This is a genomic window from Acetobacterium paludosum (assembly GCF_008086595.1).
GTDB classification, from domain to species: Bacteria; Bacillota; Clostridia; order Eubacteriales; family Eubacteriaceae; genus Acetobacterium; species Acetobacterium paludosum.
The window spans coordinates 1-56,856 of record NZ_RXYA01000015.1 but is presented as its reverse complement, the minus strand read 5'-3'; the positions used below and the strand labels follow the sequence as shown (position 1 = coordinate 56,856).

General features: G+C 38.4%; 68 protein-coding genes and 1 riboswitch (1 of these 69 only partly in view). Of the genes, 5 read left to right on the top strand and 63 right to left on the bottom strand.

All coding sequences use genetic code 11. The features are described 5' to 3' along the window. Positions 1-1,637: the 3' portion of an adenine deaminase gene (gene ade / locus FZC41_RS14580; RefSeq protein ID WP_148568177.1), read on the top strand. Its footprint begins 88 nt before the window's first position; 1,637 of the gene's 1,725 nt are visible here — the last part of the coding sequence; the start codon falls outside the window, past its left edge; the stop codon is at positions 1,635-1,637. Positions 1,638-1,754: 117 nt separating this feature from the next. Here the strand turns inward: ade and FZC41_RS14575 are convergent, their stop codons facing one another. The 9 genes from FZC41_RS14575 to hpf form a co-directional block, all read right to left on the bottom strand. Beyond that, positions 1,755-4,121 (bottom strand): homocysteine S-methyltransferase family protein, encoded by a 2,367-nt coding sequence (locus tag FZC41_RS14575; RefSeq protein WP_186855157.1) that lies wholly within the window; start codon positions 4,119-4,121, stop codon positions 1,755-1,757. A gap of 134 nt (positions 4,122-4,255) precedes the next feature. Further along, positions 4,256-4,358, bottom strand: a riboswitch (SAM riboswitch). Between the two features lie 62 nt (positions 4,359-4,420). After that, positions 4,421-4,867 (bottom strand): RrF2 family transcriptional regulator, encoded by a 447-nt coding sequence (locus FZC41_RS14570; RefSeq protein WP_148568176.1) that lies wholly within the window; start codon positions 4,865-4,867, stop codon positions 4,421-4,423. Positions 4,868-5,041: 174 nt separating this feature from the next. Further along, positions 5,042-5,773 (bottom strand): UPF0280 family protein, encoded by a 732-nt coding sequence (locus FZC41_RS14565; RefSeq protein ID WP_148568175.1) that lies wholly within the window; start codon positions 5,771-5,773, stop codon positions 5,042-5,044. A gap of 4 nt (positions 5,774-5,777) precedes the next feature. Continuing rightward, positions 5,778-6,182: an NIL domain-containing protein gene (locus tag FZC41_RS14560; RefSeq protein ID WP_148568174.1), complete on the bottom strand. Its 405-nt coding sequence runs from the start codon at positions 6,180-6,182 to the stop codon at positions 5,778-5,780. Beyond that, the gene (locus tag FZC41_RS14555) at positions 6,179-7,345 is read right to left on the bottom strand and encodes a homocysteine biosynthesis protein (RefSeq protein WP_148568173.1); all 1,167 of its coding nucleotides are present in this window, start codon (positions 7,343-7,345) and stop codon (positions 6,179-6,181) included. The genes FZC41_RS14560 and FZC41_RS14555 overlap by 4 nt, the downstream gene beginning before the upstream one ends. A gap of 51 nt (positions 7,346-7,396) precedes the next feature. Continuing rightward, positions 7,397-8,492, bottom strand: a protein-coding gene (gene prfB / locus FZC41_RS14550; RefSeq protein WP_243136732.1) for a peptide chain release factor 2 whose coding sequence is annotated in 2 segments (ribosomal slippage) — positions 7,397-8,416 and positions 8,418-8,492 — 1,095 coding nt in all. Because the reading frame shifts where the segments join, the coding sequence is not laid out codon by codon here. A 54-nt stretch (positions 8,493-8,546) separates the two neighbouring features. Continuing rightward, positions 8,547-11,054, bottom strand: coding sequence for a preprotein translocase subunit SecA (secA, locus tag FZC41_RS14545; RefSeq protein WP_148568171.1), 2,508 nt, complete (start codon positions 11,052-11,054; stop codon positions 8,547-8,549). Between the two features lie 163 nt (positions 11,055-11,217). Then, a complete protein-coding gene (locus FZC41_RS14540) occupies positions 11,218-12,939 on the bottom strand; it encodes a DUF5317 domain-containing protein (protein WP_148568170.1) in 1,722 nt (573 codons plus the stop codon). A 260-nt stretch (positions 12,940-13,199) separates the two neighbouring features. Continuing rightward, the gene (gene hpf / locus FZC41_RS14535) at positions 13,200-13,733 is read right to left on the bottom strand and encodes a ribosome hibernation-promoting factor, HPF/YfiA family (RefSeq protein ID WP_148568169.1); all 534 of its coding nucleotides are present in this window, start codon (positions 13,731-13,733) and stop codon (positions 13,200-13,202) included. Positions 13,734-14,319: 586 nt separating this feature from the next. Here hpf and cls point away from each other — a divergent pair. Further along, a complete protein-coding gene (cls, locus tag FZC41_RS14530) occupies positions 14,320-15,783 on the top strand; it encodes a cardiolipin synthase (RefSeq protein ID WP_148568168.1) in 1,464 nt (487 codons plus the stop codon). Positions 15,784-16,010: 227 nt separating this feature from the next. On the opposite strand, the gene hydG is transcribed toward cls, so the two are convergent. From hydG to cdaA, 8 genes are all read right to left on the bottom strand, one after another. Then, positions 16,011-17,429: a [FeFe] hydrogenase H-cluster radical SAM maturase HydG gene (hydG, locus tag FZC41_RS14525; RefSeq protein ID WP_148568167.1), complete on the bottom strand. Its 1,419-nt coding sequence runs from the start codon at positions 17,427-17,429 to the stop codon at positions 16,011-16,013. A gap of 12 nt (positions 17,430-17,441) precedes the next feature. Continuing rightward, positions 17,442-18,488 carry a [FeFe] hydrogenase H-cluster radical SAM maturase HydE gene (gene hydE / locus FZC41_RS14520; protein WP_148568166.1) on the bottom strand — a complete coding sequence of 349 codons (1,047 nt, stop codon included), beginning with the start codon at positions 18,486-18,488 and terminating at the stop codon, positions 17,442-17,444. Beyond that, complete coding sequence (locus FZC41_RS14515; protein ID WP_148568165.1) at positions 18,481-18,759, bottom strand: TM1266 family iron-only hydrogenase system putative regulator; 279 nt, start codon at positions 18,757-18,759, stop codon at positions 18,481-18,483. Before FZC41_RS14515 ends, hydE begins: the two co-directional genes overlap by 8 nt. A gap of 479 nt (positions 18,760-19,238) precedes the next feature. Further along, complete coding sequence (locus FZC41_RS14510) at positions 19,239-20,483, bottom strand: DUF1015 domain-containing protein (protein ID WP_148568164.1); 1,245 nt, start codon at positions 20,481-20,483, stop codon at positions 19,239-19,241. An 85-nt stretch (positions 20,484-20,568) separates the two neighbouring features. Next, a complete protein-coding gene (locus FZC41_RS14505) occupies positions 20,569-21,738 on the bottom strand; it encodes a phosphoglycerate dehydrogenase (protein WP_148568163.1) in 1,170 nt (389 codons plus the stop codon). Positions 21,739-21,767: 29 nt separating this feature from the next. Then, positions 21,768-22,856 carry a 3-phosphoserine/phosphohydroxythreonine transaminase gene (gene serC, locus FZC41_RS14500; RefSeq protein WP_148568162.1) on the bottom strand — a complete coding sequence of 363 codons (1,089 nt, stop codon included), beginning with the start codon at positions 22,854-22,856 and terminating at the stop codon, positions 21,768-21,770. A gap of 143 nt (positions 22,857-22,999) precedes the next feature. Next, positions 23,000-24,211 carry a CdaR family protein gene (locus FZC41_RS14495; protein WP_148568161.1) on the bottom strand — a complete coding sequence of 404 codons (1,212 nt, stop codon included), beginning with the start codon at positions 24,209-24,211 and terminating at the stop codon, positions 23,000-23,002. Continuing rightward, the gene (cdaA, locus tag FZC41_RS14490) at positions 24,201-25,043 is read right to left on the bottom strand and encodes a diadenylate cyclase CdaA (protein WP_148568160.1); all 843 of its coding nucleotides are present in this window, start codon (positions 25,041-25,043) and stop codon (positions 24,201-24,203) included. The genes FZC41_RS14495 and cdaA overlap by 11 nt, the downstream gene beginning before the upstream one ends. Positions 25,044-25,237: 194 nt before the next feature. On the opposite strand from cdaA, the gene FZC41_RS14485 reads away from it, so the two are divergent. Next, a complete protein-coding gene (locus FZC41_RS14485; RefSeq protein ID WP_148568159.1) occupies positions 25,238-25,672 on the top strand; it encodes a CBS domain-containing protein in 435 nt (144 codons plus the stop codon). Between the two features lie 20 nt (positions 25,673-25,692). On the opposite strand, the gene FZC41_RS14480 is transcribed toward FZC41_RS14485, so the two are convergent. Then, positions 25,693-28,158, bottom strand: a complete 2,466-nt coding sequence (locus tag FZC41_RS14480; RefSeq protein WP_148568158.1) for an MrcB family domain-containing protein — start codon at positions 28,156-28,158, stop codon at positions 25,693-25,695. 75 nt (positions 28,159-28,233) lie between these two features. Then, positions 28,234-28,824: a YjbQ family protein gene (locus FZC41_RS14475; RefSeq protein ID WP_148568157.1), complete on the bottom strand. Its 591-nt coding sequence runs from the start codon at positions 28,822-28,824 to the stop codon at positions 28,234-28,236. Between the two features lie 236 nt (positions 28,825-29,060). Here FZC41_RS14475 and FZC41_RS14470 point away from each other — a divergent pair, with 236 nt between their 5' ends. Together FZC41_RS14470 and FZC41_RS14465 are read left to right on the top strand one after the other, a co-directional pair. Next, positions 29,061-29,981: a putative ABC transporter permease gene (locus FZC41_RS14470; protein ID WP_148568156.1), complete on the top strand. Its 921-nt coding sequence runs from the start codon at positions 29,061-29,063 to the stop codon at positions 29,979-29,981. Positions 29,982-30,008: 27 nt separating this feature from the next. Further along, entirely contained in the window at positions 30,009-30,857 is an 849-nt protein-coding gene (locus tag FZC41_RS14465; protein ID WP_148568155.1) for an Mbeg1-like protein, read from the top strand. A 50-nt stretch (positions 30,858-30,907) separates the two neighbouring features. Here FZC41_RS14465 and FZC41_RS14460 read toward each other — a convergent pair whose 3' ends face one another. The 44 genes from FZC41_RS14460 to FZC41_RS14245 all read right to left on the bottom strand — a co-directional run. After that, on the bottom strand, positions 30,908-32,092 hold the full coding sequence (locus FZC41_RS14460; RefSeq protein ID WP_148568154.1) for an AI-2E family transporter: 1,185 nt from the start codon (positions 32,090-32,092) through the stop codon (positions 30,908-30,910). Between the two features lie 178 nt (positions 32,093-32,270). Continuing rightward, the gene (locus FZC41_RS14455) at positions 32,271-32,639 is read right to left on the bottom strand and encodes a hypothetical protein (RefSeq protein ID WP_148568153.1); all 369 of its coding nucleotides are present in this window, start codon (positions 32,637-32,639) and stop codon (positions 32,271-32,273) included. Positions 32,640-32,848: 209 nt separating this feature from the next. Continuing rightward, the gene (gene typA / locus FZC41_RS14450) at positions 32,849-34,663 is read right to left on the bottom strand and encodes a translational GTPase TypA (RefSeq protein WP_148568152.1); all 1,815 of its coding nucleotides are present in this window, start codon (positions 34,661-34,663) and stop codon (positions 32,849-32,851) included. Between the two features lie 85 nt (positions 34,664-34,748). Continuing rightward, a complete protein-coding gene (gene rpsI, locus FZC41_RS14445) occupies positions 34,749-35,141 on the bottom strand; it encodes a 30S ribosomal protein S9 (protein ID WP_148568151.1) in 393 nt (130 codons plus the stop codon). 23 nt (positions 35,142-35,164) lie between these two features. Then, entirely contained in the window at positions 35,165-35,602 is a 438-nt protein-coding gene (gene rplM, locus FZC41_RS14440; RefSeq protein ID WP_148568150.1) for a 50S ribosomal protein L13, read from the bottom strand. A 178-nt stretch (positions 35,603-35,780) separates the two neighbouring features. Next, complete coding sequence (truA, locus tag FZC41_RS14435; protein WP_148568149.1) at positions 35,781-36,521, bottom strand: tRNA pseudouridine(38-40) synthase TruA; 741 nt, start codon at positions 36,519-36,521, stop codon at positions 35,781-35,783. A 9-nt stretch (positions 36,522-36,530) separates the two neighbouring features. Beyond that, positions 36,531-37,352, bottom strand: a complete 822-nt coding sequence (locus FZC41_RS14430; RefSeq protein WP_148568148.1) for an energy-coupling factor transporter transmembrane component T family protein — start codon at positions 37,350-37,352, stop codon at positions 36,531-36,533. Between the two features lie 4 nt (positions 37,353-37,356). Beyond that, positions 37,357-38,211, bottom strand: a complete 855-nt coding sequence (locus FZC41_RS14425) for an energy-coupling factor transporter ATPase (protein ID WP_148568147.1) — start codon at positions 38,209-38,211, stop codon at positions 37,357-37,359. After that, on the bottom strand, positions 38,202-39,047 hold the full coding sequence (locus FZC41_RS14420; protein WP_148568242.1) for an energy-coupling factor transporter ATPase: 846 nt from the start codon (positions 39,045-39,047) through the stop codon (positions 38,202-38,204). Before FZC41_RS14420 ends, FZC41_RS14425 begins: the two co-directional genes overlap by 10 nt. A gap of 183 nt (positions 39,048-39,230) precedes the next feature. Next, positions 39,231-39,572 (bottom strand): 50S ribosomal protein L17, encoded by a 342-nt coding sequence (gene rplQ / locus FZC41_RS14415; RefSeq protein WP_148568146.1) that lies wholly within the window; start codon positions 39,570-39,572, stop codon positions 39,231-39,233. Between the two features lie 7 nt (positions 39,573-39,579). Then, positions 39,580-40,539, bottom strand: coding sequence for a DNA-directed RNA polymerase subunit alpha (locus tag FZC41_RS14410; RefSeq protein WP_148568145.1), 960 nt, complete (start codon positions 40,537-40,539; stop codon positions 39,580-39,582). Between the two features lie 72 nt (positions 40,540-40,611). Next, the gene (rpsD, locus tag FZC41_RS14405; protein ID WP_148568144.1) at positions 40,612-41,241 is read right to left on the bottom strand and encodes a 30S ribosomal protein S4; all 630 of its coding nucleotides are present in this window, start codon (positions 41,239-41,241) and stop codon (positions 40,612-40,614) included. 15 nt (positions 41,242-41,256) lie between these two features. Then, entirely contained in the window at positions 41,257-41,649 is a 393-nt protein-coding gene (gene rpsK, locus FZC41_RS14400) for a 30S ribosomal protein S11 (protein WP_148568143.1), read from the bottom strand. 12 nt (positions 41,650-41,661) lie between these two features. Then, the gene (gene rpsM, locus FZC41_RS14395) at positions 41,662-42,027 is read right to left on the bottom strand and encodes a 30S ribosomal protein S13 (protein ID WP_148568142.1); all 366 of its coding nucleotides are present in this window, start codon (positions 42,025-42,027) and stop codon (positions 41,662-41,664) included. Between the two features lie 153 nt (positions 42,028-42,180). Further along, on the bottom strand, positions 42,181-42,294 hold the full coding sequence (gene rpmJ / locus FZC41_RS14390; RefSeq protein WP_148568141.1) for a 50S ribosomal protein L36: 114 nt from the start codon (positions 42,292-42,294) through the stop codon (positions 42,181-42,183). A gap of 13 nt (positions 42,295-42,307) precedes the next feature. Then, positions 42,308-42,535, bottom strand: a complete 228-nt coding sequence (gene infA / locus FZC41_RS14385; protein WP_026393614.1) for a translation initiation factor IF-1 — start codon at positions 42,533-42,535, stop codon at positions 42,308-42,310. 3 nt (positions 42,536-42,538) lie between these two features. After that, positions 42,539-42,841: a KOW domain-containing RNA-binding protein gene (locus FZC41_RS14380; RefSeq protein ID WP_148568140.1), complete on the bottom strand. Its 303-nt coding sequence runs from the start codon at positions 42,839-42,841 to the stop codon at positions 42,539-42,541. Positions 42,842-42,853: 12 nt separating this feature from the next. Next, positions 42,854-43,603 carry a type I methionyl aminopeptidase gene (gene map / locus FZC41_RS14375; protein WP_148568139.1) on the bottom strand — a complete coding sequence of 250 codons (750 nt, stop codon included), beginning with the start codon at positions 43,601-43,603 and terminating at the stop codon, positions 42,854-42,856. Then, positions 43,600-44,265 carry an adenylate kinase gene (locus FZC41_RS14370; protein ID WP_148568138.1) on the bottom strand — a complete coding sequence of 222 codons (666 nt, stop codon included), beginning with the start codon at positions 44,263-44,265 and terminating at the stop codon, positions 43,600-43,602. Before FZC41_RS14370 ends, map begins: the two co-directional genes overlap by 4 nt. Positions 44,266-44,288: 23 nt before the next feature. Next, positions 44,289-45,548 (bottom strand): preprotein translocase subunit SecY, encoded by a 1,260-nt coding sequence (gene secY / locus FZC41_RS14365; protein ID WP_148568137.1) that lies wholly within the window; start codon positions 45,546-45,548, stop codon positions 44,289-44,291. A 1-nt stretch (position 45,549) separates the two neighbouring features. Further along, the gene (gene rplO / locus FZC41_RS14360; RefSeq protein ID WP_148568136.1) at positions 45,550-45,993 is read right to left on the bottom strand and encodes a 50S ribosomal protein L15; all 444 of its coding nucleotides are present in this window, start codon (positions 45,991-45,993) and stop codon (positions 45,550-45,552) included. Positions 45,994-46,004: 11 nt separating this feature from the next. Next, positions 46,005-46,187: a 50S ribosomal protein L30 gene (gene rpmD / locus FZC41_RS14355; RefSeq protein ID WP_148568135.1), complete on the bottom strand. Its 183-nt coding sequence runs from the start codon at positions 46,185-46,187 to the stop codon at positions 46,005-46,007. Positions 46,188-46,198: 11 nt separating this feature from the next. After that, positions 46,199-46,708 carry a 30S ribosomal protein S5 gene (gene rpsE, locus FZC41_RS14350; RefSeq protein WP_148568134.1) on the bottom strand — a complete coding sequence of 170 codons (510 nt, stop codon included), beginning with the start codon at positions 46,706-46,708 and terminating at the stop codon, positions 46,199-46,201. Positions 46,709-46,725: 17 nt separating this feature from the next. Then, on the bottom strand, positions 46,726-47,094 hold the full coding sequence (gene rplR / locus FZC41_RS14345; RefSeq protein ID WP_148568133.1) for a 50S ribosomal protein L18: 369 nt from the start codon (positions 47,092-47,094) through the stop codon (positions 46,726-46,728). A gap of 40 nt (positions 47,095-47,134) precedes the next feature. After that, on the bottom strand, positions 47,135-47,671 hold the full coding sequence (gene rplF / locus FZC41_RS14340) for a 50S ribosomal protein L6 (RefSeq protein WP_148568132.1): 537 nt from the start codon (positions 47,669-47,671) through the stop codon (positions 47,135-47,137). Between the two features lie 24 nt (positions 47,672-47,695). Continuing rightward, positions 47,696-48,094 (bottom strand): 30S ribosomal protein S8, encoded by a 399-nt coding sequence (gene rpsH / locus FZC41_RS14335; protein WP_148568131.1) that lies wholly within the window; start codon positions 48,092-48,094, stop codon positions 47,696-47,698. Between the two features lie 33 nt (positions 48,095-48,127). Next, positions 48,128-48,313 carry a type Z 30S ribosomal protein S14 gene (locus FZC41_RS14330; protein ID WP_148568130.1) on the bottom strand — a complete coding sequence of 62 codons (186 nt, stop codon included), beginning with the start codon at positions 48,311-48,313 and terminating at the stop codon, positions 48,128-48,130. A gap of 13 nt (positions 48,314-48,326) precedes the next feature. Continuing rightward, entirely contained in the window at positions 48,327-48,869 is a 543-nt protein-coding gene (rplE, locus tag FZC41_RS14325) for a 50S ribosomal protein L5 (protein WP_148568129.1), read from the bottom strand. A 20-nt stretch (positions 48,870-48,889) separates the two neighbouring features. Next, positions 48,890-49,204, bottom strand: coding sequence for a 50S ribosomal protein L24 (gene rplX / locus FZC41_RS14320; protein WP_148568128.1), 315 nt, complete (start codon positions 49,202-49,204; stop codon positions 48,890-48,892). Between the two features lie 14 nt (positions 49,205-49,218). Continuing rightward, positions 49,219-49,587, bottom strand: coding sequence for a 50S ribosomal protein L14 (rplN, locus tag FZC41_RS14315; RefSeq protein WP_148568127.1), 369 nt, complete (start codon positions 49,585-49,587; stop codon positions 49,219-49,221). Between the two features lie 27 nt (positions 49,588-49,614). Beyond that, complete coding sequence (rpsQ, locus tag FZC41_RS14310) at positions 49,615-49,872, bottom strand: 30S ribosomal protein S17 (RefSeq protein WP_148568126.1); 258 nt, start codon at positions 49,870-49,872, stop codon at positions 49,615-49,617. Positions 49,873-49,900: 28 nt separating this feature from the next. Beyond that, the gene (rpmC, locus tag FZC41_RS14305; RefSeq protein WP_148568125.1) at positions 49,901-50,104 is read right to left on the bottom strand and encodes a 50S ribosomal protein L29; all 204 of its coding nucleotides are present in this window, start codon (positions 50,102-50,104) and stop codon (positions 49,901-49,903) included. Beyond that, entirely contained in the window at positions 50,101-50,541 is a 441-nt protein-coding gene (gene rplP / locus FZC41_RS14300) for a 50S ribosomal protein L16 (protein ID WP_148568124.1), read from the bottom strand. Before rplP ends, rpmC begins: the two co-directional genes overlap by 4 nt. An 18-nt stretch (positions 50,542-50,559) precedes the next feature. Further along, positions 50,560-51,282: a 30S ribosomal protein S3 gene (gene rpsC, locus FZC41_RS14295; RefSeq protein ID WP_148568123.1), complete on the bottom strand. Its 723-nt coding sequence runs from the start codon at positions 51,280-51,282 to the stop codon at positions 50,560-50,562. Between the two features lie 11 nt (positions 51,283-51,293). Next, positions 51,294-51,629 (bottom strand): 50S ribosomal protein L22, encoded by a 336-nt coding sequence (gene rplV, locus FZC41_RS14290; RefSeq protein ID WP_148568122.1) that lies wholly within the window; start codon positions 51,627-51,629, stop codon positions 51,294-51,296. Between the two features lie 18 nt (positions 51,630-51,647). After that, positions 51,648-51,926 carry a 30S ribosomal protein S19 gene (gene rpsS, locus FZC41_RS14285; RefSeq protein WP_148568121.1) on the bottom strand — a complete coding sequence of 93 codons (279 nt, stop codon included), beginning with the start codon at positions 51,924-51,926 and terminating at the stop codon, positions 51,648-51,650. 41 nt (positions 51,927-51,967) lie between these two features. Further along, positions 51,968-52,801 carry a 50S ribosomal protein L2 gene (rplB, locus tag FZC41_RS14280; protein ID WP_148568120.1) on the bottom strand — a complete coding sequence of 278 codons (834 nt, stop codon included), beginning with the start codon at positions 52,799-52,801 and terminating at the stop codon, positions 51,968-51,970. 53 nt (positions 52,802-52,854) lie between these two features. Next, positions 52,855-53,145 carry a 50S ribosomal protein L23 gene (gene rplW / locus FZC41_RS14275; RefSeq protein ID WP_148568119.1) on the bottom strand — a complete coding sequence of 97 codons (291 nt, stop codon included), beginning with the start codon at positions 53,143-53,145 and terminating at the stop codon, positions 52,855-52,857. Continuing rightward, positions 53,145-53,765, bottom strand: a complete 621-nt coding sequence (gene rplD / locus FZC41_RS14270) for a 50S ribosomal protein L4 (RefSeq protein ID WP_148568118.1) — start codon at positions 53,763-53,765, stop codon at positions 53,145-53,147. Before rplD ends, rplW begins: the two co-directional genes overlap by 1 nt. Positions 53,766-53,794: 29 nt before the next feature. Next, positions 53,795-54,424: a 50S ribosomal protein L3 gene (gene rplC, locus FZC41_RS14265; protein ID WP_148568117.1), complete on the bottom strand. Its 630-nt coding sequence runs from the start codon at positions 54,422-54,424 to the stop codon at positions 53,795-53,797. A 53-nt stretch (positions 54,425-54,477) separates the two neighbouring features. Further along, on the bottom strand, positions 54,478-54,786 hold the full coding sequence (gene rpsJ / locus FZC41_RS14260) for a 30S ribosomal protein S10 (RefSeq protein ID WP_148568116.1): 309 nt from the start codon (positions 54,784-54,786) through the stop codon (positions 54,478-54,480). 287 nt (positions 54,787-55,073) lie between these two features. Next, a complete protein-coding gene (locus tag FZC41_RS14255; protein WP_148568115.1) occupies positions 55,074-55,940 on the bottom strand; it encodes a DegV family protein in 867 nt (288 codons plus the stop codon). Beyond that, positions 55,933-56,331, bottom strand: coding sequence for a DUF6483 family protein (locus tag FZC41_RS14250; protein WP_148568114.1), 399 nt, complete (start codon positions 56,329-56,331; stop codon positions 55,933-55,935). Before FZC41_RS14250 ends, FZC41_RS14255 begins: the two co-directional genes overlap by 8 nt. A 184-nt stretch (positions 56,332-56,515) precedes the next feature. Beyond that, positions 56,516-56,856 (bottom strand): EF-Tu C-terminal domain-related protein (locus tag FZC41_RS14245; RefSeq protein WP_479715003.1); only part of this gene is annotated, 341 nt, incomplete at its 5' end.

Genomic DNA, 56,856 nt, shown 5'->3' with positions numbered 1-56,856 from the left:
TCATCAATCTTTTTTCTGAAGAAATTCTTGTTGGCGATCTGGCTATTGCTAATGGCTTCATTGTCGGTATTGGCCAATATGATGGTCTGAACGAAGTTGATTGTTCCGGAAAGTTTATCTCCCCTGGTTTTATTGACGCGCATATGCATATTGAGTCAACCATGGTGACGCCCTTAGAGCTTGCAAAAGCCATTTTGCCGTCCGGAACAACAACCATTATTGCGGATCCTCATGAAATTGTAAATATGGCCGGGACAATAGGACTGGACTATCTACTAAATACGACCGAAAATATTCCTCTAAATGTATATATCATGCTTCCTTCTTCAGTTCCAGCCACTGAATTTGAAACCAACGGCAGCGGTGCATTTTTGGTGAACGACATGACGCCTTATCTTAATCATCCCCGTATTCTTGGTCTAGGTGAAGTAATGTGTTTTCCCAATGTCCTTGCTGGGGATCCCGTTATTCTTGAAAAGCTCACGCTTTGTCGTGATAAAATCTGTGATGGTCATGCCCCTGGACTCTCAGGAAAGGCTCTTCAGGCTTACGCATGTGCCGGGATTGAAAGTGATCATGAATCCACCTCCTTTGAGGAAGCTTATGAAAAATCAGCAGCCGGAATACGAATTCTTATCAGGGAGGGTTCCGCTGCCAAAAATCTCCGCGCGATTGTCACCGGTTTATTGGACTCCGGTCTTCCCCTGGACCGCTTTCTCTTTTGTACAGATGACAAGCATCTGGAGGATATTCATCGTGACGGACATATTCGATGGAACATTAAAATGGCTATCGAACTGGGCATGGATCCGATTAAAGCCATAAAAATAGCAACCCTCAACGCCGCTCAGGCCTATGGACTAAAAAGACTTGGTGCCATCGCGCCGGGATACCGTGCCGATTTGGTCATTCTGTCTGATCTCCAATCAATGACAGTTGAAAGTGTCTATAAGGATGGAAAACCGCTTGAGCAATATCGTTTTGACAATACAACCGGGGACACCATCGACCCTCGTTTGCTTAATTCGGTCCATATTCATGAATTGTCACCAGCAAAACTCAAACTGCCAGTTTATAAAAAAAATCACGTGATCGAACTGATTCCCAATCAAATTGAAACCAACCATCTTTTCGAGTCCCTCCCCAGCGACGAAAGCAACTTTGTACCCAATGAAACCTACACCAAACTTTGTGTGATTGAGCGGCATCGAAATACCGGAAATGTGAGGGTTGCCGCTATTAAAGGTTTCGGAATAAAGAAAGGTGCTATTGCCACCACGGTTGCTCATGATTCACACAACATCATTGTCGCTGGCGATAACGATGCCGATATTCTACTAGCCGTGGACTGTTTATCTGAAATAAATGGTGGTTATGTTGTTGTCTCTGAACATGCCGTTCTCGGTTCAGTTCCCTTGCCCATTGCCGGACTCATGAGTCTTGACTCCGGTGAAACGGTACAGAAAAAGATAGCTTCCCTGGTAGCATATGCTCACGATCTTGGTATTCCAACCGGAGTTGACCCCTTTATCACTTTATCATTTATGGCATTGCCGGTTATCCCGTCCCTCCGTCTGACCGATCTGGGTTTGTTTGATGTCAATGCCTTTGCATTAATCAAATATGAACCAGACTGATTGTGATTATTAAGATAAAAAAATCTCAAGGCCAATTATTTTTCATTGGATATCGCGAAAATCCATACCCAATCCAAAGAAATAATTAGCCTTGGTTATCAATCTTGTTACGTTGTCTTATCCAAATACTTTTTTTGCAATAGTTGCTCCTTCTCGGGCATCTTTGCCAAAATAATCCGCTCCGATAGTTTTAGAATATTCGGGATTCAGGACCGCACCACCTACCATAACCAGTGTATTCGGGCATTGTACTTTGATCTTATTAATTGTGATTTCCATGTTCTTCACAGTTGTTGTCATTAAAGCGCTGAGTCCAACCAACCGGATGTTTTCATGTAGAATTACTTTAATCATTGTTTCAGCTTTCACATCCTTGCCTAAATCGATAATTTCATAACCATAATTTTCTAAAATTACTTTGAGAATATTTTTTCCAATATCGTGGACGTCACCTTCCACCGTCGCTAAAATGATTCTTCCCTTTGCGACTTGGATTTTTCCATCTTTTTTCATGGTATCCTTGATCACTTCAAACGCCTTTTGAGCTGTTTCCGCCGCGAAAATCAAATTCGGCAAAAAACACTCTCCGGTTTCAAAAGCATCCCCAACCGCATCCAGCCCGGGAATTATTTCATTATTGATAATATCCAATGGCGCTCTTGTTTCTAGTAGTATCTTCGTTGCATTTGCCGCCTGATCATCAAGTCCTTCTTCAATGATTTCTTTCAGACTTAATGCATCTTTAGTCTTTTCTAAACCCGTTCCGTTTAACGTACTCTCTTTATAGGTGTTTGCATAAGCAATACATTGTCGGTCCAATCCCGATAAAGCCCGAAAAGCGTTAATGGTATCCATCATATCTTGATCACTTGGATTCATAATCGGGTTTGTTAATCCCGCCTCCAGAGCCAAGCCCAAAAAGGTTCGATTTAAAAGCTCGCGATTTGGCAGCCCGAAGGAAATATTCGAGACGCCAAGAACCGTCGGAACACCAAGATCATCATGTATTTTTCTAAGCGCAGCGATTGTTTCTTTAACCTCTGCCTGCTGAGCTGAAGCGGTCAAAGCCAAACAATCCAACAGAATATTTTTCTTGTTTATATCAAATAGCTGTGCACTATCAATAATTTTTTTGGCAATGGCAACACGCTCTTCCGCTTTGCCGGGGATGCCATTTTCATCCATGGTTAAGCCTAAAACCAGGGCTCCATATTTTTTGGCAAGGGGTAACAATGCGTCCATGGAACTTATTTTTCCATTAACCGAATTAATAATGGCTTTCCCTGGATAACTCCGCAATACTGCTTCTATCACTTTCGGGTTTGATGAATCAATTTGCAGGGGGCAGTCAACCAATCGGCTGACGGTCACGACCGCATTTTTCATCATTTGTATTTCATCGATGCCAGGCAACCCTAAATTGATATCCAGGATATGCGCGCCATCCTTTTTTTGATCAATGGCCAATTGTGACAATACCGATAATTCTCCGCGACGAAGAGACTCTTTCAAAACCTCATTTGTCGTGGGGTTGATGCTCTCCCCAATCACATGGATATCATTTCCCAATATGACGGTTTTGGTGTTTGATGAAACAAAGGTTAAACCTTTATCTTCAACTTCAAAGAGGGGCAAATTCCTGGTTGTTTGAATCATTCTTTCGATATAGGGCGGGGTCGTCCCGCAGCACCCACCTAAAACCAGTGCCCCCATTTTCGCTATTTCTACCATGTATCCGGTAAATTCTTCAATATCGATGTCAAATACCGTCTCCCCATTAACCATATGCGGAAGCCCGGCATTCGGCTCCACCATAATCGGCACACTGGCATAATGAATAAGATCCTTAATAATCGGCAGCATGCCATCTGGTCCGGTGGAACAGTTAATTCCGATCACGTCTGCTCCCAATCCTTCTAGAATGCTCACCACGGTTAACGCATCGGTACCTGTTAAAGTGCGTTTGTTTTCCTGGTAAGTCATCGAAACGATGACCGGTAAATCTGACACTTCTTTAGCGGCAATCAGGGCTGCCCGAGCCTCGCAGATATCCGTCATTGTTTCAATCATAATCAGATCTGCGCCAGCCGCTTCTCCCACTTCAATGATTTCTTTAAAATAATCCACAGCTTCATCAAAGGACACTTCTCCAAAAGTGCCAATAAGGGTACCCAAAGGTCCGATATCGACTGCTACATAATCCGGGTGAAGTTCCTTAGCATTTTTTACTCCGGCTGATACCAATTGACTTACCGTAAAATCAGTATTATTAAGTTTATAGCCATTTATTCCAAACGTATTGGATAATATAATATTTGCCCCAGCATCGATATATAATTGATGAATTTCTTTGATCACTTCAGGGTGGGTTACATTAAGCACCTCCGGTATCGGCCCGATTATATCCAATTTATCCTGGAGTAAACTCCCCATTGCGCCATCTAAATAGAGTCGCTTGTTCTTAAGTATTTCTTTTATATTCACTGATTTTATTCTCCTTCTAAAATTTTTCAGCACACTTCACAGGATTCTGTGCGATTACCGGGCAACCATTTGGTGATTGCTTTCTCCCATCAAAAAAACCTCGTCTATGCGACGAGGCTAATGATTTTCATTAAACCCCATCATTGCGAACTTTCAGAAATTCGCTGGTATTGGCACCATGCTTGCGCTGGTTGCCGGGTTTCATAGGGCCTGTCCCTCCACCTCTCTGGATAGGTAAATATTCAATTGTTTTTATGAATGATACACTTCAATTCAATCTTTGTCAAGCACTGGATCTTTTAAATATAAAACATGAATCCTTGATCTGAACTGTTTCTTTCTGCTTCTGATACGAGATCGGTTAAGGTAATCTCTGCCAACGTGGATTTGATCGCACTGTCCAATGGATCATAAACTGTGTTTTTCATCGCTGCCTCTATTTCAGGCGCATTTTTCACGATAGATTCTTCGGTATTTTCAAAAAGAGACGTTTCAACCGCAGACAGTATTTCTAAAACAGTAATTCGATAAGGAACGCGCGCTAATTGATAACCGCCATGAGAACCTTTTACAGAGGTTACGATTCCTCCCCGTTTAAGCAAAGAAAAAACCTGTTCCAAATATATTTTTGAGATACCAAGTTTGTCTGAAATACTTATCAGAGTCACGTATTCATTTTTATTATAACATTGAGCCATGTTCGTTGTTGCAGCCAGCGCATACCGCCCTTTTGCTGATATTCTCATATTAACACTCCATTTCATACATCATAAGTATGTAATCATAATAAATGAAATTGGACAGATTGTCAAGCAAGTTTGGTTATGCTTTTAAACAGATAATTTTATTAATTCAAAAAAAATGATTCTTAATGATACAACTGAATTAAAGATCATTTTTAAATCTTTTTAAATTTATTATTAGCACAATTCAATTTCTCCCCAGGCCCCAAGCTGATCCTCAATGAGAATAAGCACTCCGAGTATCCCGGGAATTTTGTTTGCCCATTCAATCCCTTTGACCACATCTTCCGGTTTCTTTATGCGATTGCAAAGAGCCGTCGCTGCCGCATCCGCCAATGGGATATTTTCACTGAGAACCGTGACAGCATCAGCCTTTCCAAAACTTAGGGAATGCCCCATCATCCCTGAAGAGGTGCAAATCCCCAAAGCCTTTTCGCGCGGTTTTATTTTTAAACTAAGATCCTGAAACTGAGAATTTCCGGTATGAATAGCGATCCGGCGTATCTTACTTGTCTTGATTAAAAGATCCCCCCCATTTTCCACAATAATTTCTTTAGAATAGGGTTCCAATCGTTTCCCGACATATTTTGATACCGCACCTGCAACTGCCGCCATTGGGCCAACACCGGTCATAATTCCGGCCATCAACATATCTGCAACAATCGGAACAGCCAATCTATCCGCCTTAAGCGGTATCAGCGATTCGATAAAATTCGGATGCGTGATGTTATAATCGAAAATGGCTTTTCGAAGCTGTTGAACCTCTTTTAAAACAAGTTGAGATAACATCGGTTGATTTACTTTTCCATCAATGCCGATAAAAAGGTCGGATTCGAATTCGAGGACCTGGAAATATTCCAGGTCCTCGGATTTCATTTGATTTCGATAGGTTCGTTCTTCATATGCCATCTGATCACATGACCGCATGAATCGCCCGCATTGGACAAGCTTTCACGCATAGCATGCATTCAAGACATTTATCTTCATGGTGAATCAATGACCAGTTTTCATCCATCTCAAGGGCATTGACTGCACAAACAGCTGTACAGGCACCACACGAAATACATTTTTTTTCATCGACAACCACCATCGACTGGACTTCTTTTACCCCAATTTGGTTTTCCCGAAGAAAAACGATTCCGGCATTAAGGTCGTTCGCCTCGCCTCTAATCTCCAGCAGAAGCGTTCCTTTGATATTATCATCAATCAGCGCTTTAAGAATGCTAAAATCAAGATTATAGGTTTTTATTAATTCCATCGCCATCGGCTTGCCTGTGGCCACTTTAGGAAAGGATAGCAATATTTTTTTTGTGATCATCGCGATTCTCCTTCTTTTATTTCAAGACCTTTTAAGGCATTCCCTATGGGGAATGTCTGAATCGGTTCTTGAAGGAAAAATTTGCCCTTTTTGATCCAATGATTGAGCTCTAAAGCAATTTCTCTTGCTACTTTCAAACTCGACATGGGTGATGTTTTTATAATTTTTCCATTAATGTCCACCGACCCGCTTCTGAGTTCAGCATAACTCACTTTTTTCAGAGTCGGATGCCCACCTTTAGAAACACTATAGTCGAGAACATTGGTGTGGAGGTCTTTATTTTCAACCGACACGAAGGACATCATTTCTTCATTTAATATTGGAATCGGAATCCCAACGCCGACAAACATCGACGTACCATATTTTTCATACACCGCTCCTCGGATATATGCAGGATTCATCTCCTTCATATTGCCGATCAAGGCTAGTGTCGCTCCTGGTGTCGTCGGATATCCTTTTTCATCCCTTTCGCAGGCGGTATTAAATTGAGTACCCATCCAGGAGACATATCCCTGAGCGCCGCCCAGAAAAATCCGGGTACCCATACCGATTGTTTTTAATAACGGGTCATTAAGGAGTGGACTTAATTCTCCAGCGGTACTGTAGGTGATATTCCCCATGTTCGGTTGCAAAATCCCCATATAAGTGTAGATTCGTTTGCTGGATGTATTGATGGCCGCATTGTAATTCTGATAACAGTTTCTGGGATTAAATAAATAAGCTTCATTTAAATCAGCCAGGGTCACCCAGGTATCGATTTCTTTTCGGGGATAGCAGTCGGTTCCCGGGGATTTCGCTACTAAATGCACCTCTTTCCCGGCAATCAAATCATTGATAACATGAGCTCCGCCATATTCTATTCCTCTGTCATTAGATGGCTGAGTGGCGCCTAAATAAGTATCGACTGCAGCTAAACCGCCGCTTGCCACGACTCCATTTAAGGTAATCTCAGCCATCCGAATGGGTGGATCAGAATGGCCGAAATTAAGGAATGCCCCGGAGGAACACATGGGACCAAAGGTAGCCGTGGTCACGACATCCACATAATCTGCCGCTTCTTTAACGCCCCGTTTTTTTACAATATCAATTACTTCTTCTGCCGTTACTACGACAGCTTCGCCTTTTGCGATTTTCTCATTTATTTCTTGATAGGTTTTTGCCATTTTCCCCTCCAAAATTCTTCATGTTTACAAAATCGACGCTACCCGGTTGTCTCAAACAACCATTGTATTGAGATAAGCATTCATAAAACTATCCAGCTCACCATCCATAACACTTGCTACATTTCCGATCTCCACATTTGTTCGATGATCCTTAACCATCGTATAGGGATGAAACACATAAGAACGAATTTGGCTACCCCAGGCAATTTGACTGTAATCCCCTTTAATATCCTCAAGCCGATCCATTTTTTCCTGTTCCAAAATTTCCACAAGCTTACCTTTTAACATTCCCATGGCCACTTCCTTATTCTGATGCTGGGATCGCTCATTTTGACATTGAACCACAATTCCAGTTTTAAGATGGGTAATTCGTATTGCTGAATCCGTTTTATTGATATGTTGTCCACCGGCCCCACTGGCTCGAAAAGTATCAATCCGGATATCATCAGGCAATATTTCTATTTCAACAGTTTCATCCACCTCAGGGGAAACATCCAACGATGCAAAGGATGTATGCCGACGACCGGATGAATCAAAGGGAGAAATTCGCACCAGTCGATGCACCCCACGCTCTGTTTTTAAATAGCCGTATGCGTTCACCCCTTCAATCAGCAGAGTAACGCTTTTTATTCCAGCCACATCACCAGGTTGAAGATCCAGGGTTTTTACTTTATACCCTTTTTTTTCTGCCCAACGGGTATACATCCGCAGTAACATTTCCGCCCAATCCTGGGACTCCGTTCCACCTGCTCCCGGATGAAGGGAAATTATCGCATTATTGCTGTCATATTCTCCGGAAAGAAGGGTCTCAACGCGAAAGCGATCTAATTTTTCACTAAGCTCATTGATGGCTTCTGCAAACCCTTCCAATTGCTCCCCTTCTTCCACCAATTCAAGCATGACAAGAACGTCATCCAGCGACTCCGCAAGGGCGTTGTACTGATCAACTTTCAGCTTTATTAATTTTAATTCCTTTAGAACAATTTGAGCGCTTTTTTGATCATTCCAAAAATCAGCGCTTTCTGTTTTCTTTTGCAGTTCTTCTATTTGACCAACCAGTTTGGCTAAGTCAAAGGGAATCCCCCAATTCTTTTAGTTTAATTTCCATTGCATTAATGATTTGTTTTTCTTCATACAAATCGATCACAACGATCACTTCCTTCCTGTTTTATACTCATTGATTACCAGCTAAACAATACCCTTAAGCGCCGCAGCATTTTTTATATTTTTTTCCACTTCCGCAAGGGCAGAGATCGTTACGTCCCACCTTATTATGCGAAGTGGCTGGTCCAACCGGTTTTCCTTCAATTTCATTTTCATTTGTTTTCATCTGACTGAAATCAACTGATTTGTTTGTTTCTTCAGCCGGAACTACTTTGATATTTAAATTAAAGAGATATTTGACTGTATCTTCTTGAATTCTCAAGACCATGTCATCAAAAAGATCAAATCCTTCTTTTGTATATTCTTTGACGGGATCTCTTTGTCCATATGCTCGAAGACCAATTCCCTGTTTAAGCTGATCCATATTATCAATATGTTCCATCCAGGCGGCATCAACACTGCGAAGAAGAATCATGCGTTCAATATTCTGAAGCTGTTCGAGCCCTAAAAGTTCCTTCTTTTCGTCTAAAACTTTTCGGCATTCTGCCAGAATTGCTGCTACCAATACTTCCCGGTTTTCCGGTTTTTCAGGAAGTACCAGGCGGTCTTTTGGAAGTACATTTGTCTCAAGATGCTTAGTTAATCCTTCCAAATCCCAGTCATCATAATATTCGCCTTCGCTGGTGAATGAATTGACATAGGCACTAATCAGGGTTTCTGTCATACTCCAGATTTCGTTTTCCATATCTTTTCCATCAATAACTTCTTGACGTTGTTGATAAATAATTTCTCGCTGACGGTTCATAACATTATCGTATTGAAGCACATGTTTTCTGATGTCGAAGTTGCGTCCCTCCACCCGTTTCTGCGAATTTTCAATTCCTCTGGTCAGCATTTTATTTTCGATGGGCGTTTCTTCATCCATTCCCAGCGTTTCAATCATACCCTGAATTTTTTCAGATCCAAAAACACGCATTAGATCATCTTCTAATGATACAAAGAATTGTGATGATCCGGGATCGCCTTGACGTCCAGCACGGCCGCGAAGCTGATTATCAATTCGGCGACTTTCATGACGTTCCGTTCCGAGAATATGCAACCCACCGACATCTGTAACCCCGTCTCCCAGGACAATATCCGTTCCACGTCCAGCCATGTTGGTGGAAATCGTCACCGCGTTCATTTGTCCGGCGTTGGCAACAATTTCGGCTTCTTTTTCAAGATGTTTTGCATTAAGCACATTGTGCTTGATCCCTGATCGCTTCAGGTAACCGCTGAGCAGCTCGGATTTTTCAATTGAAATTGTACCAATTAGAATCGGCTGTCCGGTTGCATGACGTTTCTTGACATCTTCCGTAACGGCCAGGAATTTTCCTTTTTCGCTTTTATAGATCAGATCATTCAGATCCCGTCTAATCAATGGTTTATTCGTAGGAATGGTGATAACATTGAGGTTGTAAATCGTCTGGAACTCATCTTCTTCTGTTTTGGCCGTCCCGGTCATACCGGAAAGCTTTTTGAACATTCTGAAGTAATTTTGGAACGTTACGGTCGCCAGTGTTTTTGATTCCCGATTAACTTTTACGTTTTCCTTTGCTTCAATGGCTTGGTGCAAACCGTTGGAATAGCGGCGCCCCGGCATTAATCGTCCGGTAAATTCGTCAACGATAATGATTTCGCCATCTTTTATCACATAATCTTTATCCTTTGACATTAATGTGTTGGCATGAAGCGCCTGGTTAAGATTATGAGCGATTTCCATATTTTCCATATCGGCTAAATTTGTCAGATTGAAATATGTTTCTGCCTTGACAATTCCCTCATCCGATAACATAACTGATTTTGCCTTTTCATCTTTGATGTAGTCATCTTCTTTTAGGGTTTTTACAAAGCTATTGGCTAAAGCATATAACTTTGTACTTTTATCGCCACTGCCGGAGATAATAAGCGGTGTTCTCGCTTCATCGACTAAAACACTGTCGACTTCATCGATAATGGCATAGTTTAATTCCCGTTGAACCTGCTGAACTTTAGTGCCCGCCATATTATCCCGCAGATAATCAAACCCAAATTCATTATTGGTTCCATACACAATATCACAGGAATAAGCATCGTTTTTTTCCTGGAATGACAACCCATGAACAACAAGACCGACTCTCAGGCCTAAATATTCATGAAGTTTTCCCATCCACTCGCTATCTCGTTTGGCGAGGTAATCATTGACGGTAACGATATATACCCCATGTCCATTCAATGCATTAAGGTAGGCTGGCAATGTTGACACCAGGGTTTTTCCTTCCCCAGTTTTCATTTCTGCAATGTTTCCCTCATGCAATGCCATTCCGCCAAGCAGCTGTACCGGAAAATGCTTCATCCCCAGTACTCTGTCTCCGGCTTCACGGACCGTTGCAAAAGCTTCTACCAACAAATCATCCAGGTCTTCTCCCTGGGAAAGACGTTCTCTGAGTATCAGGGTTTGTCCCTTTAATTCATCATCACTCATCGCCGCATAATGACTCTCAAGTGCTACGATCTGATCCACTTTTTTTTGCATGCGTTTTAATTCTTTTCTGTTACTATCAAATATCTGGTCTAAAATTCCCAATCTATTCTCTCCTTCTTAACTTTTCTGTCAAATAATCATATATTTTAACAATATACTAATCTTCATTATAACATACTCCCTTAAATGATACTTTATAAAATTTAAAAAGGGACTGTATTTTTTTATATACAGTCCCCATCGTTTATTTATAAATGTTCAATTATTACTTTTTCTTTCGCCAAAACGCAACATCTTTGCCATCTAATTTCAATTCAACTAACTCATATCCCGCTTTTTTTCGTTCTTCAATCGTTTCTTGAAAAGTTCTTCGTTGTTCATCATTCATATTTGCCAAGAGTTTTTTTTTGTCCTCTTCCGAACTTTTATAAACTTTTCCCACGACAGGCTCTGTTACCTCTTCAATCTCCTTGAAGGGGATAGCCATTTCCTCATCATGGGCTGGAACTAATAAGCTTTCCGTTTCCTTGTTGCTTTCTTTAATGGACTGCTTTCGTCGCTGAGCTTTGCGTTTTTCATCCTCGATATTGAGCCGCTGCCAAACACTGAGCATTTCATCTTCAGAAAATTCTTCTTCCTCCGCACCTTTACTCATAACGATACTTTGGTCTTCATTTTTTTCACTGCGTAATAAAAATGGTTGATCCAATTCGGTCAGCTTAAAACTCTCAACAATTCTTAAATCTGATCCCGGAACTGATTGCGGTGAAGTTAATGGATCATGGAGTGATTGAGCCGTCCGGTTTAATTCCATTTCCCGCATTTGAAGTTCTAGTCGTTCTTTTTCAACAGCTAGTTTTTCTTCATAATACTTCTTTGTGAAAAATCCAGCATCTTCGCTGTTGAGAATCTCTTCCATATCAGCTGCTTCTAATTCATTATCGTCTTTACCGGAAACGTAAGTGCCGACTTCTTGTATATTACTGATTACCTTTGTGCTGCCATCATCAATAACATCCATGATTCGTGTTTCCTGAGTCATTTCGTCATTCACAATAATTTCTTCGGTTTCAGTTCCAATCTCTGACTCGATTTCACTTAATTGGGCTGGAACAATACCTGTTTCAAAATCGCCAACTGGAAGCACCATCGTTTCATCTGGACTGGCGATCGCTTCATTTGGCAGGACCATCGTTTGATCCGCACTGGCAATCGCTTCATTTGGAAGGACCATCGTTTCATTTTCATCACGATCCCCGTGAATAGCACCGGTCGCTGCCATATCCCGGTAAAAATCTTCAATATCCGTATCCTCTTGACTATCCTGCAGGGTAACGCCTTCAATATCTTTTTCGTCATCGCCGAATATTCCTTCATCATCGGCATTTTCCATGCTCTCATCATGAATGAAGGATACTTTTTTATTCATAACATACTGAATAAAGCCTACCAGCCCTAGCAATGCTACAATTGTTCCAGCGCTGACACCTGCAACTGTTCCGTAAAGACTCATGACCATCGGCACATAGGGCACTGGTAACGGAAGATTAATTCCCAAAAACCATAATAGCGTATTGGGTTGGATTAATGAATAGATTGGACTTAACCCCTGCGTAATCTGCTGACCAAAAGCTGTTGGTAAGAGATCAATCACACCTTGAGAAACCGGCATGTGTCCGCCATTAATAAAAATGACCACAAAATTAGCAGTTACACCCATCGCCATAAGGATGACCCAAAAATCGTCTAAATTAAAGACAAGCATCACTAGAATCAGTATATAACTCGCAAAATTTACAATTTCCAGATACGGTTCAATGACTGGAATTCCACCCGTGTAGATATAAAACCGTAGAGCAATTTGTAACACCAGCCCTAAAATTCCTACCGGTAATAAAGAAATTTTTCTTACCTTAAAACCATGGAGACTTCCTCTTCGAATTTTTCCAATTAAAAAGCCTAAGATAATTGCAATAAGTATTAACATATTTGTTTCAACCCCACTATTTATTCATAATTCTTTCTATTATATTATTAGGTATACTTCATCTGCTTTTTTTAATGAAATAAACAAACCCTGTTATACGCATAGGTCTATTTTAAAGCAAAAGAAAAGTTCTGTCAAAACTTTATGCCCAAATTCGAAAATAATTTTCTATTTTTAAATTAACATCATCAAAAGCACCCCTTAAAACAACTTTTCAAGGGGTGCCCATCATTAATTTCAATTTTTTTCTTAAGAAAGCTTTAGAAAGTGGGCTCGATTAAACCGTAATTCCCATCTTTACGCATATAAACCACATTAACATCATCGGTATCTCCATTTAGAAATACAAAAAAGTCATGACCAATCAACTCCATCTGTAATGTGGCTTCATCCACAGTCATTGGTTTCACTGCAAATTTTTTCGTTCGCACAACTTTTGCTTGAAATACATCCTCTTCTTCAAGGGATTCAATTTCTTCAAAATTAAGTTTTACCGCTTCGTCCTGATTTCGTTTTTGTAATTTTGTTTTATGTTTTCTGAGTTGACCTTCCAGTTTATTAACAGCATTCTCTATGGAAGTGACCATATCCTCGGATCTTTCTTCAGCTCTCAAAATTGTTTTCCCAACTGGAATAGTAACCTCTAACATTTGATAATTTTTTTCCTTGCTAAATGTTGCATACACTTCTGTATCTTGTCCAAAGTAACGATCAAATTTTTCGAATTTTTTCTTTAATGTTTCTTTTAAACCTTCTGATACATGCATATTTTTCCCGTAAATTGTAAATCTCATAACGACAACTCCTTTCAAAAGGTCAATCTAATTCGTCAATACGACACCATATCGTGGTATACGAATTCTATTCTTATTATACCTAATTATATCCCCTTTAGTCAAAATCATTTGTGTCAAATTCTTGTCACAAAATATCATCAAAGAATACGCTTTCATTCATTTAACAAAAAGATTTTGTCTCAGTTGACCTGGTCTTTTCCCCCACACTCGCCAGCAGGAAGTTTAGCTCAGTGTTAGCATCACAACTCCTCCTCTCGGCATTCGCCGGCTGGACTTACTTCTAAGATGCACCATGATCAACAATTCGCTATTGAATTGTCTTACGTGGATCGCTTCGCCTGCATCTGGCTTCGACTTTCAACCACAAACCTGAGACTTCATCTATTATAAGATTAGATTCGCGAAAATGTCAAGTGAAATCCATACCATAGAAAAATACCGTTCGATTGCATTGCCTCTATCAAACGATCCGTAACCTGAAAAACCACCGATCCTAATAATTTACCTCTCATGATCTCTAAACCCTGCGATAATCTTAAATTTATGTTATAATGTTAACCATTATATTTAGGGAGGTTTCCTGATGTCTTTTGGTTTATCAGCAATTATTTATTTACCTATTTTTGTTATTAATATTTCACTAACCTTTACCATTATCTTTTTAGAACGAAAGAATCCACAAAGCACCTATGCGTGGCTACTATTTTTATGGATGTTTCCGATTATAGGATTCCTATTCTACCTATTTTTTTCACAGAATCTGACTAAGCGAAAAATTTTCAGGTATAATACCCCTGAAAACATTCGATATCATCATTTGCTACGGCAGCAGCATGATTTACTTTCAGAAATTATTTCTATTAATCCTGAAAGTCCGATTGAAAAGTATCAACATTCCATTGAGTTTCATTTACGTGTCAGTCAGTCACTCTACACAAACAATAATGATGTCGAGATTTTTACCGATGGGCACAAAAAATTCGAGGCGTTATTTCATGCCATGGAATTAGCCACTTGCTCCATCCATGTCGAATATTATATTATTAAAAACGACTCCCTTGCCTTGAGAATGATAGAAATTCTGACACGTAAAGCATTAGAAGGTGTCGAAGTGCGACTTCTTTTTGATGCGATGGGCGGCCGATATCTCCCTCATTCAATCATCGAAGCTTTTAAATCTGCCGGTGGACAAATCGGGGCATTTTTCCCGTCGCTATTTAAAATGCTCAATCTGCAAATCAATTATCGTGATCATCGAAAAATTGTGGTCATTGATGGGAACACCGGTTTCGTCGGTGGTTTCAATGTCGGGAATGAATATTTGGGCCTTAACTCCAAAATGGGATATTGGCGGGATACCCATCTAAAAATAACCGGCTCTGCTGCCTATGAACTGCAGCTTCGTTTTCTTTTGGATTGGCGGGCAAGCTCCTGTGAAGAATTGCTCATTGACGATGAAAAGCTCAGTGCCTATTTTCCTCTGATTCCCCAAAAATCCGGCGTCGGAATCCAGATTGTATCCAGTGGACCTGATAAAGTCAACCAGCAGATCAAACAAGGGTTTTTAAGAATGATCACTAATGCAGAAAGCTATATTCTCATCCAGTCCCCCTATTTTGTACCAGATGAAAGTATTCTCGAGGCCTTGAAAATAGCTTTATTGTCAGGCATCGATGTGCGCATTATGATTCCCAACAAACCTGACCATATCTTTATCTATTGGGCCACCCTTGCCTATGTAGGTGAACTGATTGAATACGGAGCTAAAATTTTCATTTATGAAAACGGATTTTTACATGCCAAAACCATTGTCGTGGATGACGCTGTCTGTTCTGTCGGTTCCTGTAATTTTGATATTCGCAGTTTCAGGCTCAACTTTGAAACCAATGCTTTTATTTATGACCGAAAAGTCGCGACTCAACTTAAAAATATATTTGTTAACGATATTAAACAATGTACCTATTATGACAAAGAACGCTATCATAATCGCAGCAAGACAATAAAAATAAAAGAGTCTATTTCACGATTGTTTTCACCGCTCCTCTGATCTTAGCAGTCACCACTGTGTATTGTCTTCTAAACTATCAGTAAGGCTTCACACTTCTTCAACTTGAAATATTGGTAATCGCCTGCATTCAGAAATAAAGCCACTTCACAATTCACCCCAAATCAACATAAGGCCAGTTATTCATCTAATTGTATGCAAGCAGTAATGACCTACATACAACCAGAATGAATAACTGACCTTGAATTTTGTGTGCCGTTAGGATCTAATTAGAAACGGAAGTCTCGTTTTCCTTCATTCAACTCCGTTAAATGAGCAGATGCAATACCACGAACTTTATCATTCGGAATCGATGCGAGCTCTCTCTGAATCGTTATTTCACCCTTTGCTTTTGTGTCAGGAGAAGCGTAGTCCTCCAAATATTCCTTCAATGTCATAATGGCATTGGGCTGACAGCAATTGGCAATCTGTCCGGATTTTACCAGTTTCATGAAACGGTCTCCGGTTCGTCCCTCTCGGTAACAAGCGGTACAAAAACTGGGTATATGGCCCATGTCTAACAGCCAGTTGACAATTTCATCCAGTGTTCTGCTGTCACTGACATCAAATTGAGCTGAATTTTGATCTTCCGGTTCCGGTACATCGTAACCGCCGACACTGGTGCAGGAAGCTCCACTGATTTGAGAAACGCCCAATTTTAGGACTTTTTCCCGAACGGCCTTGGATTCTCGTGTTGATATGATCATTCCGGTATAAGGTACCGCAATCCGAATAATAGTCACAATTTTCTCAAATATTTCATCCGAAATAGCATTGGAGAAATCAGCGGTATCAATATCATCTGCTGGACAGATTCTGGGAACGCTGATGGTGTGCGGTCCAACACCCTTGTATGCTTCCAGATGCTCGGCGTGCATCAACATTGACACAAAATCATAGCGATACATGTTAAGTCCAAAGAGAACGCCAATCCCGACATCATCAATTCCGCCTTCCATGGCGCGATCCATGGCTTCGGTATGCCAAGCGTAATTATGTTTAGGACCAGTTGGATGAAGTTCTTCGTAATTTTTTTTGTGATAGGTTTCCTGGAAAAGGATATAGGTGCCAATACCTGCTTCTTTAAGCTGATGATAGTCTTCCACGGTTGTCGCCGCGATATTGACATTAACTCGGCGAATATCGCCATTCTTATGATGAACACCGTAAATTGTATTAATACTTTCGAGTATGTATTCCAGAGGATTGTTCTTTGGATCTTCTCCAGCTTCAATAGCTAAACGCTTGTGACCCATATCCTGAAGTGCGATAACTTCCCTTTTTATTTCTTCCTGGGATAATTTTTTACGTGTGATGGTTTTATTTTTATGATGATAAGGGCAATAAACGCACCCGTTTATGCAATAGTTTGATAAATATAAAGGGGCAAACATAACAATGCGGTTTCCATAGAAATTTTTCTTAATATCTTGTGCCAGCGTCACCATCCGTTTGTTTTGATCCTCAAGTTCACAGGCTAATAAGACTGCTGCCTCGCGATGACTGACGCCTTTGAAATCATAGGCACGGTCGATAATACCGCTGATTAAAGCTTCATTTCTTTTATTTTCTTCAGCATAGGCTATTGTCTCCAAAACTTCCTGATCATCAATAAATTCTTCAGCTTTGCTTGATTTTACGTTATACATTTTTTCTCCTCTTTATTCTGTTTTATTAGGATAATCGCCACGATTATTAACGATTTCATAACCAATCGATTTCATTCTTCCACTTAAACAGACTCGGCATTCAGCGGCCTCATCACCGGTGCAAATTTTATTATCATACAGACTGTAATCTTTTCTAACCGCAACCGGCGATAAATTAGGCATGACGACATTGGCTCCGGCCAAAATACCAAATTCCCGACCTTGCGGGTTAATGGTTCCCAAAGCGGTCGTTGCCGGTATAAGTGCTTTGGGCAGCATCAGTCTGAGAATTGAAATAAGTAAAAGCGTCTCTTCTAAAGTGCCGGGCTTTACGTCCTTGTAAGGTGTCTGCTGATGGGGTATGAAAGGACCGATGCCGATCATCTCAGGATCTAATGCTTTAATGAAAGCTAAGTCCTCAATAATATTTTCCACTGTTTGATGCGGAGATCCAACCATGAATCCGGTGCCAACTTGAAAACCGATCTCTTTAAGATCTTTTAAGCATCTTTTCCGATTGGCTAAACTCAACTCTTTAGGATGGAGCTTCCGATAATGCTCTTCATTAGCTGTTTCATGACGAAGCAAATAACGATTCGCGCCTGCTTTGAAAAAGGCCTGGTAAGTTTCTTTTGATTTTTCGCCAATCGATAACGTGATTGCACAATCAGGATATTCTTTTCTGATCTTTTGGATCATATCAACCATTTGATCATCGGTAAACTCCGGGTCTTCCCCGCCTTGCAGCACAAATGTCCGAAATCCTAATTCATATCCGATTTTACAGCATGCTAAAATTTCTGTTTCTGTCAAGCGATATCGGTGAGCTTCCTGATTACTTCTTCTGATTCCACAATAATAGCAGTCATTTTTACAATAATTGGTAAATTCGATCAGTCCCCGGGTATAAACATCATTACTGTAAGTTTTGGTCGAAACCTGTCGCGCTCTTTGCGCTAGTTCCTGTCGCAATTCTTCGGTGTTGTTTTCCAACAGCCACTTTAGGTCATCACTTTCCAGGTTTTGCTGTTCTTCCAGCTTTTCTATAATCTTATTCATTTTTATCATCTGCTGCTTCGTTTTTCGGTAATTTTGAATAGACTGTTTTTATACTGACACCATCGATCATTCCTAATTTACCGGACAGAGAGCTAATCACATCTGTTGATGCATCAATCACTAGACTGATCACCGACACATTCCGCTGATGGTATGGAATTCCCATTCTTCCGACAATGTATTCGCTATAGTCATGAAGAATGCAGTTTAATTTTCCGACTGCCTCTTTTTTTTCCACTACGATCCCAATGAGACCAATTCTTGTTTCCATTGTTTCCTCCTTCTTCTCGACAAGTCACCTTCTCTTCAAAAGCCACCATAAGAAACACGTTTAGCGAACTTCTTATGGTCCGTGGCCATTCGCCAATTGAGCACAAACACTCGTTTGGTTCATTGCCTTCACGAAAAAAATCCCTGCACCGCAAGGGCACAGGGAAAACACGCAAACACCTAAACCACTATCTATAGTGGTTTTGTGTGTAATGACACATGATTCTCTCGCCTTTCCAATAGGGACTAACCCTCATGGCATCAGTACGATAGCTTTTTAATTAATTATTAATTGCTGTTTGTTGTCTGAATCAGGGTCGCCCTCATCTTCCAACGCACTTTACCTGAAAAGGATATCATATTTCGCTTTAATGCACAATCAATATGTAGGATAAAATTTTGCATAAAAAAAGAGGTGTACGATTAGGTACTACCTCTCAAACTATTTTTTCAACAAATAAATATCTTTTACCGCCCTATTTAAGAAAGTTTATGGATAAACAATCCACTTCTTAATTTTGGCTCAAACCATGTTGATTTTGGCGGCATCAGCAAATCAGCATCGGCAATATTCATCAGCTCTTCAATGGATGTTGGATACATCGAAAAAGCCAGGGTCATGTCGTCATTCACACGGCGTTCCAGCTCTTTCAAGCCGCGAATCCCACCGACAAAATCAATCCGCTCATCTGTCCTTATATCGCCAATTCCTAAAATTGGAACGAGCACATTATTTTGAAGGATTGCCACATCCAATGAATTGACCGGATCAGCCAAATCATAGACACCTTCTTTAACCGTCAACAAATACCATTTATTATCAAGGTAAAGGCCAAAGCTTCCTTTTTGCTGGGGTTTGACTGCTTCTGACCCACGATCTTCAATTTCGAATTTTTCGGAAAGAGCATTTAGAAACTCCTCGATGCTCAATCCATTTAAATCTTTCACCACCCGATTATAATCCATAATATAAAGCTGCTCATCCGGAAATAAAACCGAAAGAAAATAATTGAATTCTTCTTCTCCAGTATAATTCGGGTTTGCTTCACGTCGCATTAAACCAACTTTTACAGCCGAGGCTGAACGATGATGCCCGTCTGCGATGTATAAACTCTTCACATTTTTGAATTTTTTGACGAGTCTATTAATCATCGAATCGTCATCAATCACCCAAGCGCGATGGATAATTCCATCTTCTGAAACAAAATCATAAACAGGAGCATTCTCTTTTCGCCATTTATCGACGATAACATTGATCGCATCTTCGCCTCGATAGGTCAGAAAAATAGGGCCAGTATTGGCATCGCAGGCATTCACATGCTTGATCCGGTCTTCTTCTTTATCAGCCCGGGTTAACTCATGTTTCTTGATCGTGTTATTTAAGTATTCATCAATGGCTGTGCAAACGACCAAGCCAACTTGGCTTCTTCCATCCATGATCAATTCATAAATATAAAGGCAATCCTTATTATCCTGGGTCAATGCTTTTCGATAAAAAAGCTTATCCAAATTTTTTCTTGCCGTTTCATAAACAAAAGGATCATCCATTTTCATTCGATCATCCAAGGTTGTTTCTGGGCGATCGACCCTTAAAAAAGAGTCTAGTTTCCCTCGCGCCGCAGCTGCTGCTTCTTTTCGATTATAGACATCGTAAGGAAGCGCTGCTACGTCCTGAGCCTTTTCCGGAAAAGGACGAACAGCTTTAAAAGGTTTTATTGTTGCCATTTTTTCCTCCGCTTTTTTAATAAAGAAGTGGTCTTCATTGGTCTGAAGCCACTTCTTTATTAATTGTTTTTATTTATAATCTTGATTATTTAATAATCCGAACTCGGGCAACGCCCGCAATGCCTTTTAAAGCAGTCTTCACATTTTCCCCAACATTACTGTCAACGTCCATCATGGTATAAGCCCATGATCCCTTGTTTTTATTGGTCATAACAGAAATATTAATATCATTATCTGCCAAAACTTTTGTGATTTGTCCTAACATGTTGGGAATGTTGGCATGATTGATTGTAAGACGGTTGGTTGATTCGCAAATACCCATACTGCAATCCGGATAATTGACTGAATTAATAATGTTCCCATTTTCCAAATATTCTTTCATTGAATTAATCGCCATATCTGCACAATTTTCTTCACTTTCAGGGGTTGATGCCCCTAAATGAGGAATACAGATGACATTTTTCATTTTAAGAAGACGTTCATTAGGAAAATCAGCTACATAGGTGTCAACAATACCTTCTTCAATCGCCTCTTCCAATGCATCATAATTCACAAGTCCGCCGCGAGCAAAGTTAAGTAATCTCAGCCCTGGCTTTGCATCTTTTAATAAATCAGCATTGACAAAATCTTTTGTTTCTTCCATATAAGGAACATGCAGGGTAATATAATCGCAATTTTTGAAAATGGCTTCTTTATTTACCGAACGTTTTACTTTTCGGCTCAAGCCCCAGGCATTGTCAATGGAAATAAATGGATCAAATCCATAAACCTTCATTCCAAAATCAACAGCCATATTCGCAACAAGAACACCAATGGCGCCTAACCCGATAACGCCTAATTTCTTACCGTATAATTCAGGACCCGCAAAGGTACTTTTTCCTTTTTCGACCAGTGCTGGTACATCTTCACCCTTATCGGCTAAGGTCTTTGCCCATTCGATACCATCTACAACTTTTCGTGAAGACATCAGCATCCCGGCAATGACCAGTTCTTTTACGGCATTGGCATTGGCTCCCGGAGAGTTGCAAACAACGATTCCTTTTTTTGAACATTCTTCTAAGGGAATATTATTAACTCCAGCTCCGGCTCGTCCGACAAATTTCACACTATCCGGAATATCCATATCATGCATTTTAAAACTTCTTAATAAAATAGCATCTGGATTTTCTGGCTGATCCAGCACTGTATATTTTTCATTCAATGCTTTCAACGCTTTTTTCGAAATATTATTGAGTGTCTGTACTTTATAGTTCAACGTATTATTTCCTTTCTTAGCGAAAATGCCTAGGCATTTTCTTTTTCAAATTTCGTCATGAAATCAATCAATGTATCGATTCCTGCCATCGGCATTGCATTATAAATGCTTGCTCGCATCCCGCCAATGCTGCGATGGCCTTTTAAATTTTCCATCCCGGCTTTTTTACTCTCTTTAACGAAGAGCGCATCTAATTCGTCAGAACCGGTAACAAAAGTTACATTCATGATCGAACGGTCTTCCGGCACAACCGGTGCTGTGAAAAGTTTACTGTTATCGATAAAATCATATAATTTTTTTGCTTTTTCTTTATTGATTTTTTCCATCGCTGCTACGCCGCCCTTTGCTTTAACCCATTCATAAACGAGTTTGCAGATATATATGCCATAGCATGGTGGTGTATTGTAACAAGAATCGTTATCCGCATGGATCTTATAATTAAGCATCGTTGGTGTGATGTCTTTGGCATGGCCGATTAAATCTTTTCGAATGATAACGGCGGTTACCCCGGCTGGTCCCATATTCTTTTGGGCCCCGGCATAAATCAAGCCAAATTTTGACACATCATATACTTCTGATAATATATTTGAAGACATATCCCCAACTAATGGAACATCTCCGGTATCCGGTAAATTATCCGGTCTGAACCGTGATCCATAAATAGTATTATTAACACAAATATGGAAGAAATCAGCATCTGGCGTAAAATCTTTAGAATCAACCTTTGGTATATAGGAAAAGGTTTTATCCTCGGAAGATGCAATAACCTTTGCTTCTCCATAACGAGCGGATTCTTGGTAAGCCTTCTTTGCCCAGCTGCCGGTAACCATAAAATCAGCTTTATTGCTCTTAGACAAAAGATTCAATGGAACCATTGCAAACTGTGTTGAAGCTCCGCCTTGCAAAAATAAAATTTCGTAATTATCTGGAACATTCATTAATTCTTTATAAAGACTTTTAGCTTCTGCTAGAATATCCTTAAAATAAGATGAACGATGGCTCATCTCCATCACGGACATTCCTGAATCCCCATAAGATACCATTTCATCGGCAGCTTTTTGCAACACTTCTACTGGTAGACATGATGGTCCAGCTGAAAAATTATAAACTCTTTTCACGTTTAATTTCCTCCTTAAAATAATGTTTTGGTGTGAGTAGCCCTTTTCTTAAAAAACTACTTCAGATTATTATATGTTAAATTAATATCAATTGCAAGATCCCTATGTAATTTAATGCAATTTTTTGCAATTCTCTTTTTTTATCATTCTATCGTTACCGTCGTTTTTGCCGGAGTGATTGATTTTACTAAAGCTTGCGATAAGTTCGTCTGAATTGGTAATTCATATTCACCCGGGCCGAGATTGGAGCAGTCAACAAAGGCATCCATCTGAGAGGCATTTTGACTATTTATGACGCTGTTTGCTCCTTCCAATTTCAGTACGACCTTTGAATCTTTAATTTTTGAAACAACCAGGCCTGCGCCTAAATTAGTCACATTTACTTTATCCAAGGTAAAACTTTTTGCTACTGAGCTTTCAATATTTACGGTTACTTTCACTTTACCACTGTTATCTAAAAAATAACATCCCGTTGGCGGCGTCAAATTAACATCTTTGGTAAATGTTTTCGATTGTTCGGATACATCAATGGCATCCATCGGAATCGACTCAATCGAAGTGAGAAGATCTTCTTTTGCACCAATCACTACCTTTGAAGGTTCTACCTGGACGCCAGCAACACTATAGCCACTGGCTGGATTTCCGGATATTGATGGACTGATGCTAATGGATTTTGTTTTTCCGAGAACAATCTCCACCGGAACAACATTTGGTAATATATCCACATCATCAATGGCATTTCCCGAAGCATCATAAGCTGTAACCGTCAAGTGTTGCGTTGTATCCTTGGTTAAGCCATTAACATCGGCTGTTCCCGTTATTTTATCAATTCTCGCCAGTGAATCTTCTGGGCCTTCCACTTCAACCTTTTCAGTAGATTTTGCCGATATGACCGAAAGATCATTTGCCGGAGTTCCTTCCAGCACAATCGCAACGTCCAGATCCTCTTTAATAATATTGTCCACCTGAATTTGAAGGGTTGTCGGATTCATACTGGTGACGATCACTGAATTCGGCAAACCCTTTACTGCAATTTCCAACTCATAGGTGCCTTTTTCACCAATGTCACTTAAGTCTGCCTCTGCTGTTATATCTTTCATGCTGATGTTTCTAAGATTTTTATCCGTACCTTTTACCTGCAAATTAAGATAATAATTTTTATCTTCTGCTAGAACCAAGTTTTTTCCCGTTAATGTATCCACATTTGTGAGTGTTATCGGTATGCTGTTGTACTCCTGGGTGATCAGCATATCTGAATTTCCATTAACAATGAACCAAAGTGTAATTGCAATCCCGACTGCAATAAAAAGACGAATGAGTTTTTCATATAACGGGATTTTCTTTTTATTTACCATCTTTTTTCTCCCATAATTTATAAAACCATCCGTAGTTATTGCCTTCTTCTTTTACGCTAAAGTTTTCTAAAATAACCTGTTTAAGCATATCCGGGATAACATCCTGATAAAGTGTCCCTTTTAGAGCATAAGATATATAGCCCGTTTCTTCAGAGACAATAACAACAATCGCATCTGATTTTTCCGTCATTCCCAAACCTGCCCGATGCCTCGTTCCAAGCTCACTTCCAAGGGCCCGATTATCAGAAAGTGGCAATAAACACCCGGCAGCTCGAACTTGACTGGACCATAATTTAAGGATCACAGCACCATCATGCAAGGGGCGATTGGGGGTGAAAATATTTTCAAGCAACTCGCTGCTGATATCGGCATCCAGTTCAACGCCCGTCTCCACAATATTGTTAAGGCCCGTATTTTTCTCTAAGACAATCAGCGCACCTGTCTTTTCTTCTGCCAGGGCCATAACTGATTTAATCACTTTATTAACGTCTTTAATTAAAAAATCCATCGATGGCTTTTTTAACAATCCCTTGAATAGTCGGTTATTACCCAGTTGCTCCAAAGCGGAACGAAACTCAGGCTGAAATACAACCACAACCAAAATAAAAGCCCACGTAAATGCACTTGTGATAATTAAATTTAAAGTTGTAAATCCCAACCATGAACTGAGCGGTGCACAAAAAAGCAACAGGATCAAGCCTTTAAATACCTGTTCTGCCTGTGTTCCTCTAATCCACAGCAATAGCTTATATACTATTAAGGTGATGATAACCACTTCTATGAAACTGTTGACTGTTATTCTTGATTGTATATATAATAAAAATTCCTGCATATTGTATTCCCCATTTATTCGTTATGTTAATTATACACTAACCATCCCTTTACGCGAAAATAAAAATGTTTTTTTTCATATTATTACAGTCATCGTTAAGAAAAATCATTAAGGGATTTTTTTAAGAATCATGTTAGAATGTTTGAACAACATATTTCTAAAAATATTTAGTAAAGAATAAGGAGCTCTTTTCTATGAAAAACCATTTATTCTATTTATTACCAAAAAGTGACACCGTCTTTTTAACCAATACCGATTCATTTCAGCAAGCGTATAACATGTTTATTATTACAAATTATACTGCGTTGCCAGTCATCAACAAAAAAGGACAGTATATTGGCACCATTTGCGAAGGTGATCTCTTAAGATCCTTAAACTTAAGTTTAACACACCCTGAAATTGATTTAAATTCTTTTAAAATTAAAGATGTCGAATTCAAAACAAAAGTTGAAGTCGCTCGGATCAATGAAAGTTATGAACATTTAGTTGAACTCGCGGTAAGCCAAAACTTTATTCCTTTGGTTGACGACCTCGGTATTTTTATCGGAATTTTACGCCGTCAGGAATTAATTAAAGAATTAATCACTTTATTACCAAATAATGATTCCGCTCTCGAAAAAGCAGAATAAAAAAAGGCTGTCGCCTTTTTTTATTCTATCAAGCTTTTCAGTTTTTTTATAATCTGCTCTCCACTCCTCGGACAGGGCAGCGCTTCAGCTTTCAATATCTTTTCCAGGCGGTTGCAAAACTTCATTTTTGTCTCTTCATTTAACAAACTTTGCTTTAAGCTTTCTTCTAAACCAAAGCATACCAATACTTTGTAAACATCGTCGTTTTTATCTTTTTGTTCATTTATAGCGGGAAGAATCCTTTGCAGGATTGCCAGATCAATGACTTCTTTTTCATTAAACAAACTTTCTACACCACTATTTATCCCAAATGCTAAAATCTCATTTTTCCCGCGGTACCCCATCGGATGATCAAAGTTCGCTAAAATATTTTGAAGTTCATTCAATAAATACATCAGCTTTTCGATGATTTCCGACAAACCTTGAGATTTGTTTTGAAGTTTAAACTGATTGTTATCCCAATTACTTTCCCCGACTGAACTTCCAAAATTAGGAAAAGCACTTATTTCAACCGTTGGCATTTCAAGGGTATTTCCACTATCGATAACTCTGGACTCTATCGGAAAGCTACCGGGCCCCCCGTTAATCGTTCCAACAACATATAGATTATCAGGGAAATGAAGCTCGCCATATTCTCGATACGCCGCAATATCCGCCCCAAAATCTTCCCGTGACAGAAATGGTTCATCATTTCCATTGATCCCTTCCAGTAATAATCGCATATAATTTTCCGGCAAAGATCGATCCATTTCATCAAAAAGAAAAAAATGCGGTTTCTCGGGGTTTTCTTTTGAACTTTTTAAAATCATCATGATCGGCCCTGGGATAAAATGCCCCCGACTATCTAAGGTTCCGAAAATACTTTTTTCGTCCTTCCAATTTTTCCCAACTAATACCCTAAGGAATCGTCCATTTTCAGCATTAGCACCAATAGATTCAGCAAATAGACGCGGTAAGCTTGTTTTTCCACTGCCCACATATCCCTTAATCATCACAAAAGGTTTTGATTTTAAAGAAAGATAATAGCATTTTACCAGTTCTGAGGGATAAATGAACCCCTTGTTTGCCATTTTCGCCAATATTAACTGAAGATAGGATGTCAGGGTTTCATTTTTTACTGGATAATGTTTCAATTTTTTCATAAAATCTCTATCATCCTGAACGCTTTTTTTAATATTTTCTTTTTGATGCTCTCTGATTTCATCCTGTTCATTTACAATATCATCATCTTCATTTTGTTCTTCAAAGATGAATTTTTCTTGCAATTTTATCGATTCCATCGCTATTTTCATTTTTTCTGTTTTTACTTCTTCTTCAATATTAGGCATCTGAATTTCTAAATCCATTGCATTTGATTCATCATCAATTTCGTTGTATGCTATTCCCTTTTTGAAAATCGGTTGGTCCTTTTGTTCCGGCTCTGCCACTTCATTTAACACTTCATTTTGAAGTTCCTCCGAACTATTTTCTTCCACTGACTCTTGATGATTTTCTATTGACGCTTCCATAAATTCATCATCGCTGGTGATATCCATCGGTTCTGAATCCATTGCTATACAAGCAGCATATATTTTTCTAAAATCTTCAAATTCGGCTTCCAGCACATCATCTTCCGGCATATCTTCTGTGTATTCACGATAGCAAAGAATCCCTGAAACCAATGTCGCATTCGCCAACAGCAGTTCTTGATGATTCGTTTTATAATTTTTGGTATCAACTTTCTCTTTCAGTTCATTCACTTTCTCCGAAAGACTTCTTATCCCCAGACCGCTTTCTGTATAGATAATGGATAAATATAATTTTCTGCTATCCATTGCCAGAAAATATACGAGATGAAGGCCATTATCAATACTGTTTTCGATCCGTTTATCCGTCACCATAACCCAGGGAATTTCTGCCCACTGTGAATCTCCGGCAAATCCTTGAACACTGTAATTTCCGGTTTTAATTTTTTCAAGTCCTACCAAAGCACCTGGTATTTCTTCATTGATAACGTCCTTAAATGAAAATCTAAAGTCTCTGGGATAGTAATTCGGGTAGTCAATAATCCACTTTTTTAACAGCCCTTGTAATCCTGATTTTTTTTGTTTGGGATCCTCCTTATTTTCTTCAATATTTTCCTCTTTATTACCGTTTATTTCTTTATTTTCAATAAGTAATCTTATATTATAGTGATCACTTTCTTTTATTATTTCAATACATGGTGTCTTTTCCGAATCTTTAATATCCTGAAACCAAGAATTATATTGCGGAAATACTTCTCCAAATTTTCGGATCAGCACTTTACTCAATTTTAGTTTTGGGTTTCCTCCTTCAGTTTCAACATATGCCGGATATTCACGACCATTAAACATTAATGCCAGCCGTTCTCCTTCTTTTCCAAAGAAATTCAAAAAATCATCCGGCACATAAGACTCTGTATTAATAAAATCAGATAATTCTGTCGTTTTTATTATTTTATCGGTTTCCAAGAATTTCCAGCTCATTTTTTACTGCCTTTCTGTTCTTTTTATCGTTCATCCCTTGTTTTACACCGTTTATGTATCTATCCGCACTATTTATTATTCTTCTGATTGCTCTATTTCTATTTCTATTTCCTTTTCCTTTTCCTTTTCCAGCAATAATCGTTTTTCCTCACAAAGCTTCCATTCAATACGCATTTCTTCTTTAATTTTTTCTTGTTCGGCTTCAAATTTTTCACGTGTTTTATATAGTATTTTCAGATCGTTGGGCATCTCAGGCTCTTCATTTTCAGACAATGTCGTTCCCATGGAGCTCATAAAATACTGTCGTTCGCCCGGACCCTGAAATTCAACAAAATAAATACTTTGATTTTTATCGAGTATCAACGTTCCATCCTGAACCATGATTTGAATCGTCATGCCAAAAATGCTTGCTTTAACATTTGCAGTTGTCCAACCGGTAAATTTCATGCCATCATACTTCGGCAATAGATGATTGATCTTATTGAAGAACTCCTTTTCCAAACGCCAATTATCGTTAACCGAAAGGGTAACTGCTGATGTTCTTTCCGGAATTTGAATATGGACAAAACCATCTTTTAACCGTATTTTAGAGATATAATCTCTGACGCTTTGGGTAATATCAATCAGTTGTTCATTGCTGGTAATTTCAATGTGAGTTGTTTTCATTTTATGGTCTCCCTCTATTATGTTAATTAGTTTTAATTACACCATTATAAGTGTTTGTTGAGGACTTGTTTCTTTTATTATAAACGATATCGTCTTAAAAAACTAAAACATATCCATTGATCTTGGATAAATATTTGTATTTAACAACTATTTATCCAGGAAATCAGATTTATCTATGAGACATCAATTTGATATGTTAGAATGATTTAATAATAGCAGCTGGAAAGGAAGTATTTATGTACTATGCGCTAAGTCTTCTCTTTATTTGTTTTATCCTCTATGCCTTCATCGGCTGGATCTGTGAAGTTGTTTATTGCTCAATCCTTGAGAGAAAAATTACCAATCGCGGATTTTTAATCGGACCTTATTGTCCCATATATGGTGTTGGCGCTCTGTTTATTGTGATGTTTCTGCTGCCCTTCACCAGCGATGCCCCGGTCGTATTTTTACTGGGTGTTGTTTTTACCAGCAGTCTAGAATACATCACTAGTTGGGGGATGGAAAAAATATTTCATGCCAAATGGTGGGATTACTCAAATAAAAAATATAATATTAATGGTCGCGTCTGTTTGCTTAATTCATTTTTCTTTGGCATCATGTCCCTAGCCCTGATGTATTTTATTTATCCTTTTGTCCAGGGAATTATTACCAGTTTTTCTGCTTTGTGGATTCAAATTATCGCGACCATTACGGCTGTTTTTTTTCTCTGCGATGTGGTTGAATCAACCCATGAAACTCTCGTCTTTAATAAAAAGCTGGTCAGCATTTATGATGCAACGACCGAATTCAAAGACAGTTTAAAAGATAAAGGAATCTCAACCGCTCATGAATTTGCTGCAAAGATTCAGGAATTAAAAGATGGTACGCTGGCAGATGCCATAGATTCCGCCCAAAGTAAGGTTCAGGAATTAAAAGATAGTACCCTTGCAGAGGCCATGGATTCCGCCCAAAATCTGGTCATTTATCTGGTTAATCGTATTAATGAAACACGAAAAATCAACCGTTATGCACATAAACGTATTATGAAAGCATTTCCCGGCATGTCCCACCATAACTTTCAATCATCATTAGAAATATACAAAGCAATTTTAACAAAAAATAAAACCAAAAATAATCCTGATTCAAACCAGAAAAGCGTTAATAAATATTTTTTTTGAAAACATAACTAATAGGAAGTAAAAAACATGTTATATCACAATGAGCTCAACTTACTCAGTCAACTTGCGGCATTGGATCTTCCAATTGCCTCATCGGCACTTCATGATTATACAGTTGGTGAAATGGTTGCAGCACTCTTAAAAAGGGTTAAATCCTTAGCAGGAGATTGTGCCATGTCTTCAACCGAGTGGTCAAATTCCCTACATTTAATTCAAACGAATTCGCATCTCACTTCTTTAAAGGTCCTTGCTTATACCAATCATCCAGAAAGTGCTCTTGTCGCATATTGCTTTTTTGAACAAGCTGAGAATACTGGAATCATTGCTTTTCGCGGTACTACAGGTACTGGATGGATTGATAACATTAAGGGCGGTTTTCTTTGCGATACCCCGCAACAAATAAAGGCACTGGAATTTTTTCATGAGGTAAATGATACCTTTAATATTAACGACTACATCATCACCGGCCATTCCAAAGGCGGAAATAATGGACAATATATTACCATTGTTGATGGCAATAAGATATCTCATTGTATTACTTTTAACAGCCAGGGCTTTTCGGCCGAATTCATTCGCAAATACACTCTCCAAATCAAAGCAAACCAGGACAAAATAATAGCTTATGAATGCGCCTGGGATGTCGTCAATATACTATTCATTAACATTGCCGCAAAACGAATTGTTGTCGGGACAGAATCAAGACTTCCCCATCGTAATCACCCACCCAATCGATTATTGAATCAAAATGGTGATATTCGTGATTTTGACAATCGTCATCCTCTTTATTCGGGAATTCAAAATTTCACGACAAACCTTTCTCTGCTTGTCTCTAAGGTAAAACAACGAATCGAAAAAAATAAATTCAAAAACAAATAAATTCAACTAAAAAAAGGACTCCTGCAAAACTGCCGGAATCCTTTTTTATTTTAATCAATATCACTCATGGTCTTCTTTATAATGCGTTCGTTTGTTATTTTTCTAAATACTGCATAAATAACAGCAAAAGTAGGTATTCCTAAAATAGTCCCCAGAATACCGAACAGACTTCCACCAATAATCATTCCGATTAGCACCCAAAGACCTGATAGCCCAACTGAACTTCCCACGACCCGTGGATATATTACATTGGTCTCAATTTGCTGGAGTACAACAATATAAATAACAAAAATCAGACAATAGAATGGATTGACCACTAATAATATAAAGCCACTGGGAACGGCACCAAGAAATGCTCCAAATACAGGAATAACACTGGTCATCCCGACAAGAACACCGATGAGCAGTGCGTAGGGAATTTGCAGAATCGCCAACCCGATGGTGCAGAGGGTTCCCAGAATAAAAGCTTCTGTCAATTGGCCTGCAATAAAGCCATGAAAGACCTGATTAGCAGTAATGCTTACATCTTGTATAAAATCTGCTCGATCTTTTCGGATATAAGCATAAATGAGTTTGTCCTTTAAAGCCAAAAGTTTTTCCTTGTCTGCAAGAAGATAAATTGAAATTACGATCCCCATTACGATATTAACGATCCCGGTTGTGACACTTTTCGTAACATTAAATATTTCTGGTACTGAATTGATCACCAGCCCTCCAAATTGACCCCATAGTTCATCCCATTGAATCGTGAGATCATTCCACAATGCTGCCGGCAGTCCAAAGAATGCTAATCCCTGATCTACCAAAGTATTAAATGAATCAATATATCCTGGTAATTTATCAATAAGTGTATTTACACTTTCGCTTACTTGTGGAACAATAAATGTAATAATAGCGGCAATAATTCCCAGCATCAAAACAAATGTAATGGTTATCGCAATAACCCGTTTAGTCTTACTTAAGTCTTTATTTTTCTTATTCTTAAATTTTTCCATAAAAGTCAAGAAATGCCTTTCGATAAAAGACATGGGAATATTTAAGACAAATGATATTCCTAATCCAATCAATACCGGCGTAATGATGTTCATAAATATGCCTAAATAACCAACTAAGTAATTAATGTTTAACAACGCAACAAAAAGACAAATGGCGAAAGAAATCAAAAACAGATAATTTCTAAACGTCATTTCACTCATCTCCGGCTTATTTTTTTTTCCCTTATCACTATTTTCCATTTCTTTACCACCTTTTTTAATATTATAGCATTCATAAACAAATTTTGCTAAATACCTTTTGCTTCATTTCTATAATACAGTTGTATTTATAGCCGACTTTCCAAAATTATTATGTAAAGTAAAAAAGCACTACTATTTTAGTAATGCTTTTTATTATGATCAACTTTAAAATGAATGACTAGTAGGATTTTATTAATGTAATACTACCAAGAACGGGAAGAGGTTTTGCTTCAAGATTCACGACATTTATTATTCCAATAATCATAAGTGCCAAAATCCCCAATGAAGCGACAAGATAAACTAATCCGATGATCATGCTAAGAATACCACCTAAAATCCCGAAGGGTGAAAAGAGCAAATTCAAAATCGAATACACAATCCACATGGCGAAAGATGCTAAACACAATACCAAGCCCTGATTTGCATGAAACTGTGCAAATTTATTGTCTTTTCCTGCCAACAATGGAATTAAAAATAAAATACCAAGGTATGCAAAAATAGAAATTACTTTACCTTCTTCAGCTTCCTGCTTATCAATATCAATCATTTGTTGTTAACCTCCTAGCTAAGATTTTACTCATCATAGCACATAAAAAGTTTAACGGTCAATCTATTTTGATTGATTATTTAAATTAATATGAATTTCTTTTTATTCCCTTATTTTAACAACCTCAGAAACACAGATAGTGCGTTCCTGAGGTTGTCGATACAAACATAAAATTCAAATTTAAATTATTTCGAAGGGATCATTATTGCTTAGCGTTTAGTTCTTTTTCGATCTAATTCGGATAGTACTTTCTTTCGGATTCGAATATCACTTGGCGTTACTTCTACCAACTCATCATCATTAATAAACTCTAACGCCTGCTCTAACGTCATTATTTTGGGTTCAATTAATTTCAAAGCTTCATCTGTTCCGGAAGAACGAACATTTGTCATTTTTTTATTCTTAGTTGGGTTGACGGTCATGTCATCGCTACGATTATTAATCCCAATGACCATACCTTCATATACCTTTGTTCCAGCTGCAACCATCATTTCCCCACGATCACTTAAATTGAAAAGTGAGTATGCCATGGTTTCGCCATTGAATTGTGAAATGAGTACGCCATTCTGTCGTTGCGGAATATCCCCTTTATGCTGTTCAAAAGAAGCAAAGCGGCGAACCATGGTTCCTTCGCCATGGGTATCATTAATAAATTCACTTTGATACCCTAATAAGCCACGAGTCGGCACTAAAAATTCCATTTTCGTCCAGCCTTCATCAGAGTACATGGTTTCCATTTGTCCTTTTCGAACATTCAGTTTAGAAATAACCGCACCAGAATATTTTTCAGGAACAGAAATAATGACACCTTCAACCGGTTCCATTAGTTTTCCATTTTCATCACGATGCATAATGACTTCAGGTTTTGATACGGCTAGTTCGTAGCCTTCGCGACGCATGTTTTCTATCAGAATCGACAGATGAAGTTCCCCTCTGCCGGAAACCTTGAATCCATCAGTCGTATCAGCCATATCTTCTACCTTTAATCCAACATTTACTTCCAGCTCTTTTTCAAGACGAGCTCGAATATGACGAGTCGTAACAAATTTTCCAACTTGTCCTGCAAATGGCGATTTATTTACCATGAAGTTCATTGAAAGTGTCGGTTCCTCAATTTCAATCATTTCCATCGGTTGAACCTGGTTGACTTCACCAATGGTTTCACCAATCGAAATATCTGAAATACCTGAAATTACAACAATATCACCGGCTTTTGCCTCTTTGACTTCAACTCTAGCCAAACCCTTGTAAACAAATACCTGATTAATTTTTTCTTTTTTAAACGTGCCATCTTGTTTACAGACTTCTACTTGATCCCCTGCATGAATGGTACCGGTGTATATTTTTCCAATTCCCAAGCGGCCAATGTAATCATCATAAGCAAGTGATGAAACTTGAATTTGCAAAGGTTCCAGACTCATATCATCGTGCAGTCCAACGTGTTCAACGATGGTTTCAAAAAGTGGTTGTAAATTGACTCTTTCATCACTCATATCCCGAATTGCAATGCCCTCTTTTGCGATACCATAAAGCACCGGAAAATCCAATTGTTCGTCAGTCGCTTTCAGTTCTACGAAAAGATCAAAAACCATATCGACCACTTCTTCGGCACGTTGATCTTTTTTGTCAATTTTATTGATAAAAAGAATTGGGTTTATGCCCTGTTCCAAGGATTTGTTTAATACAAAACGTGTTTGAGGCATCGGTCCTTCACTGGAGTCGACTAAAAGAACGACAGTATCGACGGTTTTTAGAATACGTTCAACTTCTGATGAAAAATCGGCATGTCCTGGTGTGTCGACAATATTGATTTTAATATCCTTGTACATGATTGAACAGTTCTTTGAATAAATTGTGATACCACGTTCACGTTCTAGGTCATTACTGTCCATAACACAGTCTACGACCTCCTGATTATCCCTGAAAACATGGCTTTGTCCTAAAAGGGCATCTACTAGAGTAGATTTCCCGGCATCGACGTGGGCGATGACAGCAATGTTTATAATGGGCTGTTTGTTGTTCATAAATTCCTACTTTCTTAATTAACTATTGTAACACTTAAAAGTCCTGCAACATTGAATGTCGCAGGACCCTGTGAAAAGTCTGTTATTAACGTTTTGAAAACTGTGGTGCACGACGGGCTTTTTTAAGACCGTATTTCTTTCTTTCAACCATTCGAGAATCTCGGGTTAAGTAACCGGCACGTTTAAGTGCTGGTCTCAGGTTGATGTCCGCTTCAAGCAATGCACGGGAAATCCCATGTCTGATTGCTCCCGCTTGTCCTGTAAATCCGCCGCCATGAACATTAACGATCACATCATAGGTATCCAGGGTTTCAGTTAATTTCAAAGGTTGTCTTGCGATTACCTTAAGTGTTTCCATTCCGAAAAATTCATCAATATCACGTCCGTTAATTGTAAATTTTCCACTCCCGGGTAATAAACGAACTCGGGCAACCGAGGTTTTTCTTCTTCCAGTTCCAAAATATTGTACTTTAGCCATTCTCTATTTCCTCCTTCTCAGCGTTAAAATTCGTAAACTTCTGGCAATTGCGCAGCGTGTGGATGTTCACTACCTGCATAAACTTTAAGTTTTGTAGCAACCTTATCCCCTAATTTGTTATGAGGGATCATACCCTTTACTGCTTTAAAAACCAAAAGTTCTGGTTTCTCAGCTAAGAATTTTCTGTAAGTCATTTCCTTTAATCCACCGGAATAACCGGAATATGTTTTATATAATTTCTGATCTAATTTATTTCCTGTTAACACAATTTTTTCAGCATTGATAATAATTACAAAATCACCGCAATCCATATGTGGTGAATAAATCGGCTTATTTTTACCTCGTAAAATATCAGCAACTTCTGTAGCTAATCTTCCTAATACCTTACCTTCTGCATCAATAACATACCATTTACGGTCTATTTCATGAGATTTGGCCATTTTTGTAGCATTCGCATTCATCTCAAAAGTCCTCCTCAGTTTATAATTTCTTATTTGTATTATTTTTGGTTTTCCGATAAGTGGGAGTTATCGGAAATCGTATTTTCTAGTATCTGGGCTAAGGATACATTAACGTCCATCATTAATTTTATAGCATCTTCCCGGGTGTGTCAAGTTATTTGTTTTCATTTAAGCCTAATTAATTCGCATAATATACTTCTTTTAGATAAAGCCCGTATGCCGGTGCTGTAATCCCTGCTAAACTTCGATTCTTGCTTAAAATGATCTTTTGTATATCGTGGCTGGCAATACGATGACGTCCAACTTCGTAGAGTGTTCCCACCATAATCCGGACCATGTTGTATAAAAAACCATTTCCTTTAAACGTAATTTCTCGAAGACTGTCATTTTTATCAAAAGAAATCTCTTCAATTGTTCTCACCGTACTTTTGACCGAACTTCCACTTGCCATAAATGATCTAAAATCATGTTCACCGATAAAATATGCTGCCGCTTCTTTCATCGCTTTCCAATCAAGTGAATCGGCAACATGAAATGCCAAATCTGTTGTAAAGGGACTAACCACATGCTCTTCACATATTTTATAGACATAACTCTTTCCTTTTGCATCATAACGGCTATGAAAGCTTTGATCACACCGTTGACTTTCAATGATACGAATATCATCCGGCAACTTTGTATTAAGCGCTTTATAAAAAGCTTCTGGCGGGATTGTAGAATCGGTTAAAAAATTTGCACATTGTCCAATTGCGTGAACCCCGGCATCCGTTCTCCCGGAACCAATAAGGTTTGTTTGTTCGCCGGTTAGTTGTTCAATCGCTTTTTCAATGATCTCCTGAATCGTAATGCCATTGGTTTGAACTTGCCATCCACAGTAATGTGTTCCGCGATAACTGATAATCAATTTTATATTTTTCATTATTTCTCTCTAAATCGGAAATATTAGCGGTATCTTTATCATGGTCGTTAAGATCAAACCACCAATCATCATAAACATTAGAACAAAAGACACGCGATCCCTGTTTTCAAAAACAAGTTGTTTCATCCGCGTTCTGTTTTGACCGCCTCGATAACACCGGGCTTCCATTGCTGTCGCAAGCTCATCAGCTCTCCGAAATGCTGAAATAAAAAGCGGTATCAGAATAGGAATAAGATTTTTTGCTCTTGAAATAATGTTGCCTGTTTCGAAATTTGCACCCCTAGCTTTTTGTGCCTTCATGATCCGATCCGTTTCTTCCATTAAAGTTGGAATAAACCGCAGTGCGATTGACATCATCATGGAAAGTTCATGTGCATAGCGACGTACAAATGGGATAAATCGCATACACCATTCCATCCCATCCGTTAAGTCAAGGGGAGACGTTGTTAATGTCATAATACTGGTACCAACAATTAGAAATATCAATCGTAAAGCCATAAATGTCGCGGTCTTCAATCCTTCCAAGGTTATATTAAAAGGTCCAAGTGCAGCCACTACGTTTCCTGGTGTCATAAATAAATTTAGCGTCACCGTTAATAATATAATTAGTACTAAACCTTTGATTCCACGGATAATATAGCCCACTGGAATTTTTGAAATAAGCGTAACAATAACTAGTACTAAAAATGTAGCTAAATAGCCCCATAAATTGTTAATACAAAATAACATCACAATATAAGCTGTCGTAAACAATATTTTTGTCCGGGGATCCAATTTGTGAATAACCGATCCGGTTGGATAAAACTGTCCAATAGTAACATCTTTTAACATCTTGTTACCCTCTTATGACTTTGAGAATTTCGTCTTTTGCTGCTTCCACTGTAAAAATATCTTCTCGTATTTCGGGATATTTTATTTTAAGTCGTTTCATGAGGTAAGTCACCTCCGGTACAGCTAGTCCAATGCTCTCAAGTGTCTCTATTTCCGTAAATACACGATTAGGCGAGTCATAAAACACAACTTCACCTGCATTCATTACTAATATTTTTTCAACTAATCTTCCGATGTCTTCCATGCTATGTGATACTAAAATCACCGTCATTTTTTTTTGTGTGTGCAGCAATTTAATCTGTGCCAGTATTTCTTCCCGGCCTCTTGGATCAAGACCTGCTGTTGGTTCGTCAAGGATTAATACCGATGGTTCCATAGCCAAAACACCGGCTATGGCAATTCTCCGCATTTGTCCTCCTGAAAGTTCAAAAGGTGATTTATCCTTAACTTCATCATAATTCAATCCAACCATTTTTATTGATTGCCGGACTCGGTTATTCACTTCTTCTTCAGATAAGCCTTGATTCTTTGGACCAAAAGCCACGTCTTTTTGGACAGTTTCTTCAAACAGCTGGTGTTCAGGATACTGAAAAACCAAACCGATATGATGACGTAATTGAATCATTTCTGATTTTTTTTTATTGAAGATATCCTCGCCATCAACCAAAACAGTTCCTGATGTCGGTGTTAACAATCCGTTAAGGTGCTGTATCAATGTCGATTTTCCTGAACCGGTATGTCCAATAATCCCGATGAAACTGCCATCTTCAATCGTAACATTAATATTATTGAGTGCCTGAAATTCAAAAGGCGACCCTTTTGAATAAATATGTGAAAGATTTCTAATTTCTACCGACATAAAGCATCCACCATTTCATCAATACTGAGAATATTATCTCTGATGTCCATTCCTTCATTTCTCAGTTCATAAGCGAGTTCCGTCATCTGCGGAACATCTAAACCTATTTTTTTAAGGGCGCAAACGTTTTTAAATATTGATTCCGGTGACCCTTCCATTACAATTTTACCTTGATCCAAAACAATAATACGATCTGCATTTATAATTTCACTCATATAATGTGTGATATGAATCACTGTCATATTTTTATCCCGATTCAATTTCTTGATGGTTTCCATAACTTCACGTCGTCCTGAAGGATCAAGCATTGCAGTCGGTTCGTCAAAAATAATGCATTCAGGTTCCATCGCTAAAATTCCTGCAATTGCGACACGTTGTTTCTGGCCTCCAGATAATTGATGTGGCTTTTGATGTGCATATGCCTGCATTTCCACTGTTGCCAGTGCCCGATCGACTCGTTCTCTGATTTCCAAAGAAGGAACTCCAAGATTTTCTGGGCCGAAAGCAACATCGTCTTCCACAATCGTAGCGACCAATTGGTTGTCTGGATTTTGAAATACCATTCCAGCCGTCTGGCGAATATCCCACAAATGTTCATGATCCTTTGTGTTTAATCCATTGACAATTACATCGCCTTTTGTGGGAAATATAATGGCATTAAGTAATTTAGAAAGTGTTGATTTTCCAGATCCATTATGACCAATAATCCCAACAAACTCGCCTTTATCGATATGAAAATTCACACCACTTAAAGCGTCAACAGATTCGGTATCGTTGTTACCTGGATATACAAATTGAACATCCCGTACTTCGATCATTTTTACTTTTTGTTCCATAGTCACTTGTTTTACCTTCTTTGGTGTTAATCACGAGTATTTTAAATGGGCCGAAACATCTTTGCGAGCTTCGACCTTTTCCTGGCTAGCTGCTTAACATTCTTCTTCTCTTTATCTACCCGCAAATGCAAGAAAGGGACTAAGCATAAATAACATCTTAATCCCTTTCTTTTGCATCATAAATTATACTAATTCAATTATAGCCATTTCTGCGCCATCGCCGCGACGTGGTCCAACTCGATAAATTCGAGTGTACCCACCGTTTCTTTCAGTATATTTAGGTGCTATTTCGTCAAACAACTGTTTAACTACAACTTCTTGTGTTATATATGCAATTGCCTGCCTTCTGGCATGTAAGTCGCCTCTTTTACCTAATGTGACCATTTTATCTGCTAATCTTTTAACTTCCTTCGCTCTGGTTACGGTAGTTTCTATTTTCCCGTGTTCTAGAAGGGCTGTGGTAAGATTACGCAATAATGCTCTTCGCTGATCAGAGGGACGGCCTAGTTTTCGATATCCCGCCATAGTACTATTACTCCTTTGCCTTTTCTTCTTCTTGACTCAAGGACAACCCAATTTCTGCGAGTTTGTGCTTGATTTCATTAAGAGATTTACGTCCGAGGTTACGTACTTTAATCATATCCTCTTCACTTCTTTGTGTTAATTTTTCGACTGTATCAATATTCGCACGTCTTAAACAATTACTGGATCTCACTGAAAGTTCCAATTCCTCAATCGACATTTCACGAATACGTTCTTTTTCACTTTCTTCTTTTTCAACCATGATTTCCACAGTTGTAGCATGTTCGGTTAAATTAATGAACAAGTTAAGGTGTTCACTTAATACCTTAGCTGCCAAAGACAAAGCTTCTTCCGGTGTTGTCGTTCCATCCGTCCATATATCGATCGTTAGCTTATCAAAATCGGTGATTTGTCCGACGCGGGTATTTTCCACTAAAAAATTAACTTTTAAAATGGGAGAAAAAATTGAATCCATTGGAATTGTCCCAATCGGCATTCCTGGATACTTGTTTTTATCTGCCGCTACATAACCTCGACCTTTTTCGATCCGCATTTCCATATTGAGGGTTCCACCCTTAGCTAAAGTAGCTATATGCATCTCAGGGTTAAAAATATCGACATCAGAATCTGCTATAATGTCTCCTGCTGTAATTTCGCCTTCTTCTGATGCTTCAATATAAATTACTTTTGGTTCATCTGAATATATTTCCGCCGCTAGCCCCTTGAGATTTAAAAGGACTTCAATAACGTCCTCCTTAACTCCTGGGATGGTAGAAAATTCATGTAAAACGCCTTCTATTTTAACTGATGTTACTGCTACACCCGGTAAGGATGATAACATAATTCTTCTTAGACTATTACCCAGAGTTGTTCCATATCCTCTTTCTAAAGGTTCAATAACAAACCGCCCATAGGTTTCGTCGTCTTTTTTATCAACAATTTCGATAACTGGTTTTTCGAATTCGATCATTTATCAAGACCCTCCTACTTATTTATAATCCATTCATTAACATGAGGGTTAATTGGTTCCCGAACATGTAGCCTATTTAGAATACAATTCAACAATAAGATGTTCAGCAATTTCGACATCAATGTCTTCTACTGCCGGTCTTCCAATGATTTTACCTGATAGAGTTTCAACATCTTTAGACAACCAAGGTACAACTGTTCTATTTTCGGTCACTTCTATAATGTCTTTGAATTTTTGAGACTTTTTACTCTTTGGTCGAACTTCAATTGTATCTCCTTCTCTGGTAATGTATGAAGGAATATTTATTTTTTTACCATTAATAAGGAAATGCTCATGATCTACTAATTGTCTAGCTTCCTTACGAGAAGTAGCTAAACCCAATCGATAAACCACATTATCTAAACGTGACTCTAAATGGATTAATAAATTATGACCGGTAATTCCCTTTTGTTTTTCAGCAATTTCAAAATATGATCTAAACTGTTTTTCCAATATTCCGTAAATACGTTTTGCTTTTTGTTTTTCACGTAATTGAAGTCCATATTCTGATATTTTTGTTCTTCTTTTTCCATGTTGGCCAGGTGGTGTTGGACGTCTCTCGAACGCACATTTATTCGTTGAATAACAACGTTCTCCCTTAAGGTACAATTTTGCACCTTCACGTCTACACTGTCTGCATGAAGCTTCTATATTTCTTGACATTTCTTCGCCCTCCTATTATACTCGTCGTCGCTTAGGTGGTCGACAACCGTTATGTGGAATAGGCGTAACATCTCGGATAAGGGTAATTTCCAATCCGGCCGCCTGTAAAGCACGAATAGCTGCCTCACGTCCTGAACCAGGGCCTCTGACTAAAACCTCTACAGTTTTTAATCCATGCTCCATGGCTCCTTTAGCAGCTTCTTCTGCTGCCATTTGGGAAGCAAAAGGCGTACTCTTACGAGAACCTTTAAAACCTAAACCACCAGAACTAGCCCAAGATAAAGCATTCCCGGACATATCTGTAATGGTAACAATTGTGTTGTTGAAAGAAGATTGAATATGGGCTTGACCACGTTCGATATTCTTTTTAACTTTTTTTACTTTTCTTCTCGATTTTTTTACTGCCATTATTAAGCCCTCCTATTTCTTTCTTCCAACTGTTCGTTTAGGGCCCTTACGTGTTCTGGCATTTGTCTTAGTCTTCTGTCCTCTGACTGGAAGACCTCGACGATGACGTAACCCTCTATAAGACCCAATTTCGATCAATCGTTTAATGTTTAAGTTTACTTCTCGACGAAGGTCTCCTTCAACAGTGTATTTTTCATCCAAGATATTTCTAAGATCATTAACTTCAGTTTCAGTCAAATCTTTAACTCTAGTATCAGGGTTGATATTCAAAGCTTTTAAGATCTGTAACGATCTAGAATGCCCAATACCATAAATATAAGTTAATCCAATTTCTACCCGCTTATCTCGGGGCAAATCGACTCCGGCAATTCTTGCCATAGGGTGTGTACCTCCTAAATTGTTTTCTAAATACTGAGGATTAAGTCGTGTTAGTGACGTAACTCATTAACTCTCAGCGATTTGTTTCGCTTTATCTCATGAACATGACTAAAATTGCCGCGGCCATGTTCTTTTTTTCTGGTTTCGACGGATTTAACCTTGTCGTTGTTTGTGTTTTGGGTTTTCGCAAATTACCATAACACGGCCATTCCTTTTAATGATTTTGCACTTTTCACAAATTTTTTTTACTGATGATCTAACTTTCATTTAAATGCCTCCTTTATGATTTCCCTTTCCCACGCCATACGATACGCCCGCGGGTCAAATCATATGGGGATAATTCAACAACTACCTTATCGCCAGGTAAAATACGAATATAATTCATACGAAGTTTTCCCGAAATATGTGCAGTTATCTGATGTCCATTTTCCAATTCTACTAAGAAAATAGTGTTAGGTAATGACTCCACAACAGAGCCTTCAACCTCGATAACATCTTTTTTGGCCATTGATCAAACCTCCTCACGATTCTCATCCCCAACACCATTAGGCATGTGATAGGACTCGAGTATTTTTCTAATCTCAGCGTTACTTATCTTTTTTCCATCTAATATTTTATCACGAATATCTGTGGCAATGTGATTCGTCTTCGCTAAGTGTTTGATCTTCTTTTTTTTTGGATTACTCACTTTACGAAGTTTTCCATTGCATACATAGGTGAACTGATCATCCAACACTTCAATAACCACCATAAACTGACCCTTATCACGACCAGCTACGGAACGAACCACTTGTCCAACTATAAAATCATTCATTTGCTCACCAACCTAGATCACTGTTAAAAGCTCAGGTTCGGCAGTTCCAGTTATCAATATCGTATGCTCAAAATGTGAAGAAAGCTTGCCATCTGTGGTGACAACCGTCCAGTCATTATCAAGCACAACGACATCATAGGTTCCAACATTCACCATTGGTTCAATAGCTAATGTCATTCCCTGACGCAAACGCGGTCCGTGTCCTTCTAATCCATAATTGGGGATCGGGGGATCTTCGTGCATTTTCTTTCCAACGCCATGTCCAACATAATCGCGAACGACTGAGAAACCATTTTCTTCAACATAAGTCTGTACTGCATTTGATATATCGGATAACCGATATCCTTCTCTTGCATAAACTATACCTTTGAAAAAAGATTCTCTGGTAACATCAATTAGTCTTTGTGCTTCTTCAGAAATATTTCCAACCCCATGGGTCATGGCTGCATCTCCGACGTAACCCTTGTAAGTTGCCCCAATATCGATACTGATAATATCACCTTCCAGTAGTTTGCGCTTGCCTGGAATACCATGAACGACTTCTTCGTTAACTGAAGCACAAATTGATTTTGGAAATCCTCCGTAACCCTTGAAAGTTGGAATCGCATCTGCATCCTTAATGAATTTTTCAACCGCGCGATCCAATTCCAGAGTTGTTATTCCCGGTCTTATCAATTTCCCCACCAAGGCATGGGCACCGGCGACAATACTGCCTGCATGCCTCATAAGTTCAATTTCCTTGTGAGATTTTATGGTTATCATATTATATTAACTCCGTCTAAAACTCTCTTTATGTCTTCAAAAACATCATTCATATTTTGGAGTCCATTAATATCAACAATCTTTTGTTTTTCTTTATAAAATGCTATCAGTGGTTCTGTTTGTTCCTGATATACCTGAATTCGTTTTTTCACCGTCTCAACCTTGTCATCTTCTCTTTGATACAAAGAAGCACTGTCAAAATCACAGACTCCTTCAACCTTGGGAGGATTAAAAATTACATGATAGGTTGCCTGACAGCTCGGACAGATTCTTCGTCCAGAAATCCTCTCGACTAAAACATCTAAAGGCACTTCTAAATTAATCGCGAAATCCAATTCCAAATTTCTTTTCTTGCTGATTCCATCTAAAGCTTCAGCCTGAAAAACGGTTCGTGGAAATCCATCCAGTAAAAAACCATAACCTGCACTCACAACGTCGTCATGAGTCAGACGATCCTCTACCATATCAACTACCAGATCATCCGGCACCAAAAGACCCTTTGCCATAAAATCTTTTGCTTTTTTTCCGAGGGGAGTATCATTGTTCATATTTTCTCTAAAAAGATCACCGGTTGAAATATGAGGGATATTGTAGGTTTCACAAATAAGTTTTGCCTGCGTCCCCTTACCAGCCCCCGGAGGTCCTAATAATACAATTCTCATTTCTCATTCATCTCCAGTTTATACTATGATTTTAAAAATCCCTGATGGTGTCTCATCATCATTTCTGACTCAAGCGTTTTGACTACTTCGAGAGCTACACCAACGACAATTAGAAGACTTGTTCCTCCAAATTGAAGATTGACTCCCATATAATCACCTACAAAAATAGGAATAATCGCAATGATCGCTAAAAATGCGCCACCAAATAATGTTAATCGATTCGTTATTCTTGACAAATAATCAACGGTTGGTTTTCCCGGTCGAATTCCCGGAACATAACCACCTTGTTTTTTAATATTGTCCGCTACATCATACGGATTAAATGTTACCGCCGTATAAAAATAAGTAAATGCAATAATTAATACCACATAGATAATTGTTGATGCCACTGATCCCCATGCAAAATAGGTTGTTACCCAATTTGCAAAAGCAGATGACGGAAAAAAGCTTGAAATTGTTGCTGGAAATAATGTTAACGAACTTGCAAAAATTACCGGAATAACTCCTGCCATGTTTACTCTCAATGGAATGTGAGTACTTTGACCGCCATACATTTTTCTTCCCACAACACGTTTTGCATATTGTACGGGAACTCTTCGTTGACCTTCATTAACTGCAACTACTCCAAATACAACAACAACTATAAACACAAGGAATAATATTAAGCTAATGGCGGTCATGGTTCCAATTGTAATATAATTATACATCTCAGAAATTCCAGAAGGAATTCTAGAAATGATGCTGACAAAAATAATCAGCGAAATACCATTACCAATGCCGTTTTCGGTGATCTGTTCACCTAAGTACATAAGAAAAGCTGTTCCTGCAGTAATACATAAAACAACTGTAAAGACAGTTAGTGTTGTCTTCTCCGTCAGTAAATCACCAAAGGATAAACTTATCCCCAGAGCCTGGATTATCGCTAAAAGTATTGTTAAAAAACGTGTGTACTGTGCTAGCTTTTTACGTCCTTCTTCACCTTCTTTTTGCAATTTTTCCAAAGCCGGAATAGCAAATGCCAGTAGATTCATGATGATCGATGCATTAATATACGGAGTGATACTCATGGCAAATATAGTAAACTTACCAAAGTTACCTCCAGAAATAATGTTAAACAATCCAAACATTCCATTGCCATTGACAAGTGAACTTAACTGTGTAAGGTCAATAAACGGGATCGGTATGAAGGATCCCAATCGATATACAAACAGCAATGCTAGGGTGAATAATATCTTCCGTCGCAGATCTGGTATTTTCCAAGCATCCTTCAAAGTAGAGACCATATTAGATCACCTCTACCTTTCCTCCTCCAGCGAGAATCTTCTCCTCAGCCGATTTGCTGATTTTATGCGCTTTTATTGTAAATGCCTTTTCAACTTCTCCGTTTCCAAGGATTTTCACGCCGTCTCTTAATTTTCTAACAAAGCCATATTCCATTAATAACTCTGGTGTAATAACTGTGTTTTCATCAAATGCATTAAGATCTCCAACATTTACGATAGCAAATATTTTTTTGAATCGAGCATTTGAAAATCCGCGTTTAGGTAAACGTCTTGCCAACGGCATTTGTCCACCTTCAAAACCGACTCTAACACCACCGCCAGAACGAGATTTCTGTCCATCAGATCCACGACCAGCTGTTTTTCCAAGACCAGAACCGGTACCTCGTCCTTTACGCTTGTTTGCCTTTTTAGAACCTGGAGCTGGACTTAAAGTATGTAACTTCATATTGACGCCTCCTATACTTCTTTTACGTCGAGCATAAAATCTGTATGATGAATCATGCCGCGAATTTGAGGGGTATCATTATGCGTTACGGTCTGTCTAATTTTCTTTAAGCCTAAAGCCTCAATCGTTGCACGTTGTTTTTTATTGCGTCCAATCAGACTTTTCTTAAGGGTAATTTCTAATTGTTTAGCCATAATGACTCCTCCTAATCTATTATTTCTTCAGGTTTCTTACCACGTTTTGCTGCGACTTCTTCTAGTGTCGTTAATCCAGCCAGGCCTGCCATTGTAGCATTAACCATATTACGTGCGTTGTTTGATCCTAAAGATTTAGTACGAATATCTCTTACTCCAGCTAATTCTAGAACTGCTCGAACGGGTCCTCCAGCGATAACGCCAGTACCTTTTCCAGCAGGTTTTAGTAAGACATGACCAGCGCCAGCTTCACCATTAATTGCATGTGGAATGGTTGTTCCAACCATTGGCACTTTAATTAATGATTTCTTTGCTTCATCAATGCCTTTACGAATAGCATCTGGAATTTCCATTGCTTTTCCTTTACCGACGCCAACATGACCGTTTTCGTCTCCAACAATCACAAGACAGCTGAATCTGAAGTTACGACCACCTTTTACAACCTTTGTAACTCGGTTGATAGCGACTACTTTTTCCTTCAATTCTGGCAATGTACTTGGATCGATTTTTTTGTTTTGCATCAAATGACCTCCTTTACTTAGAATTTCAGGCCGGCTTCACGAGCGCCATCAGCCAATTCTTTTACTCTACCATGATATACATAACCGCCTCTATCAAATACAACGGCTTCGATTCCTTTTTCAAGGGCACGTTTTGCGACTGCTTGTCCAACTACTTTCGCAGCAGATTTATTTCCTCCATTTGATAACTGACCTTTAAGATCAGAGTCATTGGAAGAAGCGGAAACCAATGTGATACCTTTTGTATCATCAATAATTTGAGCATAAATATTTTTATTACTTCTAAACACGTTCAAACGTGGTTTCATTTCAGTTCCAGAAATCTTATTTCTGACCCGATAATGACGTGCGACACGTAATTTATTTTTAATGGGTTTCTTGATCATCGAGTTTCACTCCCTTCATTATCTTTGACGGGTTAGCAGGCTATTTCCCTGTTTTACCTTCTTTACGTCTAACTACTTCATCAGCATATCTTACGCCATGACCCTTATATGGTTCAGGTGGACGTTTTGCGCGAATGTTGGCGGCATAAGCCCCCACTGCTTCTTTGCTAATGCCTTTGATGACGACTTTTGTATTCGTCTCCGGAACAGATTCGACTCCTTCAGGATCTTCCATCTCTACCGGATGTGAAAACCCTAAATTCATTACCAACTTGTTCCCTTTTTTTTCTGCTCTATATCCTACTCCACTGATTTCCAATGTTTTTGTAAAGCCCTTGGTAACGCCTGTAACCATATTTTGAATTAAAGCACGTGTTAAACCATGAAGCGATTTATGCAGCTTACTTTCAGATGGACGTGAGACAACGACTTCGCTCTCTTGAACATCGATGATGATATCAGGATGAAATGTTCTAACCAGTTGTCCTAACGGACCTTTGACCGTCAAGGTTTGACCATCTTTTTGAATGTCGACTCCCTGGAGGATCACAACGGGTGCTTTCCCAATTCTTGACATCTTTTTACCTCCTGTCTTAATTTGTTACCAAACGTAACATATCACTTCGCCGCCAACACCGGCTTTTCTTGCTTTTTTATCTGTCATAACACCTTTTGATGTGGATATGATAGCAATGCCAAGACCATTTAAAACCTTTGGCACTTCATCTTTTCCTGCATATACTCTTAAACCGGGTTTAGAAATTCTTTTAATGCCTGCTACGACACGACTTTTATTTTCTCCATATTTAAGAGCAATTTTAATTATTCCTTGTTTTTCATCTGTGATGTAATCGACTTTATTAATATAACCTTCTTCTAAAAGAATTTGAGCAATCGCTTTCTTTTCTTTAGAAGCAGGCATCTCAACCATTTTATGACCTGCATTGTTTGCATTTCTAATGCGTGTTAACATATCCGCAATGGGATCAGTCATAACCATACTCGGTACCTCCTTTTCTGTGCTAGTTTGTTTTTACCAGCTTGCTTTTCTTACGCCAGGAATCTCGCCTTTATATGCTAATTCTCGGAAACATATACGACAAACACCGAATTTTTTTAAAACAGAATGTGGTCGTCCACAAATTCGACATCTAGTATATTCCTGAGTTGAATACTTTTGTTTTTTTTGTTGCTTTACTTTCATTGATTTTTTTGCCACTTTAACGTCCTCCTTATGCTCTACTGAATGGAATGCCAAGCAGTCTTAACAGTTCATGAGCTTCTTCATCTGTTTTTGCCGTTGTGACAAACATAATATCCAAGCCTCTGACCTTTTCGACCTTGTCATAATCAATTTCAGGAAAAATGAGTTGTTCCTTAATACCAAAAGCATAATTACCACGTCCATCAAAGGATTTGTTTGATAAACCTCTGAAGTCACGCACTCTAGGAAGGGCAACATTAAATAACTTATCCGTGAATTCGTACATGCGATCACTTCTTAGAGTTACTTTCGCTCCAATGTTCATGCCTTCTCGGACTTTAAAATTAGCAACTGACTTTTTCGCTTTTGTAATTATTGGTCTTTGACCAGCTATTATTCCAAGGTCAATCACTGCTGCTTCTAAAGCTTTAGAGTTATCTTTGCAATCTCCTAAACCCATGTTAAGTATAACTTTTTCAAGTTTAGGAACTTCCATGATATTTTTATATTGAAATTTTTCCATTAAAGCTGGAATCACTTCAGTAAGATATTTGTCTTTTAATCTGGGCATATTGATCCTCCTTCCCGAAATTAATTATTAAATGTTTCATTGCATTTTTTACAGTATCTAACTTTTTTGCCATCACTCAACACTTTATGTCCGGTTCTTACACCTTTATCACATTTAGGGCAATATATCAAGACGTTAGAAGCCTGAAGGCTTCCTTCTTGTTTAACAATACCACCTTGTTGCATTTGTTGTGTTGGTTTTTGATGCTTAGTTACCATATTTACATTTTCCACAAGGACTTTTCCATCTTTAGGATAAGATTGAATCACTTTTCCTTTTTTTCCTTTGTCCTTACCGGAAATAACCATTACGATATCATCTTTTTTAATATGCATCTTTCATTTCCTCCTTAAAGTACTTCAGGAGCCAAAGATACGATTTTCATGTATTTCTTGTCCCTTAGCTCTCTTGCGACAGGTCCAAAAATACGAGTACCTTTTGGGTTTTTATCATCTTTTATAAGAACCGCTGCATTTTGGTCGAACTTTATGTAACTTCCATCGTCTCTTCTGATTCCACTTTTTGTTCTTACGACAACGGCTTTAACAACGTCGCCTTTTTTAACATCGCCACCGGGTGCAGCACTTTTAACAGCACACACGATAACATCCCCGATATTTGCATATCGACGACCGGAACCACCAAGAACTCGGATGCACAATAATTCCTTTGCACCGGTATTATCTGCTACTTTTAGTCTCGATTCTTGTTGAATCATCCGAAATACCTCCTTCCGCACATTAACTTATAGTGCTTTTTCTACGATTTCTACTAATCTCCAACGTTTGTCTTTGCTCAATGGTCTTGTTTCCATTATTTTTACGGTATCACCGATTTTACATTCGTTTTGTTCGTCATGGGCTTTAAACTTTACAGTCTTTTTGACTCGTTTTTGGTATAAAGGATGCTTTCCAAAGCTTTCAACTGCAACAACAATTGTTTTTTCCATCTTATCGCTGACAACTTTACCAACTCGAGTTTTTCTGTAATTTCTTTCTTCCATAAGCTAAACCTCCTTATCTATTGGTTTATTATGCTTCGTCTGACTTCATTGCACGTTCTTGCATAATTGTTTTGATGCGTGCATAAGTCTTCTTGACATCTTTGATGCGCATTGGATTTTCCAACTGGCCTGTAGCATGTTGAAATCTCAAATTGAATAACTCTTCTTTAAGGTCACCCAATTTTTCGGTAAGTTCTAAATTCGATAATTCTCTTAATTCACTTGGTTTCATGACTCATCACCCACTTCTTGCGCTTCCTGATCTTTGCGAGTGATAAATTTTGTCTTAATTGGCAATTTATGCTGAGCAAGACGCATCGCTTCCCGAGCAATCTCCTCAGGAATTCCGGCAATCTCAAACATTACTCTACCTGGTTTTACCACTGCAACCCAATACTCTGGCGAACCTTTACCGGAACCCATACGAGTTTCTGCTGGTTTCTTTGTAACAGGTTTATCTGGAAATATTTTAATCCAGACCTGACCACCTCTTTTAATATATCTGGTCATAGCAACACGAGCAGCTTCTATCTGATTTGCAGTAATCCATGCTGGTTCTAGTGCTTGAATAGCGTAATCTCCATAGGTAATTTTATTACCACGAAGTGCTTTTCCTTTCATACGACCTCTATGTACTTTTCTACGTTTTACACGTTTAGGCATTAACATATACGTTGTCCTCCTCTCTTAGTTTTCTGTCCTGTTAGTAGGAGCTTTACGACGAGTGTTTTTTTTAGCTTTTGCATCATCTTCAGCAGTAACCGCTAAAACATCTTCACGTCCCGTTAAAATTTCACCTTTATTGACCCAAACCTTCACGCCTACTTTACCGTAGGTGGTGTCAGCTTCAGCAAAACCGTAGCTAATATCAGCTCTTAGAGTTTGAAGTGGCACTTGGCCTTGAGCATAATGCTCATTACGTGCCATTTCAGCACCATTCAAACGTCCTGCTACTGCAGTTTTAATACCCTTTGCTCCGGCTCGCATGGTTCGTTGCATTGTTTGTTTCATTGCACGACGGAAAGAAATTCTTCTTTCTAATTGCGCTGCGATATTTTCGGCAATAAGCTGCGCATCCATATCGACATTTTTAACCTCTACAATATTAATGAACACAGTTTTTTTGGTCATTTTTTCAAGTTCAAGTCGTAAAGTATCGATACCTGCACCACCACGACCTATAATCATGCCTGGTTTAGCAGTAAAGATATGAATCTTGACCTTGTTACCAAAACGTTCAATAACTATTTTAGAAATACCCGCCTGGTATTGATTTACTTTTATATATTTTCGAATATCGTGATCTTCAATTAAACAATCTGCAAAATCTCTGTCGTTAGCAAACCATTTTGCATTCCAGTCCTTAATAACGCCAACTCTAAATCCGTGAGGATTGACTTTTTGACCCATCTATGCCCTCCTTACTCTTTTTCTTTTAATACGGCTGTAATATGAGACGATCTCTTTCGAATAATCATGGCACGTCCCTGTGCACCCGCTCTGAATCTTTTTAGTGTAGGACCCTGATTAGCATATACTTGATCAATATATAAATTTTCAGGATTCATATTAAAATTGTTTTCAGCATTTGCTAAAGCAGATTTTACAACTTTATCAATTATTTTCGCTGCTTTATTTGGTGTTAATGCTAAAATACTTAATGCTTCTCCAATGCTTTTGCCTCGAATTAAATCAGCCACTAACTTAGCCTTTCTGGATGAAACACGTACATATTTAGCTGTCGCTCTTGCTTCCATTCGTATACCTCCTTCTGGCTATTTTAATTTAGATTTCTTTTCTCCAGCATGACCTCTGAAGGTTCTGGTTGGCGCAAACTCACCGAGTTTGTGTCCTACCATATCTTCGGTAACATAAACTGGAACATGTTTTCTTCCATCATGAACTGCGATGGTATGGCCTACCATTTGTGGAAAAAGTGTGGAGCTTCTTGACCATGTCTTCAATACATTCTTTTCATCTTTTTCGTTCATTGCTTCGATGCGTTTAAGTAACTTTTCGTCACAAAAAGGTCCCTTTTTTAATGATCTACCCATTGTTCATCCTCCTCTCGATTCGTCATCTTATGGTTGAGTGTTTATTTTTTATTTCTTGATCTTACAATATATTTATCGGAAGGTTTATTTTTCTTACGTGTTTTATAACCCATCGCTGGTTTACCCCAAGGAGTAACTGGACCAGAACGTCCGATTGGTGCTTTTCCTTCACCACCACCATGTGGATGGTCATTTGGATTCATTACCGAACCACGTACAGTTGGTCGAATGCCCATATGTCTTTTACGACCAGCTTTACCAATTCGCACATTTTGATGGTCTAAATTTCCTACTTGACCAATTGTAGCTCGACATTCAATTCGAACCAGTCTCATTTCTCCAGAAGGCAATCTCAGTGTCGCATAATTCCCATCTTTCGCCATAAGTTGTGCACTTGTTCCAGCTGAGCGAACCAATTGTGCGCCTTTGCCTGCTTTTAACTCAACATTATGAATGGTTGTACCAACTGGGATGTTTTTCAATGGCAAACAATTACCAATGGTGATATCTGATTCAGGTCCTGAAACGATAACATCGCCAACTTTTAATTTTAATGGTGCAACAATATAACGTTTTTCACCATCTGCATAGTGAATTAATGCTATATTTGAGCTTCTATTTGGATCGTATTCAATTCCTGCGATTTTTCCAGGAACGTTATCTTTATTTCTTTTAAAATCAATAATTCGATATTTTCTTTTTGCTCCACCACCATGATGTCTAACGGTGATACGACCGTATGCGTTACGGCCTGCGTGTTTTTTTAGTGGTGACAATAAAGATTTTTCAGGCACAGTTTTAGTGATTTCCTCGAATGTATTGACACTCATATTTCTACGCCCAGGGGACGTTGGTTTATACTTTCTAATACCCATTATTCGCTACCTCCTTTTTGTATGCTTCTCGGGTTGTAGTCTCGCTTATGTGATTATACGCCTTCGAAGAATTGGATGCCCTTACTTCCAGGTGTTAACTTCACGATGGCCTTTTTCCAATTAGATCTTCGGCCAACGAAACGTCCGGTTCTTTTTATTTTTCCATTCATATTCATTGTGTTTACTTTTTCAACTTCAACACCGAATATTACTTCAATTGCATTTTTTATTTCAATTTTATTCGCTCTTTTATCTACTTTAAATGTAAACTTTTTTTCTTCTGCATCTGCCATACTACGTTCTGTAATAATTGGCTTGATGATAATATCACGAGGATTTTTCATTATGCGTATACCTCCTCAATTTTTTCTAATGCTTCCTGAGTCATAATCAATATATCATACTTCAACATATCATATACATTCAATTCATTGACCGTCGTGGTTGCGACTTTAGGAATATTGCTTGCTGAACGAATAACTGCTTCATTATTTTCTGGAAGTACAATCAAGGCTTTTTGAACATTGATATTATTCAGTACGGCAATCATTTCTTTTGTTTTTGGGACATCCATCGCTAATTGATTTAATACGCGAATTTCATTGTCCTGTGCTTTTGCCGAGAAAACTGATTTCATGGCTAAAGCTTTAACTTTTTTATTAACTTTTTTGCTGTAGTCTCTTGATTTCGGTGCAAATACCACACCGCCGCCCTTCCACAATGGAGATCGGATTGTGCCGGCACGAGCCCGACCTGTTCCTTTTTGTCTCCAAGGTTTTCGACCACCGCCACGTACTTCCGAACGTGTCAAAGCTGAGCGTGTTCCTTGTCGTCTATTTGCAAGCAGTGCTACCACTACTTCATGTACTACATACTCGTTGGGTTCGATTCCGAAGATTCCTTCGCTTAACTCGACATCACCAACAACATTTCCTTTTACATCTAAAATGTCAATTTTAGGCATTTGATTTCCTCCTTTCAGGCTTGATTTTTTTATGCTTTAACGCTGCTTTTAATTGTAATAAGTGCTCCTCTGATGCCTGGTACCGCACCCCTGATTAAGAGTACATTGTCTTCAACATCAACTTTAACAACTTCTAAATTAATAGCAGTCACATTTTTGTTTCCCATTTGGCCAGGAAGCTTCTTTCCTTTAAAAACTCTTGCAGGAGAAGAACACGCTCCCATGGAACCTGGTCTTCTGTGATATTTTGAACCATGAGCCATCGGTCCTCTGGATTGGCCATGTCGTTTAATGACCCCCTGGAATCCCTTACCCTTTGATTTACCTGAAATATCAACATGATCTCCAGATTCAAACATATCAGCCTGAATCAATTGTCCCGTTTCATAGCTTGCATAATCATCAAGCTTAAATTCACGGATTACTTTTTTATATTCCACACTGTTTTTGTCATAATGACCCTTTAAAGGTTTTGTCATTCGACGTTCCTTCACTTCACCGAAAGCCAATTGAAGAGCTTCATATCCATCAACTTCAATGGTTTTCTTTTGAAGCACAACACAAGGTCCTGCTTCAACTACAGTTACAGGAATAACAGTGCCATCTTCTGTGAAAATCTGTGTCATTCCAATTTTTCTACCAATAATCGCTTTTTTCATTGTTTCCTCCTAAATATCATTGGATTGCTGAGCAATCATAATACCATTGGGGTCTATAGTTTAATTTCTATATCAACGCCTGCTGGTAAGTTCAATCGCATTAATGCATCCACAGTTTTTGGTGTTGGATTTAAAATATCAATCAACCGTTTGTGTGTGCGCATTTCAAATTGTTCTCTAGAATCTTTGTACTTATGCACTGCACGAAGAATCGTAATGATTTCTTTGTCTGTTGGCAGTGGCACCGGACCAGATACGCTAGCACCTGTTCTCTTTGCTGTTTCAACAATTCGTTCAGCTGATTGATCTAAAATTTTATGATCAAACGCTTTCAACCTGATTCTAATCTTTTGTTTTGCCATACCTAAATTTTACCTCCTTATTTATTTCTAATCGTCATTTAGGTACTCCAATCACGTGTCAACCCATCCGGGTGTTTCATCATTATTTTTTTCAAAATGACTAAAGTCATTCTGATGGAATTGTATGATATTCGTGATTGTCGTCCGATTCTTAGATCGTGACATACTCCGTGAAAATTAACCTGTCTAAGGCGACAGCAACCTCTCACTTCATCGCAGAGTGTCAACCTTCCCTATTATACAAGAAAAAAACGCCTTTAGCAAGCGTTTTTTTGAAGTTTTTCTATTTATTTTAATATTTTTTCCGGAGGCATGTCCAGAAAATATATTCCTGTACCTTGAAGTCCTAAATGGGCTGCTAAAACACAGCCAATCGGTACCGGTTCAATTTTTGTAACGCCCATTTCTCGCAAAGCACTTTCATACTCTTCAACTGGTTTCATGGAACCAGTATATGCTATGCCAACGTTCTGGTCAAGATAATCCTTAATATTTTGAGCGGTTATTTCGACAACTGTTCTTTGCGCTTTTTTACTTCCCCGAGATTTGCCAATGACTTTTAATTCTCCATTTTCAACCGATACGATGGGATGAATTTTCAGAAAGCCGCCAACAACTGCTGTCCCCTTGGATACTCGACCACCCATGTATAACCAATTCAAATCTTCGATACTAAAATAGAAATGAGCATGAGGAATGAATTTCTTTGCTGCATCAGCCAAATACTCAAGATTTTTTCCCTGTTCAATAAGTTTTAAAAGTTCTACTGCTATAATGGCTATACTTCCCCCGCTGTGAAGGCTATCAACTATTTTACATTTAAAATCCGGATATTTTTCTAAAACATCTTTTAAAACAAAGCCCGCTGTTTCATAACTTCCTGACAGCTTTGAAGAGAATGTAAGATACAGACATTCTTCGTTATTTTTTGCGCATTTTTCGAAATATTCGATAAAATCTCCTGGATTTACTTGGGACGTGGTAGGCACGATCCCCTGTTCCATAAATTCATTCATCCTTCTTAAATCAATTTCTCTTTTATCCCGATATGCTTTTCCTTCAATGATTACATTTAATGAAACCATATCTAAATTCGGATGGTTTACATAATCTTTAGGTAAATCACACATACTATCAACCAAGAGTCTAATCATTTCTTACTTCTTTCCAATTCCGTCTATTAGAATCATTGTATTTTTTCTGATAAATTTCTTTTATCTGATCTAAGCTTTCAAATGCTTCTTCTCGAGAATAATTTTGTTCCTGTAAATATTCATCACTCATTTTAAAAACTTCCGAATAGAATTTTTCTGACAATTTCAGATGTTCAAGTTTAGGATTTTTTTCAATTGTTTCAAACAAAGCATTCTCAGCTTCATTTATTTTTCCATTATAAATCATTTCCTGGAAATGATAAAACAAGTAATCATCTTCGATCATTGCAACTTGTTCTTTATCAATTTCAAATTTCTCTTTTCGGAATATTTCGATTACAAATTTAGAAAAGCTTTCAATTTCTCGCATGAGGAAATCATTTTTTAACATCTTATTCTCTTATCGCTTTCTTCGTTATTTGTTATTTGTTATAGATGATACCATAAATCATATCCCTTTTCCTATCAAATATTGTTTTTGTGAATTTTTCACGTTAAAAAGACCGTCTCTCAGAATGAGAGGCGGTCTTTTATTCATTAAATTTTTACATGTTTTTCGAAAACTAGCTGCAACTTTAGTCTACGATAATTTTCGCAACGACTCCGGATCCAACTGTTCTTCCGCCTTCACGAATAGCGAAACGTAAGCCTTCTTCAATCGCGATTGGTGTAATCAAGGTGATCTCCATTTGAACGTTATCTCCCGGCATTACCATTTCCACGCCATCCGGCAATTTGATGACACCTGTTACATCAGTTGTTCTGAAGTAAAACTGTGGTCTGTATCCATCAAAGAATGGAGTATGACGTCCGCCTTCTTCTTTGGTTAGCACATATACTTCTGATGTGAAGTGAGTATGAGGATGAATGGAGCCTGGTTTAGCCAGTACTTGACCACGTTCGATTTGTGTCCGGT

What these genes read in the sequence shown, in the direction of transcription:
- FZC41_RS14570 (WP_148568176.1), bottom strand. Translation starts at nt 4,867, where the DNA reads ATGAGAATATCAGCAAAAGGGCGGTATGCGCTGGCTGCAACAACGAAC.
- FZC41_RS14565 (WP_148568175.1), bottom strand. Translation starts at nt 5,773, where the DNA reads ATGGCATATGAAGAACGAACCTATCGAAATCAAATGAAATCCGAGGAC.
- FZC41_RS14560 (WP_148568174.1), bottom strand. Translation starts at nt 6,182, where the DNA reads ATGATCACAAAAAAAATATTGCTATCCTTTCCTAAAGTGGCCACAGGC.
- FZC41_RS14555 (WP_148568173.1), bottom strand. Translation starts at nt 7,345, where the DNA reads ATGGCAAAAACCTATCAAGAAATAAATGAGAAAATCGCAAAAGGCGAA.
- FZC41_RS14540 (WP_148568170.1), bottom strand. Translation starts at nt 12,939, where the DNA reads ATGTTAATACTTATTGCAATTATCTTAGGCTTTTTAATTGGAAAAATT.
- hpf (WP_148568169.1), bottom strand. Translation starts at nt 13,733, where the DNA reads ATGAGATTTACAATTTACGGGAAAAATATGCATGTATCAGAAGGTTTA.
- cls (WP_148568168.1), top strand. Translation starts at nt 14,320, where the DNA reads ATGTCTTTTGGTTTATCAGCAATTATTTATTTACCTATTTTTGTTATT.
- hydG (WP_148568167.1), bottom strand. Translation starts at nt 17,429, where the DNA reads ATGTATAACGTAAAATCAAGCAAAGCTGAAGAATTTATTGATGATCAG.
- hydE (WP_148568166.1), bottom strand. Translation starts at nt 18,488, where the DNA reads ATGAATAAGATTATAGAAAAGCTGGAAGAACAGCAAAACCTGGAAAGT.
- FZC41_RS14515 (WP_148568165.1), bottom strand. Translation starts at nt 18,759, where the DNA reads ATGGAAACAAGAATTGGTCTCATTGGGATCGTAGTGGAAAAAAAAGAG.
- FZC41_RS14510 (WP_148568164.1), bottom strand. Translation starts at nt 20,483, where the DNA reads ATGGCAACAATAAAACCTTTTAAAGCTGTTCGTCCTTTTCCGGAAAAG.
- FZC41_RS14495 (WP_148568161.1), bottom strand. Translation starts at nt 24,211, where the DNA reads ATGGTAAATAAAAAGAAAATCCCGTTATATGAAAAACTCATTCGTCTT.
- cdaA (WP_148568160.1), bottom strand. Translation starts at nt 25,043, where the DNA reads ATGCAGGAATTTTTATTATATATACAATCAAGAATAACAGTCAACAGT.
- FZC41_RS14485 (WP_148568159.1), top strand. Translation starts at nt 25,238, where the DNA reads ATGAAAAACCATTTATTCTATTTATTACCAAAAAGTGACACCGTCTTT.
- FZC41_RS14480 (WP_148568158.1), bottom strand. Translation starts at nt 28,158, where the DNA reads ATGAGCTGGAAATTCTTGGAAACCGATAAAATAATAAAAACGACAGAA.
- FZC41_RS14475 (WP_148568157.1), bottom strand. Translation starts at nt 28,824, where the DNA reads ATGAAAACAACTCACATTGAAATTACCAGCAATGAACAACTGATTGAT.
- FZC41_RS14470 (WP_148568156.1), top strand. Translation starts at nt 29,061, where the DNA reads ATGTACTATGCGCTAAGTCTTCTCTTTATTTGTTTTATCCTCTATGCC.
- FZC41_RS14465 (WP_148568155.1), top strand. Translation starts at nt 30,009, where the DNA reads ATGTTATATCACAATGAGCTCAACTTACTCAGTCAACTTGCGGCATTG.
- FZC41_RS14460 (WP_148568154.1), bottom strand. Translation starts at nt 32,092, where the DNA reads ATGGAAAATAGTGATAAGGGAAAAAAAAATAAGCCGGAGATGAGTGAA.
- FZC41_RS14455 (WP_148568153.1), bottom strand. Translation starts at nt 32,639, where the DNA reads ATGATTGATATTGATAAGCAGGAAGCTGAAGAAGGTAAAGTAATTTCT.
- typA (WP_148568152.1), bottom strand. Translation starts at nt 34,663, where the DNA reads ATGAACAACAAACAGCCCATTATAAACATTGCTGTCATCGCCCACGTC.
- rpsI (WP_148568151.1), bottom strand. Translation starts at nt 35,141, where the DNA reads ATGGCTAAAGTACAATATTTTGGAACTGGAAGAAGAAAAACCTCGGTT.
- rplM (WP_148568150.1), bottom strand. Translation starts at nt 35,602, where the DNA reads ATGAATGCGAATGCTACAAAAATGGCCAAATCTCATGAAATAGACCGT.
- truA (WP_148568149.1), bottom strand. Translation starts at nt 36,521, where the DNA reads ATGAAAAATATAAAATTGATTATCAGTTATCGCGGAACACATTACTGT.
- FZC41_RS14430 (WP_148568148.1), bottom strand. Translation starts at nt 37,352, where the DNA reads ATGTTAAAAGATGTTACTATTGGACAGTTTTATCCAACCGGATCGGTT.
- FZC41_RS14425 (WP_148568147.1), bottom strand. Translation starts at nt 38,211, where the DNA reads ATGTCGGTAGAAATTAGAAATCTTTCACATATTTATTCAAAAGGGTCG.
- FZC41_RS14420 (WP_148568242.1), bottom strand. Translation starts at nt 39,047, where the DNA reads ATGGAACAAAAAGTAAAAATGATCGAAGTACGGGATGTTCAATTTGTA.
- rplQ (WP_148568146.1), bottom strand. Translation starts at nt 39,572, where the DNA reads ATGGCGGGATATCGAAAACTAGGCCGTCCCTCTGATCAGCGAAGAGCA.
- FZC41_RS14410 (WP_148568145.1), bottom strand. Translation starts at nt 40,539, where the DNA reads ATGATCGAATTCGAAAAACCAGTTATCGAAATTGTTGATAAAAAAGAC.
- rpsD (WP_148568144.1), bottom strand. Translation starts at nt 41,241, where the DNA reads ATGTCAAGAAATATAGAAGCTTCATGCAGACAGTGTAGACGTGAAGGT.
- rpsK (WP_148568143.1), bottom strand. Translation starts at nt 41,649, where the DNA reads ATGGCAGTAAAAAAATCGAGAAGAAAAGTAAAAAAAGTTAAAAAGAAT.
- rpsM (WP_148568142.1), bottom strand. Translation starts at nt 42,027, where the DNA reads ATGGCAAGAATTGCCGGAGTCGATTTGCCCCGAGATAAGCGGGTAGAA.
- rpmJ (WP_148568141.1), bottom strand. Translation starts at nt 42,294, where the DNA reads ATGAAAGTTAGATCATCAGTAAAAAAAATTTGTGAAAAGTGCAAAATC.
- infA (WP_026393614.1), bottom strand. Translation starts at nt 42,535, where the DNA reads ATGGCCAAAAAAGATGTTATCGAGGTTGAAGGCTCTGTTGTGGAGTCA.
- FZC41_RS14380 (WP_148568140.1), bottom strand. Translation starts at nt 42,841, where the DNA reads ATGAATGATTTTATAGTTGGACAAGTGGTTCGTTCCGTAGCTGGTCGT.
- map (WP_148568139.1), bottom strand. Translation starts at nt 43,603, where the DNA reads ATGATAACCATAAAATCTCACAAGGAAATTGAACTTATGAGGCATGCA.
- FZC41_RS14370 (WP_148568138.1), bottom strand. Translation starts at nt 44,265, where the DNA reads ATGAGAATTGTATTATTAGGACCTCCGGGGGCTGGTAAGGGGACGCAG.
- secY (WP_148568137.1), bottom strand. Translation starts at nt 45,548, where the DNA reads ATGGTCTCTACTTTGAAGGATGCTTGGAAAATACCAGATCTGCGACGG.
- rplO (WP_148568136.1), bottom strand. Translation starts at nt 45,993, where the DNA reads ATGAAGTTACATACTTTAAGTCCAGCTCCAGGTTCTAAAAAGGCAAAC.
- rpmD (WP_148568135.1), bottom strand. Translation starts at nt 46,187, where the DNA reads ATGGCTAAACAATTAGAAATTACCCTTAAGAAAAGTCTGATTGGACGC.
- rpsE (WP_148568134.1), bottom strand. Translation starts at nt 46,708, where the DNA reads ATGCAAAACAAAAAAATCGATCCAAGTACATTGCCAGAATTGAAGGAA.
- rplR (WP_148568133.1), bottom strand. Translation starts at nt 47,094, where the DNA reads ATGATCAAGAAACCCATTAAAAATAAATTACGTGTCGCACGTCATTAT.
- rplF (WP_148568132.1), bottom strand. Translation starts at nt 47,671, where the DNA reads ATGTCAAGAATTGGGAAAGCACCCGTTGTGATCCTCCAGGGAGTCGAC.
- rpsH (WP_148568131.1), bottom strand. Translation starts at nt 48,094, where the DNA reads ATGGTTATGACTGATCCCATTGCGGATATGTTAACACGCATTAGAAAT.
- rplE (WP_148568129.1), bottom strand. Translation starts at nt 48,869, where the DNA reads ATGCCCAGATTAAAAGACAAATATCTTACTGAAGTGATTCCAGCTTTA.
- rplX (WP_148568128.1), bottom strand. Translation starts at nt 49,204, where the DNA reads ATGCATATTAAAAAAGATGATATCGTAATGGTTATTTCCGGTAAGGAC.
- rplN (WP_148568127.1), bottom strand. Translation starts at nt 49,587, where the DNA reads ATGATTCAACAAGAATCGAGACTAAAAGTAGCAGATAATACCGGTGCA.
- rpsQ (WP_148568126.1), bottom strand. Translation starts at nt 49,872, where the DNA reads ATGGAAGAAAGAAATTACAGAAAAACTCGAGTTGGTAAAGTTGTCAGC.
- rpmC (WP_148568125.1), bottom strand. Translation starts at nt 50,104, where the DNA reads ATGAAACCAAGTGAATTAAGAGAATTATCGAATTTAGAACTTACCGAA.
- rplP (WP_148568124.1), bottom strand. Translation starts at nt 50,541, where the DNA reads ATGTTAATGCCTAAACGTGTAAAACGTAGAAAAGTACATAGAGGTCGT.
- rpsC (WP_148568123.1), bottom strand. Translation starts at nt 51,282, where the DNA reads ATGGGTCAAAAAGTCAATCCTCACGGATTTAGAGTTGGCGTTATTAAG.
- rplV (WP_148568122.1), bottom strand. Translation starts at nt 51,629, where the DNA reads ATGGAAGCAAGAGCGACAGCTAAATATGTACGTGTTTCATCCAGAAAG.
- rpsS (WP_148568121.1), bottom strand. Translation starts at nt 51,926, where the DNA reads ATGGGTAGATCATTAAAAAAGGGACCTTTTTGTGACGAAAAGTTACTT.
- rplB (WP_148568120.1), bottom strand. Translation starts at nt 52,801, where the DNA reads ATGGGTATTAGAAAGTATAAACCAACGTCCCCTGGGCGTAGAAATATG.
- rplW (WP_148568119.1), bottom strand. Translation starts at nt 53,145, where the DNA reads ATGAAAAATCCTCGTGATATTATCATCAAGCCAATTATTACAGAACGT.
- rplD (WP_148568118.1), bottom strand. Translation starts at nt 53,765, where the DNA reads ATGCCTAAAATTGACATTTTAGATGTAAAAGGAAATGTTGTTGGTGAT.
- rplC (WP_148568117.1), bottom strand. Translation starts at nt 54,424, where the DNA reads ATGAAAAAAGCGATTATTGGTAGAAAAATTGGAATGACACAGATTTTC.
- rpsJ (WP_148568116.1), bottom strand. Translation starts at nt 54,786, where the DNA reads ATGGCAAAACAAAAGATTAGAATCAGGTTGAAAGCGTTTGATCATAAA.
- FZC41_RS14255 (WP_148568115.1), bottom strand. Translation starts at nt 55,940, where the DNA reads ATGATTAGACTCTTGGTTGATAGTATGTGTGATTTACCTAAAGATTAT.
- FZC41_RS14250 (WP_148568114.1), bottom strand. Translation starts at nt 56,331, where the DNA reads ATGTTAAAAAATGATTTCCTCATGCGAGAAATTGAAAGCTTTTCTAAA.